Source organism: Pseudobacillus sp. 179-B 2D1 NHS (assembly GCF_045370945.1).
GTDB lineage: Bacteria > Bacillota > Bacilli > Bacillales > Domibacillaceae > Pseudobacillus.
Genome location: NZ_JBIQDP010000014.1, coordinates 1 through 56,130 on the forward strand (window position 1 = coordinate 1; position 56,130 = coordinate 56,130).

The following is a 56,130-nucleotide window of genomic DNA, read 5'->3' on the forward strand; positions in this document are numbered from 1 at the left end:
AGCCCCCATTCACAAGCAAAATAAAAAGGACTGTAGACAAACTCTAGAATTTCATTGAGTTTGTCTACAGTCTGAAACTGCCTCAAAGAGGCAGTTTTTTCTATTAAATTAAACGTTCTGCAGCTCTCTTTCGTAGCGAAGAACCGGCTTACGAGCGGCGGCCGTTTCATCAAGCCTGCCAATTACCGTTGTATGCGGTGCTTCCTGAACGATTTCCGGGTTGTCTTCAACTTCCTTCGCAATTTGGATCATGACGTCAATAAACGCATCAAGTGTTTCTTTTGACTCTGTTTCTGTCGGTTCAATCATCATACATTCTTCCACATTTAACGGGAAGTAGATTGTTGGCGGATGGAAGCCAAAATCAAGCAGACGCTTAGCGATATCAAGCGTGCGCACACCGAGTTTTTTCTGGCGCTTGCCACTCAATACAAACTCATGCTTGCAATGACGATCAAATGGTAGATCAAAGTAAGGAGCAAGCCTGCGCATCATATAGTTGGCATTTAACACGGCATATTCTGTTACTGCTTTTAAGCCGTCTGGCCCCATTGAGCGGATATACGTGTAAGCACGAACGTTGATTCCGAAGTTGCCGTAAAAAGGCTTCACGCGGCCAATAGACTGCGGACGATTATAGTCAAAACGATAGACTCCTTCTTCTTTAACCAGCACTGGCTTCGGCAAATAAGGAATTAAGTCCTTCTTGACACCGACAGGACCGGAACCCGGACCGCCACCGCCATGAGGACCGGTAAATGTTTTATGAAGATTTAAGTGAACGACATCAAATCCCATGTCCCCAGGCCGAGCTTTTGACATCACCGCATTTAAGTTAGCACCATCATAATACACCTTGCCGCCGACGCCATGAATAATCTCTGCAATTTCCAAAATATTCTCTTCAAACAAGCCGAGCGTATTCGGATTTGTCAGCATGAGCGCGGCTGTTGTTTCATCAGCTACCCGTCTTAAATCCTCTAAGTCAACCAAACCGTCTTCTCCTGATTTTACCGTCACTGTTTCAAACCCGGCAACTGTTGCAGAAGCCGGGTTTGTGCCATGAGCAGAATCAGGCACAATGACCTTCGTACGGTTAAACTCTCCATTTTCTTCATGGAAAGCACGGATCATCATTAATCCCGTCCACTCACCCTGAGCTCCAGCTGCTGGTTGAAGTGTCACTTCATCCATGCCCGTAATTTCTTTTAAGTGTTCTTGAAGATCATACAGCAGCTCCATCGCCCCCTGCACCGTCTCTTCTTGCTGAAGCGGATGAATGTGGGCAAAGCCATCCAAACGAGCAACGTCTTCATTGATTTTTGGATTGTATTTCATCGTGCAAGAACCGAGCGGATAAAATCCGGAGTCCACTCCATGATTTCTATTTGAAAGTGCTGTGTAATGACGCATAATATCCAGTTCAGAAACCTCTGGAAGTTCCGGCTCTTCTTCCCGCAAGTATCCTGCCGGCAAAAGGGTAGATAAATCTTTTTCTGGTACATCCAACTCAGGCAGACTATAGCCAATCCGCCCCGGCTGAGACAATTCAAAAATAAGCTCCTGGTCCTTCTTATTCATGGCTATCCCCCAATTCTTTTGCAAAGAGTTCAATTTCTTCTTTTGTCCGCATTTCTGTCACAGCAACAAGCATGCAGTTCTCCAGTCCCTCATAAGTAAGGCCAAGATCATAGCCGCCGATAATGCCTTTTTCGAGCAGCTTTTGATTTACTTCTTTTACTGGCTTATTCAGGCGGACCACAAACTCATTAAATACAGGCCCGTCAAATACAATGTCTACGCCGTGCTGCTTTAATGTTTCTCTCGCGAAAAATGCTTTTTGCAAGTTTTGTACCGCTATTTCTCGTACCCCTTTTTTGCCTAAAGCTGTCATTGCTACACTGGCCGCAAGAGCATTAAGCGCCTGATTGGAACAAATATTGGAAGTCGCTTTGTCACGGCGAATATGCTGCTCGCGTGCTTGAAGCGTCAATACAAAGCCGCGTTGTCCTTGGTCATCATGCGTCTGGCCAACGAGGCGACCCGGAACTTTACGCATCAGCTTTTTCGTCACCGCAAAATATCCGCAGTGCGGCCCGCCAAATTGAGCTGGAATGCCGAATGGCTGCGCATCGCCGACCACTATGTCCGCTCCAAGCTTTCCAGGAGGCGTCAACGCACCGAGAGCAAGCGGGTTAGAAGAAACGACAAACATTGCTTTTGCGCTATGAGCTGCTTTTTCCACTTCAGAAAGTGATTCAATAGCTCCAAAGAAGTTAGGATATTGAACAATAACAGCTGCTGTATCGTTATCCACCAATGTATTTAATTGCTCAATATCTGTTACGCCATTTTTATGAGGGATAACGACTACCTCAATGTTTTGGCCTTTAGCATATGTTTTTAACACATCGCGCGACTCTGGATGAACGGTTTCTGACACGAGCACTTTCTTTCTTTTCGTCCGGCCCGCACTTAGCATAGCCGCTTCCGCCAACGCTGTACCTCCGTCATACATAGAAGAGTTGGCCACATCCATACCTGTCAATTCACAAATCATTGTTTGGAACTCAAAGATCGCCTGCAGCTCTCCTTGGGAGATTTCCGGCTGGTACGGTGTATACGCTGTGTAAAACTCCGAACGGGAAATTACATGATCCACGATAGAAGGGGTATAATGATCATATACGCCCGCTCCTAAAAAGGAAGCATATTGCTTGGCATTTATATTCTTTGCTGCCAGTGAGCTTAATTCTTTTTTGAGTGCTGGTTCCGCTTTCGCTTTCTTAATATCATATAATCCTTGAAAGCGTACTTTTTCAGGAATATCCGCAAACAATTCGTCTATTGTTTGGACACCCACTGCTGCAAGCATTTCCTTTTTGTCCGTTTCTGTCATCGGCAAGTAACGATGCTTCATAATGTTTTCCCTTCCCTCTTCTTTTATTTTGAACGTTTATAGAATGGCGGTTTTACAGTTTTAGCTGCCAGCTTCTTACCGCGGACTTCCACCAGCAGTTCTTCACCAGGTACAGCACATTCTGCTTTTACTAAAGCGAGCCCGATATTTTTCTTTAAAGTCGGCGACTGAGTACCGGTTGTCACATGACCAACTTGTTCTTCGCCTGAAAAAACAGCATATCCATGGCGCGGAATCCCCCGGTCAATCATTTCAAGACCAATCAGTTTTCGCTCCGGATCATTTTCTTTCTGCTCCTTTAGAACTTCCAGCCCGATAAAATCATCTTTATTTGTTTTCACAGCAAAGCCTAAGCCCGCTTCAATTGGAGAAATGTCTTCTGCCAGTTCTTGACCGTACAGCGCTAGATTTGCTTCAAACCGCAAAGTATCACGGGCACCAAGACCACATGGAAGAAGCCCATCTTCTTCACCTGCTTCTAGAAGATCCTGCCACAGCTTAGGGGCCTCCTCACTGCGACTGTAAATTTCAAAGCCGTCTTCTCCCGTGTAACCAGTGCGTGACACCAGAGCAGGCACCCCATTGATTCTGACTTCTTGACGGAATTTAAAAGGCCTGATTTCGCCCAAATCCAAGTCAGGTACAAGCTTTTGCAAGATTCCTTCTGCGGCTGGCCCTTGGATGGCAAGCTGTGCCCAGTCTTTTGATACATTTTCGATTTGCACGTCTCCTACCTGATGCTTCTTTAGCCAGGCAAAATCCTTATCTGTGTTAGCAGCATTGACAACAAGCAGGTAATTTTCTTCAGCAAGCATGTAAACAAGCAAATCATCAACAGCTCCGCCTTTTTCATTGCACATAATTGTATACATCGCTTGGTTCGGCTGCAGCTTTGACAAATCATTCGTCATCATCTTTTGGAGGAAAGCCAATGCGCCTTCTCCTTTTACAGTAACCTCGCCCATGTGGGAAACGTCAAAAAGTCCTGCTTTTGTCCGGACAGCTTCATGTTCTTCCTTAATGCTTGAGAACTGAACAGGCAGCTCCCATCCTCCAAAGTCAATTGTTTTTGCTCCAGACTGCTTATACCATTCAAACAATGGCGTGCGCTTTAACTCTCCCATTTCCCTACCCCTCTCTCATTGTCATTCTCACGGTTCAGCCCATTATTTTTGCATAAAAAAAGACAGAGAACAGCTTATAAAAGTTGTTCTCTGTCCTTGAACCTGAAAGTTTAACCTGATGAACAGGCTGTCTTCTTTGGTGGTTTCGTTACGAAACGCTCTCCAGAGTCGCGTCCAGCAAGAGTTCTTTTGCCTGAGAGATTCACAAAAAGCTTGTTTGCTCCTTCGGCGCTGTATGAACAGTCTCTCCCCTCGCCTTCATTCGCTATATTTAATTAATAAATGGGCATACTATGAACATCTGATTCATACGAATCAAGAATGTTCGCTTTTTTGTAAAATGACATAATATTTTGTTCAATTACATCCTACCATTAAAGGTAAGGTTTCGGCAACATATTTTATAAAGGAGTTTTTCAAATGAATGTGGAAATCTATTTTAATCACGCCTGGGAAGAAGAATTAGAGAAAAGAATAGAACAAGACGGGCCGTGGGGCAATTGGCCGCTCTTTCAATCAACTGTAAACATGGAAACACGAATGATGGTGCCGAATTTTGAAGGATTGTTAGCCCCTAGCTTTTTACCAGAGCTTACGGCCTTGCCCCATCAGCTTGAAGCAGCTAGAAGAGTAGTGGAAGAAATGAATGGAAAAGCGATTTTAGCGGACGAAGTAGGGCTGGGAAAAACGATTGAAGCCGGATTGGTATTAAAAGAATACTTGATCCGTGGCCTCGTGAAAAAAGTGTTAATTTTAGCTCCAGCTTCTCTTGTCTCCCAATGGGCCAATGAATTAAATAGTAAGTTTTATATTCCTGCTATCGCTCAGAAAAAATTTTATGCGTGGGATCAGCATGACATCGTCATCTCGTCTATCGACACGGCGAAGCGAAGCCCTCACAAAGAAAAGATCTATGAACAAGACTATGATTTAGTCATTATCGATGAGGCTCATAAATTAAAAAACCATAAAACCAAAAACTATCAGTTTGTCCGTCATTTAAAAAAGAAGTTTTGCCTGCTTTTAACGGCAACACCTATTCAAAACCGTCTTGATGAAATGTTTCATCTTGTTTCATTATTAAAGCCCGGCCATCTTGGTAGCGAAGGACAATTTACAGAGCGGTTTAAAAAGGGCGACCGCCAGGTACAAAATCATCATCATTTAATCAAGCTAATGAATAAAGTGATGATTCGTAACCGCCGGCAGGATACAGGGGTGGAATGGACAGCGAGAAAAGTAGAATCAGTAAAAGTAACGTTCACAGAAGAAGAACGTTCCCTCTATCAGGCTCTTGAGTATTTCGTTCGCAGCCAGCCTGACGATGTACGATCTTCCTTTTCTTTGCTTACTTTGCAACGGGAAGCTTGCAGCAGCAAAGAGGCAGTCTTTTTTACCTTGAAGAACATGGCTAGAAAGCTGTACGGAGATAATCTTGATTTTCCGGAGAGTTTCCAAAACGTTTTGTCCCACATACAAAATGTAACACGAAACTCAAAAGCGGAAAAAGCGCTTGAACTCGTTCAATCTATTAATGATAAAGTCATTATCTTTACTGAATATCGAGCCACTCAATTATATTTGCAATGGTTCTTTAAACAAAACGGCATTTCGTCCGTTCCTTTTCGTGGTGGCTTTAAGCGCGGGAAAAAAGATTGGATGAAACAACTTTTTGAAAAGCAGGCACAAGTCTTAATTGCTACAGAAGCTGGCGGAGAAGGATTAAACCTGCAGTTTTGTCACCATGTCATTAACTTTGACCTTCCCTGGAATCCGATGCGCCTTGAACAAAGAATTGGCCGTGTTCATCGTTTCGGGCAAACGAAAGATGTACGCATTTACAATTTCAGCACTGAAGATACGATTGAAGACAGAATTCTGCAGCTTCTTTATGAAAAAATCCATTTATTTGAACAAGCTGTCGGACAATTAGATGATATTTTAGAGAAAATGGACATTCCCAATATGCAGGAACACTTGGCTGATATTTTTCAAAACTCAAGAACGGAAGGAGAGCTGCGCGTCAAGATGAAAAACCTTGAAGCTGTCATTGATCTGGCTAACGAGTGGCATGAAGAGGAGGAATCATTTAGTGAAAAACGAAATTCATCTATTTCTTGAAAATTATTTTAGAGCAGCTGAATGCACATTTTTACAAGAAACAGAAGGAGCCCTCTGTGTAAAGCTGACTCCTGAGATTGATAAGGAACTAATGAACCGGCCCTTTTACTGGCATTATGCCGAAAAAACTGGAATGAAGGCAGAACCACTTTCGTTAACACTGATTACCGATCAGGCAAAAGCGCCTCCGAATATTGAAGGAGAGAGCGTGCATTTCGGTACACCGCGCTTACAGCAAATTTTTGAATCAGCAAAGAAACATACAAGTTTCATCCGACTTTACGAACAGAGAGAGTCTGGCAGCCAGCAGCCGCTTCAGCCCTGGCTCTTAGTTAATATAAAGGTCTCCTATGAAGCAAATCACAAAAAAGATATCTTTCATTCACTGGGCCTCAATTTAATTAATGGAGCAATTCAAGAAGAATTTATGAATGTACTCAATCGGAAGCTATTAGTATCAAAAATCCCTGACTTTTCTTTTACCATCACTCCTTTAATCAAGCCGAAAAGCGGCGTCAAAAGGCTTCAACGTTTTTTGACATCCCGACTTGAAAAAGAAACTCATGATTGGGCAGTAAAAGCTAAGAAAGAATGGGAAGAGGATTTGGTCTTACTTGATTATTTTTATGAAGATGAGGAGAAGCCCGAAGCTTATTTTATTGAAAAGGCCGCATTGGAAAAACAGTATTCTCCGAAGATTCATGTAGATATTATTAATGGCGGTGTAATCTATTTGCACTCATAGATAAAAAGCGCTGGCCATCACTTTTTATGAAAGAGCTGGCGCAGCGCTAATGGAAGCAGGCCGAACCATCTAAAAGAAAAGTTGGCACGGCCAGCCCGCTTTTGGCGTCGCTTTTCTTTCCTTACTTTTTTCGGTTCACTAAAATAACCGAGAAACGTTTCTACAAAATATCTTACATAGTCGCTCATATACACCGCCTCCTGTAGTCGGTGTCATTTTTTCCAGTTTTTCCTTATTTTAAACGCTGTTTATTCAACCCATTGGATAATCCGTCTCTCGGTCATGCTGTAAATAACTTTTGTTGAAAAGCGGGAATCCGGTTTATTGGTCTTTAAATGAACCACTACTAGTTCTTCTCCCTCGTTGGGCTGAGCGGCATAAACGACTTTTCCGCGATTTGTACGATACTCGCCGGACAGGGAGGTTCCTTGTTCCAACAAGGGAAGAATTTCCTGAAGGGTCATTGATTCTATCACTTTTGTTTCATAATAATCTGTCAAAAACAAAGCTGTCTTCTGCTTGCTCACAAAAATACCCGTTCCGAAAATGGCAGCTGTGCAAACAATAGTGAAAAGTAGAAGTGTATAAGGAAGAATGACTCCCTTTTCATTGGTGATTACACCTTTCATATAGCCTCTCCTGTAAATATATGAAATTGTGCCTTTTCTTTCTCACCATTTTTAAAGCCTGCCTCCGCGCACAACAGTGAACCACATGGATAAAATTGTATGGATGAAGCTTGCTGAAGAATCATCTCATGCCCTCTGCCACCCACTCTTCTTCTTACGCCATCATTATATTTTTCAATTGAAATAACATCTGTTCCTTGAATAAATGTCAGTTTTTGCGCGCTTATTTGAAGAGAATGGGAAACATTTATTTCCTTTCTAAGCTGCAGTACAAACAGCTCCCACTCTGCCCTTCTTTCCGGCTTAAGCTGTTCTTCTGTCTGATATACTGCTCCGTATATAAGTGGGAAGAGAGCAGCAATACTGATAAAGATGAGTAAAACGAACAAAGACTCTACGATTGTAAACCCCCTATTGTTTCTTAATACAGTAGACTTCTCCCGATACTTCAAAACAAGCTGATCCAATGCTCGTTTCCCAGGAAATATCATATTTCTCTCCCTCTCTCTCATAGACCACGTGAAAGTCTTCTCCTTCAATCATTTGCTTTGCCCCCTCTTCATATAAAAGCCTCATCCCCTTTTGCCTCTCCCAAAGGGCTTTGGATTGTCCTGTCATTTGCCCCATCAATGGCAGTATAAAAGCGGCTAGCATGGCTATGACCATTAAAGATAGTAGGCTTTCTGCAAGTGTAAAGCCCCCTTCATTGTTCTTTAACATAAAATCTCCCCTTGCCAATTTGAAAAATCAACGAAATGTGACGATCAAGGTATTCAAAATGAACGGTGCCGAAGCTGCTCGTATTTCCATTCGGCAAAAAAGATAATTTGGCTAACGATCCATCCACATATCGAATAGTATCAGGCATGCTCCTTTGAACAAGCAAGTTCGTAGGAGCAGTCAGCGGCCGAATGGTATAGCGATTTTCCGTATAAATAAACCTCACTTCCACTACCTCTTGCTTGGCAATAGCATACGACTGAGCGAGAAACAGGTCTGCCTGCAGTTGATTGAGAAATTGTTGTTTTTCAAAGTCAGCAGCTACCCTTGGAAAAGGAAGCACAGCTACCGATAGTAAAACGACTATAACTGTAAGAATGACCATCGTTTCAACAAGGGTAAAGCCCTCATCTGATCTTGCGCACCGTTCTATTTTATTTAACAATTGATACCTCTCCATCGGCTCCAATCTTTAATTGGTCTCCATTTGGACAAGCTGTTTCATCGCTTCTTAAATAACCGCTCTCTACCATATCCCCGACGGATGATGGAAATTTCTTTAAATCAATCCGGTAAGCCTGCACCTGTCCTTGCACCATATGTTTAAATGCTGTACATCCTTTGCTATTAATATTGCGGCTCTGTTTTGCTACATTTGGAATAGCGATAAATAACAATACTGAAATGACTAATAAAACAATCATCATTTCAATTAACGTAAACCCTGATTCATTTTTTACTAGGCGATTTATTTTCACCGGCTCATCCTCCCTCTTTAAATAGAACCCATCATTTGAAACATAGGCAGCATCACTGACAAGTAAATGGCGACAACTACGAGGCCGACAAACAAAAAGATAGCTGGCTGCAAAACGGCTAGTCCTCTTTTTATCTTTTTCTCGATGAGCACATCGCAAAACTGGCTAAATAAGAGCAACTCTTGAGCTAACCGCCCATTCGTTTCCCCATGTCGGAGAATACGGGGCAGTTCGGGAACAAAACCTGAGACTTGCTCCGCTGACTCAGCAAGGGACTGTCCAGTCACTAAATGAAGATTCATTTCTAAAGCAACCTGTCTTAGTATCGGATGCATGGTCTGCTCTTGTAAAATCAGCAGCACTTCATTAACAGCAAAGCCGCTTTGTAGCAAATAAGAAACTTCTTTAGCGAATAAACGGGTAAGAAATAAAGTGAAATAAGTAGAGGCAACTGGGATATTCACCATCCAATTAATTTTACTTCGAGGAGTTTGTCTTTGATAATGAAAAAAGAAAGATAGAGAAGCAACTGCCAAACCAGCAGCAGCTAGTAGAATGAAGGAGGGGCCCTGTTGCAAAAAAGCAATAAGCAAGAGGGTACTTCCGCTCGGGGCAAAGCTGAGAGCAGCGTACAGCTCTTCAAATCGCGGCATTAAAAATTGATTTAAAAGAAGCAACAGCATAAATAAAAGAAACAACAAGAATATCGGGTACTGAAGAAGCTTCGCTAGCTTTTCCTTTGCCTCTTCGGTCTTTTTCCAGTGCTCCCCCGCATATATTAGCGTTTCCGGCAAACGACCGTGTTTTTCGGCAAAGTACACTTGCAGACAAATCATTGATGGAAAGTTAAGCATGTGAAGAATCTCATTTAAAGATGTCCCGTCATTTAACTCAGAACGGATTTTCTGAATTGATTTGTGATGATTGCGGTCAAAATTCATCAACAAAAATTCAAGGGCCTGACTCATCGTAAACCCTTGGTTCAACATCTCTCCCAATCTAAGAATGAATTCCCCTTGATACTTCCCCGCTTTTCTTTTCCTCCAATACCCAGCGATCATATTCAGTTTGAGAGAGATATCCAAGAGCGATCCCCTTTCTTAATAAGTGTTTTAATAATGGATAGTGGTAAAAGCTCGGCTCTCCTTTTGCTTCATTTAATACAGCCTGCAGATCCGATCCGCTCAATATTTCATACACAGTAGCCTGTTTTCGTTGTTTTTCCGAAACACAGTGCAGAGAGCAGTTGGTTCCGCATGCTGGGCACAGAAGATTAACAAGACGCTGGGCTGTTACACCGATCAGCGTTTGCTGAATTTCATGCCATTTTAAACCAAATTCAAGCAGTCGGAACACTGCTCCTTTTGCATCGCGCGTATGCAAGGTAGTCAAAACGAGATGGCCTGTAAGTGAAGCACGGATAGCAATTCTGGCCGTTTCTTCATCACGAATTTCTCCTACCATAATCACGTCAGGATCATGTCTTAAAATAGCTTTTAATCCCGTTGAGTAAGTTACTCCTGCTTTTTCATTCACTTGCACTTGCAACCACTGATCATTTTGTTTTTCCACAGGGTCTTCAAGAGTAATGACGTTGCGGCCATGCTCGCTAGCACTGTGCTGGATCAAAGAGTAAAGGGTAGTCGTTTTACCGCTGCCGGTCGGGCCGGTAAAAATAATTAATCCATGAGAATGCGCTAAAAGAGCAAGCAGTTTTCTAGAAGAATTTGGAAACAGAGAAAGTTGAAGCAGGTCGGGTACCTCCTGTTGAGGAAGAAGGCGAATGACGAGGCTTTCTTTTGAAAGGGCAGTGGGTAAAGTAGAGATGCGCAAAGAGACCAAAAAGCTTGAAATTTCAAGCTTTTTGGTCTCTTTGCGGCTTTCTTTTTTCTCCGATGTCCATCGAGGCCATAAACTTAAAATGGGAAATCAGTCTTTCCCCTTCACGTATGGAGAACTGACTATGAGGAATAAGCTCGCCTTGGGAGCGGATTTGGACGAAGTAACCGTGCTTACGGGGGATAAAGTGGATATCCGTCGAACGGAGAGCAAGGGCCTCCTGCAAAAGATTTTCGACAGCTTCTTCAATAACCATTTCTTTTTATTTCACCACCTTTCATTCTCGTTCATTAACCATATTCGACAACATTCGAAAAACCCCTCCTGCTTTTTTAATTTTACTGAAAGCTATTTATTACTGGCGAGTGACGGGGTTAGAGTAAAATACAAAATAAACGGCACCATAAGATAGAGATATCACGCAATCTTCACAAAGTGACTGAAAGTATGTTTACAATACTATCTTCATTCCATTATAATAAGATATTGATGGAGTGACGAATAAAGGAGGGATACATAATGGACCGCATGTTTCGCGTATTAGCATTCTGGACTGGAATCTTTGCTGTCATGTTCTATCTTGGCGATATGCATAAAACGGCTTTACTATTCCTTGGCCAGACCGGATTCTTCTTAATTGTAGGCTATTTAAATTTAACTGAACGTATGTACGTGTACCTTTTTGCAGCATACTTAACTGTATTCTTCTGTGGATACACTTACTGGACTACCTTTATGGTAACTCCTGGAGCAGGCCATTAATTCATGGTTCTGTCAGCCGGTCTATAATGACCGGTTTTTTTATTTTGCCCAATATCAAAAAGGCTGTCCAAACTAGGGCACAAACCTGTTTCTCCATTCAAGAGAAGAAGGTCCGGCCGGCGTAAGACAGCCTTCACTTTTTTTAGAAGCCGTTTAAAAACGGATTGCGCTCCATTTCATCACCAATCATCGTTGCTGGTCCGTGGCCAGGCAGTACAATCACTTCTTCTGGCAATGTCAATAAATGATTATGAATACTGTGAATTAGCTGCTCGTGGTTCCCGCCCGGTAAATCCGTCCGTCCAATGCTTCCCATGAATAACGTATCCCCGGCGAATACAGCGTTTCCTTCATCAAAAAAATAAGAGACACTCCCCGGCGAGTGGCCAGGTGTGTGAAACAGCTGAAAAGAAAACGGGCCTACTGTTAATGACTTCTCATCTGTTAGAAGATGATCAGCTGGCTGACCGCTAACTTTCCCCAATTGAAAACGGGCAGAACCGTTTAAATCCGGATTAGTTAGCCATTCTGCTTCTTCTTTATGTAAATAAACAGGAATATCAAACGCCTTCCTCACCTGCTCAACTGCCCCAATATGATCAAAATGGGCATGTGTAAGCAAAATAGCAAGGGGCTTTAAATGATTTTGATTTAACCATTCAACCAACTTCTCTCCCTCTGCTCCGGGATCAAATACAATACACTCCCTCTCTTCATTAGATAATATATAACAATTAGTTTGCAGTGCGCCTAACGGCAATTGTGTCCAGTTCATGCTACTTTCTCCCGCCTTTCCTTATGACTATCCTTATCGTACCAGCGAATCGTGTCTTTTTAAAGAACTATGATTTTTCAACTCGACAAACATTAAAAAAAACTATAGAATAGTGATGAATATGTACTGATTTTACATAATTATCTTTAGTCGATCATTATCAAGTGATCCAGGAAAGGAGTTTGACTTATGTACGGCTTAGTGATTATCTTTACTCTCATAACTCTTCTTGCCTTGTTCAGCACAGTAAACGCTTTAAAAAACAAAAACCTTTTAGGCATTATTTTTGGACTCGGCACTCTAGGAGTATTCGGATGGTTTACAATCATGACACTTATCCATCAAGGGTATCCTGCTGCTTAATTCACTCTTTAGACGAAATCCTCTCCTGTTTTTTTACAGCAGAGGATTTTTTATTTCCTTTAATCCCTTTCCTTGATAGTCATCCCAGATAAAAAAACCCTGGCGGTTGTCGGCAGGGTTTTTTAATTTATCTTACTTTTTAGCTGAATTCGGGTCATAGAAACGAAGCAGATCACCATAAATGATTCGGTCAGAATAATTCAATTCGGTTGCCGCTTTTTCTATATATGGCGTGCAGTAGTTTTTGTCAGTTGGCTGTTCCGTTGCTTTATCCCAACATTTATTGTCTGCGTAGACATAATCTTTCGTTACAAACCGGCCATCACGGAACACAGCGAGATTTTCATGGTCCTCAGACAATAAATCTTGTCCAAACTGCAAATCATCCTTTGTTTCGATTCCAAGCAAGTGCAGAAGTGTTGGACGAACATCAATTTGGCCGCCTACCTTATCAATCACTCTTCCTTTCACACCAGGAATGTGAATCATGAATGGCACTTTCTGCAGCTGTGTTGAAACAAATGGCGTAACTTCTTTTCCTAAGTACTGGCTCATTGCTTCATTGTGATTTTCAGAGATCCCATAGTGGTCACCGTAAAGAACAATAACGGAGTTTTCATAAAGCCCGGAAGCCTTTAAATCCTCCACAAATTTCTTCAATGCTTCATCCGTATAACGTACAGTGACAAAATAGCGGTTTAGCGTACCGCTGTTGGAAGTAAATTCATCAATGAACTGGTCTTCCTCGTCATAATAGAACGGATGATGGTTCGTTAACGTAAGCAATTTTGAATAAAATGGTTTCGGCATTTCCTTCATATGCTGTACGGACTGTTCAAAAAACGGCCCATCCTTCATTCCCCAGTTCACGCTATTGTCCTCATTGATCTCATAATCTCCAGCTTCATAAAAACGCTGATATCCTAAAGACTTATACATAATATCCCGATTCCAAAAGCTTTTATTATTGGCATGCATTGCATTAGAGAAATAGCCATCCTCCCCTAACTTCTCTGCCATGGAATTAAACTCATTGCCTGAATGGGTAAAGAAAACGGCCCCACGGCTTAGCGGGTAAAGAGAGTTTTCTGTTAAAAATTCAGCATCTGAGGTTTTCCCTTGTCCTGTTTGGTGGTAAAAGTTATTAAAGTATAAGCTTTGTTTGGCAAATTGATTCATAAACGGTGTAATTTCCTGGCCGTTTACTTTATTATTCATCACAAATTCTTGTGTGGATTCGACAGATACCATAATTAAATTCTTGCCTTTAGCCACGCCGAATAAATCATCATTTGGTTTGGCATAATTGGCATCTGAATAGTTTTCAATATCCGCCAATTCACTGCCATCAGCAAGTGCCCGCTGTGCAGAGGACTTCGATTGTAAAATGACGTCGTAAATGTGGTAGTTAAATGTCCCTATATTCTTCACCAGCATTTCACGGTCAAATGTTCTTGTTAAAAGCTGCGGGCGTTCAATTTCAGAAAGACCCAGATTTAAAAAGAACATCGCGGCCGCTGCTAAAAAATAGGCCCGACGATTCATTTTTGTCATGGAACGAAAACTTACTAATTTAGGTTTTACTTTTAAGATCACCATAAGCACGATAAGATCGGCGAAATAGAAAATATCATACCATTTAAACTCTTCTGTCACACTATTGCCCAAGTCAGCAAAGTTGCTTGTTTGAAATAATAAAGGCATAGTGATAAAATCGTTGAAAAAACGATAGAAAACTACGTTCGCATAAAGCAAGAAAGTCAACAAGAAACTCGTGATGATTAAATAACGGTTTCTAGCTTTATCACTTTTAAAAAACATACTGATCCCCATAATGAGCATAATAAAGCTCAATGGGTTAATAAAGAGAATAAATGCTTGCAATGTATTTTCAATTTCAATTTTAAAGCTCGTTTGATAGATAATATACGTTTTAATCCATAAGAACAAAACGACAACAGCGATTAAAGATACATTGTTGCGTAAGGTTCCTTTCATCCAATAACCTCCTTAATACGCACCGTACAGATTACTGCTTTGTATAAAGACCGTCCACTATAAAAACATCATAGCTAATCTTAATACTTTTTTTACAAAAAAGCAAACGTGAGAAAATAGAGATTTTGTAGAATGATAGTTTGACACCCCATCCTCTAGCCTTTTATCATACGACCAATGAAGGATAAAAGTTTCATTTTTGCAAAAAAAAGGAACCTTTTCAAAAGGTCCCTCTCTGTCGAGGATTATTGGCGGCTGCGCTTTTCCTTTTCAAGTCTACGTTCCTGTCTTATAACGAGCAGCGCCTGCTGAAAATCTCTTACTTCTAGCAATTGGGAATCATACAAGTCCCTCAGTTCTGCTTCCATCAAATCCAAGTCAGCCAGACGGTCACCAACATAAATGAAAATACCGTACCGCTTCAAAAGCTGCTGTACATCCCACATCATTTTCAACTTGATCAACGGCTCCCTTACTAAGTTTTCCTGTTGCCTAATCATCGCTCTTTAACTTGTTATCCGTTCACGCTTTTTATTCAGAAAAGCCCAAATAAAGACCACCCGCCGATAATAAACAAGCTGCTGCGAGAAAAGCAAGCTGCATCATTGGCTTTTTCTTTGTTGGAAAATGAACGGCACCAGTAGCTAGAAAGCCGCCGATTAAACCACCAATGTGTCCAGCGTTATCAATTCCTGATGCTGAAAAGCCAAAGATGAGATTGATTAAAATAATGACAATGATACTCGTGCCCATTGTTCGAAAAAATAGGCGCGGATAAATGACACCAAAGTAAAGAAGAGCTCCAAAGCAGCCAAAGATGGCTCCGCTCGCACCGGCTGACAAATTAGAATTCATCACAAAGCTGGCTAGCGTGCCCATGAACCCTGAAAATAAATAAATGAAAAGAAAGCGAGATCGTCCATATATCTGTTCTACAGCTGTTCCAAGAAAATATAAAGCAAAGGTATTCATCAGCAAATGCAAGAAGCCTATATGTAAAAAGATAGGAGTAAAGAAACGCCACCACTCTCCGTCAAGAATGAGCGGGTTGAACTTCGCTCCAAAACGGATTAGGTTTTCTGAATTGGTGCTGCCTCCGGTTAGCTCTAACAAAAAAAACACGATAACTTGAGCGGCAATAAATATATAGGAAAAGAACGGCGTAGAAAAATGAAAGACCTTTTTATCTTCCTCGCTCCTTTTCACCGAATGAACAAGAGCGGCCCTTTTATAGGCAACGGTTTCTTCCTCAGAACCCGGCTCAAAGAAAGCGGGCTCTAACCCTCCGGGAAATAAGCGGCTAAATGAGTCTGCTGCTTCAAGCATCTGTCCCTGAGCAAACAAGACCGATGTAACTTTTGTCCGTTTTCCTTTTGGAAAGTAAACGGGTTCTTTTAAATAAGATTCGTATTCGTCAACTGGCGGATAGAGAGATAAATACAAATTGACTACTGTTAGCTCCCGCTTGCCCAACTGCTTTCTAATGCTTTCTCCCATAGCTGCTACTTGTTCTATATCACGGCGCATTCTGCTGCCCCAGTCCAGGTCACTATATATCATTCGAATAAACTGTGCCGGCTTATTAGATAAGTTTTCAAATAACATTTCCTGACGATTTTCATCCACTTGAACAATTTGATAATCTTGTTCTACAACCAGGAAATATGCCAGCTTCCAAAACAAGTTATTTTCATAAGAACCCATTTCATCACTGCCTTTATTCGTTTTCTTTTACAGTAACTATAACGAATGGAAAAAGCGAATGTAAAGCGTAGACTACTTGGCTTCCGATTCACAAACAATGACTTCTTCTTCCGCAATGATCTGTTGTACTGGTAAGTCATGAGGTTCTCTTGGAAGTTGCTCCATCAATTGCTGAGAGAAAGCAAGTGCCACAGTGCTTCCATTATATCCTGCTAGGAAGCGGTCATAATAGCCCCCTCCAAAACCGAGACGGCTGCCAGATCGGCAAAAAGCAAGACCCGGTACAATAATCAGATCCATCTGCGAGCGCTCTACCAGCTGATTACAAGAAGGAATAGGTTCGTACAGACCAAAATAAACCATTTCTAATTCAGTAAATGATGTCAGCTTGTAAAAGTTCAACTTTTTCTCCGCTGGTATACACTTTGGCACCACCATCCTTTTTCCTTCCAGCCAGCCTTGTCGAATAATTTGCCATGTATCTACTTCCGGCGCATTAGAAACCGTCACTGCTACTGTCTTCGCTTCCTTCCATTCCTTTAAAGAAAACAATCGACGGGCAATTTGAAAAGACAATTGTTCATAGGCAAGCCTGTCTAACTTCGACAGTTCTTCTTTTACTCGCTGCCTTACCATTTGTTTATTCATCAAGGGTCCGCCTCCATTCTTTAGGTGATCGGCTTTTTATGTACAAAAAAACAGCAGGAAATAAATCCCCGCTGCTTACTTTGTTTCACGGTGTGCAGTAACACGTTTTTCTCTAGAACAATATTTTTTCAGTTCAAGACGATCAGGATTGTTACGCTTGTTTTTAGTAGAGATATAATTACGATCACCGCACTCAGTGCATGCTAAAGTGATATTTACGCGCATCTTTTTTTCCCTCCAAACTTTTCAATACAATTGTATCTTCTTTACGACTTTTCTATAATAGCACTTTTCTTCTATAAATGCTAGTCTGACTTTACTATTCAGCAGTGTAATAAAAAATTCTTCATGAGTCCGAAACAAAGACGTCCTGCACAATAAATAACTGGTTTGAATGTACCTTTATTCACGTTATAATAAGCAATGAGGTGAATAAAAATGGATGGACTAATCATTGGGCTGGCTGTAGCAGGCATCGGCTTTCTTTTGTTATCTTTTTTCCTGAAAGATCGCTCGCGCCTGCTTGAAAAAGAAGTAGAAGACTTGTCTATGCAATTTTTGCAAGAGACCTATCAATTAAAGAAAAAGATAAAAGTCCTTGAAGAAGAGCTGTTAATCGGAACGCCTGCCACCTCTTTTCAAGAAACAGCCTCCACTAGCGAAACGACTGTTGGCATAAACGAAATTTTGAAAAATCAAGTCATCTCCCTCTACTATCAAGGAGCTAAAATGGAAGAGATCTCCAGGCAATCCTCCCTGACTCTTTCACAAGTCCGGCAGATTTTAGCCCCGTATAGGAATGAAGGGAAAGGATGATAGCATGAATAAGCAAACCATGAGAGCCTTTGCGTTCGGCCTTCTTGCCTCCGCTCTTGCCTTACTCATTTACAGGGAAGCAGCTGGTTCATCATCATTGTCCGAGAAAGAAATGGTCCAAAGTCTTGAAAAAAAACAATATGTCGTATGGACCGCAAAAGAAGCGGCACAGCAAAAGCAAGAAAAAGAACAACTTGAGCAGAAATTAAACCAGGTAACTTCAGGAAATAATACGGGTAAGAAAGCAACAGAACAGGCAAAAAAAGAAAGCACAAGCCGTAAAAAAAACTATACCTTACGCATTGAATCCGGCATGTCCTCTTCAGAAGTCGGCCGAATTCTAAAAAAAGCCGGAATAGTAGAAGACAGTGGAAAATTCAACGATTATTTAACTGAAAATGGCTATGCGGAAAAACTTCAAGTCGGTGAACATACGGTTCACCCCTCAATGTCAATGAAAGAAATAGCTGTTGTTTTAACAACCAAGTAAGGGCTGCCCCTCAAAGGGGCAGCCCTTACTTTCTTCATTGCCTAACAACAGCGCTTTTCCCTCATGTATTTCAGGAAAGGAGATTAGCTTATCAGGCACTTAGCCGAACCGTCCTGTAATATAGTCTTCTGTGCGGTTATCTTTTGGATGGTTAAAAATAGCATACGTGTCATCATATTCGATTACTTCTCCATTAAGGAAGAAAGCTGTCTTATCAGAAATCCGCGAAGCCTGCTGCATATTATGCGTGACAATAATAATAGAATACTTTTCCTTTAACTCCTGGATCAGTTCTTCTACTTTTAAAGTAGAAACCGGGTCAAGCGCCGAAGTCGGCTCATCCATTAATAAAACGTCCGGTTCTAGCGCAAGGCTGCGGGCAATACAAAGACGCTGCTGCTGACCGCCGGATAAACCGTAAGCAGATTCGTGAAGCCTGTCTTTTACTTCATCCCAGATGGCTGCCTGGCGCAAGCTCTTTTCGACCGTTTCATGAATAATTTGTTTATTTTTGATTCCATGAATCCTTAATCCAAAAGCAATATTCTCAAAAATTGATTTTGGAAACGGATTTGGTTTTTGAAACACCATGCCCACTCTCGTACGCAATTCTTCAACATGAAAGTCCTTGCTAAAAATGTTTCTTCCTCGATATTCAATGGCTCCGGATGTTCTAACATTGGGAACGAGGTCAACCATGCGGTTTAATGTTTTAATATAAGTTGACTTTCCACATCCTGAAGGACCAATAATGGCTGTTACTTCTCTTTCTTTCATATCAAGATTAATATTTTTTAATGCATGATGATTCCCATACCAGAGATTGCATTTTTTTGTACTATAAACGGTTTGACGCTCAACAGGTGCTTGTTCTTTGATTCTCTTCTCTTTTGTTTTAAAGGCGACTAGTGCCATCTTGTTTCCTCCTCATTCATTTTAACTATCTATTTAGCGCTTATTCTCATAACGGTTGCGGATCCACACAGCGATCGAATTCATTAGAATCAAAATAACCAGCAAGACGATAATCCCGGCAGCTGCAAGGAAGTGAAACTCCTCCTGCGGTCTGCTCGTCCAGTTATAAATCTGCATAGGCAAAGCCGTAAACTGGTCAAACACATTTTTGGGTAGAAACGCAACAAATGCGGGAATGCCGATAACAACTAACGGAGCCGTTTCTCCAATCGCGCGAGAGAAAGCAAGGATACTTCCGGTTAGAATACCTGCGATAGCAGAAGGCAAGACCACTCGCAAAATCGTTTGCCACTTCGTAGCCCCAAGTCCGTAGGATGCTTCTCTTAATTCTTTTGGCACTGCCCGGATCGCTTCCTGAGAAGCAACGATGATAACAGGAAGAATGAGCAAGCTCATTGTTAAGCCTGCTGCCAGGACACTGTTTCCAAAAAAGAGAATTCGCACAAAGATCGTTAATCCCAATAAACCAAAAACAACAGAAGGCACGCCAGCCAAATTGGAAATATTCATTTGAATAAAACGGGTTAATCGATTTTTACTCGCATATTCCTCCAAATAAATAGCTGTACCAACACCAAGCAACAAAGAAACAGGCACAACGACGGCCATCATCCACACTGTGCCAATTAAAGCAGCTTTTATGCCTGCCTGCTCAGGTCGTCTGGAAGCAAAGTTTTGCAAGAAGTCCCATGAAAGGTGGGAAGCCCCCTGCGAAAAAATTTGTGCAAGCAGCACAATTAATAGAATGAAAGTAAAAAAGGCAGCAAAGAAAAACAAGCCTTTATATAATTTATTCTTTAAGAGACGAATCGGAATTTTTTCAACCATCTCATCTGTGCGTATATTTTTTTGTACATTCTCCATTAATATTCCTCCCTGAACCTTCTGGAAATTCTCTGTGCCAGCATGTTCATAGCGAGTGTAAAAAGAAACAGCGTAAAGCCGACTGCATAAATGCTGTAATAAATAGTTGTGCCAAATCCGGCGTCACCCGTGCTGACTTGAACAATGTAAGAGGTCATGGTTTGTAGCGAAGTCGTCAAATCCAGTGAAGCCGTTGGTGTCGAACCTCCTGCAATAGAAACGATCATCGTCTCACCAATGGCACGGGAGACAGCCAGTACAATGGATGCGATAATTCCTGATAATGCTGCGGGAAAAGCAACCCGCCAAGTCATTTCCCACTTGGTCGCTCCGAGTGCTAAAGCCCCTTGGCGCACTGATTCGGGGACGGAGGAAAGGGCATCTTCTGAAAGCGATACAATCATCGGAATAATCATCATACCAACTACCATCCCTGGGCTGACGGCATTGAACATTTCCAATGAAGGAAACATAGATCGCAGCAATGGAGTAACAAATGTTAATGCAAAGAACCCGTAGACAATTGTCGGTACTCCTGCCAGCACCTCTAATGTCGGCTTCATTACCTTTCTAACTCTTTCTGACGCATATTCACTTAAATAAATAGCAACAGCAAGACCGATGGGAACAGCTGTTAAGGAAGCAATTAAAGTAATTTTCAATGTACCTATAAATAAAGGCAGAATTCCGTATGTTGCATCAGTCTTAGAGAATGGATACCATTCTTTTGCTGTTAAAAACTCAGCTAATGGTATTTGCTTAAAAAAGGTAAACGTTTCAACAATTAAGGTCAGGACAATTCCGATTGTGGTGACAACAGAGACAGCCGCCATTAAAAAGAGAAGAACTGGAATCACTTTTTCGCTCTTGCTCAGAAAGCCATTTTGATATTTTTTCTCAAGCAGGCTCTGGACTGGGCTCTTTCGTTCGTTATTCGCTTTCAAGATGAAAACTCCTTTCAACCTTGCACAAGCGGGTAGAGCTTCTCTATCCCGCTTGTGCTTTCAACTGTTCTCGGATTATTTTTTTAAACCTTCTAGTGTTTCTAAGCCTTTTTTATACTCTTCTTCTGGAAGCTTGACATAGCCAACTTCTTCCGATAATGTGCCTGCATTCTCAATCGTGAACTTCAAATAATCATAAACTGCTTTATCTTCTGCAACTGCCTTGTTAGCAGCATATGTGAATAATGGTCTGGATAATGGAGCATATTCGCCGCTTTCAATTGTTTCGTTTGTCGGCTCCACTGCACCTTTTCCAGCGTCAATCGGAACAACTTTCAACTTGTCTTTGTTTTCTAAGTAGTAAGCATATCCAAAATACCCAATCCCGCTCTTCTCTCCTGTTACTCCTTGTACAAGCACATTGTCGTCTTCAGACAATACCGCTGATTTGTCGATCTGCGCACCATCGAGAATCACTTCATCAAAGTAATCATACGTACCAGAGTCTGTACCCGGAGAGTAAAGTTTGATTTCTTCATCTGGCCATCCTTTGCGAATATCAGACCATTTTTTTGGTTTGCCGTTATCAACCCAAATCTTTTGTAATTCCTCGATTGTCAGGTTGTCCACCCAATCATTATCTTTATTTACAACGACGGAAAGACCGTCATAAGCCAATTTAAATTCTGTAAAGTCTATTCCTTTCTCCTCTAATGCTGCCTTTTCTTCATCTTTAATCGGACGAGATGCGTTGCTCATTTGTGTTTCACCAGCAATCAACTTTTCAAACCCGCCGCCTGTACCCGAGTAACCAACAGTTACTTTTACGTCTGGCTGTTCCATCATATATTCTTCAGAAACAGCTTCCATGATTGGGAAAACAGTAGAGGAGCCGTCAATTTGTATGTTTCCTTGCATTTGTTTATTTTCTTCTGCTGATTGTTCAGCATTTCCCTCACCGCCTGTGCTGTTGCATGCTCCCAGCACGAGCGCTGTGCTCATCATTGCTAAACCTGTCAACACTTTTATCTTTTTCATTCCGTTCTCCCCCTACCAACTTGTAAGTTTTTGTTGTTCTTTACAGTAATCAGATTATCTGAAAACTGTTAAACGGGTTTTAATAGAATGTTAACGTTTTGTAAATCGTCATTATTCAACAATAAAGATACAAATGATGAATACAAAAATAGCTTAATAACAAGTCGTTTACACCATGGGTACTTACTTTTCTCCAAATAAAAAACACCTCCAGCTGCCAGATCTGTCTGACAATTGGAGGTGCCTTTTGTAGATATAACAGGATTTTATTCTTCTTCCACTTCGCCATCTTCTTCATCTTTTGAGCGAACGTCCTTTTCAACAACGACAGCGGACGTTTCTTCTTTTGCTTTTTGCTCTTTTAATTCAAAATATTTATCAAGCACTTTTCGGCCAATAATATAATTGATTGATGATGAGCTGCCACCGCTTTGATAAGCCCATGGCACAACAACGGCAAAAGCCACTTCTGGCTTATCATAAGGTGCATAACCTACAAGGTTGATATTCCAGGTCATCGGCAACGGCTGTCCATTTTCTAAATATTGCTCTCGCTTCGGACCATCATATTGTCCTTCTGCCGTTCCTGATTTGCCAGCCGGACTATATGGAGCACTAGAGAAATACTTTTTACCTGTTCCTTGTGAACCACTCATTACCATTCGAAAACCTTCTTGCACATGCTTAATTTCACTTGAACTTGCATCTAGGCGATTAAGTACTTCCGGCTGGATCTCTTCTGTAACCGGACCAATCTTGCCTGTTTCTGCTGTTGGCTGACGAATTTCTTTCACAATATGCGGCTTCATGCGATAACCACCATTCGCAATGGTAGAAACATACTGGGCGAGTTGCAATGGTGTATACGTATCAAATTGACCAATTGCATAGTCAAGGGCCAGACCAGGCTGCGTTATCTCTCCCTGAAAACCAATTTGTTCATTTGGTAAATCGATGCCGGTGCGCACCCCAAGGCCAAACTGGCTGAAATAACGGCGCATTGTCGGTACAGTATCCGGGTCAATTCTTAACGGACCATTCGGACGATATTTCGCACCGCCAATTTTCATGGCCGTCTTAAACATATACACATTGGAAGAGCGCATCAACGCATATTGATCACTAATCCCCATAGCGCCACCCCGGTTAAACCAGGAACTTTTTGTCTTGCCTCCTGATCCTGCAAATCGTAAAGGCTCGTCAACAATATATTCTCCCGGATGAATAGCCCCAGTCATATATCCCGTTAGAACGGTTGCTCCTTTAACGACAGAGCCCATCGTATAAGAAGTGGTAAGGTTTCCTAGTGCAAAATCAAGCATTTCTGCTTTTCCTTTATTCACTTCATACTTTTTTCCGGAAAGAGCTAATATTTCCCCAGTGTTCGGATCCATTACTGTAACAAAAACCCTATCCAGAAGCGGATGGCCTCCCTGTCTCTTCGCCTTTCCTAATTCTTCTTCGATGATTTTATCTACAGCAACTTGCAAGTCCATATCAATGGTTAAGATTAAATCGTTCCCGCGCTGTCCTTTCCGAACGATCTCAGAATCAAGAATGTTCCCAGATTTGTCTGTTACATTTTTTACTTTAGTCTTCTGGCCCCGAAGTACTTCTTCATATTGATACTCAATATAACTTTTACCCACGCGATCATTTCGGCTATAATCCCTGGAAAGATAAAAATCGACCATCTCTCTTGGCAGACCTTCACGGGAAGAAGAAATATTTCCAAGTACTGTTTTGAGCGTCTCATCATAAGAGTATGCTCGGTCCCAGTCAGTTGTTGTATTCACTCCTGGAAGAGATGCCAAGTTCTCACTAACGATTGCATACTCCTCTTCCGTTACATTTTTATTTTTAACAACTTGTGGAGTCATCGCATAACCAGAAGTAAACTCACGATAAATGGCAAGCACTTCTAAATCTTCGTTTGTTAATGTCTTTAAATCTTTATCCGTAATCCGGTCAAGTTGCATTTGATAAAGTTTTTTTGATGAAATTTCGTTTTGGTTGGCCTTTTCCCACTCTTTTTTGGTAATTTTCTTCTTTGCCTTTTCCTCATTTTTGATAAGCCAGTAATCTTTTTTATCCCGTTCAGTCACTTGATCCGTCTCTTTGTCAATCAGCTTCGCGAGTTTTTTTGCTGTTTTCAGCATTTCCTCTTGTGAAGCCCCTTTTTTACGCGTATAGGTGATGGCATTTTGCGGAACATTATCCACCACAATCTGGCCATTGCGATCAAAGATTTTCCCACGCGGTACACTTGCATTTACTGTCACGTCTTCTGTTCGCTCAATTTTCCGCTGATAATCTTCCCCCTGGACAATTTGCACAATCCCCAGTCTGAAAATTAAGATCGAAAAAAGCAAAAAGACAACAAAAAACATCATGTTCATCCGAAAAGGAACATGTGTCTTCTTCTTTCTCTTTGTTTTTTTCACCATTACATTATCCTCTCTCTTAAAAATCTATTATTCTCTTTTTCCATTTTAAACAACTTCTTGTTTTTTTTCTACATCCAAGCCTAAAAAGAGACTTGGGTTAATTAACCAAGTCTCTAACAGTCTGCATATTCACTTTTCTAATGCATAGATAAATCAAACTATGTCCGGCTCCGAGAATGACGAGCAACACCGGAATACTTTCTCTTTCATCAAACAGTGTGATGGCCACGATAAAAGACAAAATGGAAACAATGCGACCAACATTAATAAATACTTCCCTGACCACGATGTACTCTACCCTTCTTTCTGCGGCCTCTCTGCTTCGGCCTATTACGTCGTAGGTCATGGACAAGTAAGGTACAAGCAAAAATGGATAAGCGATAGCGATAATCGCCGCATAAATCAGCAGCCTAGTGAACGTTATATCCACTATAATGAGAAACAGCGACAGAAAAAGCACAATTCCGCCCGCAAAAATCACTTTTTTCCGATACTGTTTCTTTACTAATTTAACGGCCAGTGAATAACTGAAGAAGGAAACGCCAGAGTAAACTAATCCATACGTGCCAAGAGCGAGTTCACTTCCAGTTGTAACGAAAACAAAGACTGAAATAACGAAGACAAACACCCCTTCTCTCAATCCTTGAAAAAAGTGGGCATTCAGCACTCGTTTCCAATCCGGATGACGGTCTCTTTCTTTCCAAACTTCCAGCAGCTGAAAGCGGCCGCTTGAAGGGCGACGCTTTAATAGTAAACTCAATAAAACAGCGATAAAAAAACAGCCAAGAGAAGCGCCAAAGATAATGAAATACCCGGTATTAGAAGCAAAACGGCTGATGATAAAACCGGCTACTATCGGGCCAATCATTCCGCCCATTGAAAGTAAAGAACCGAAAAAGCCATTAAAAAAATCTCTCGTTTCCGGTTCTGTAATTTCAAATGTCAACACGTTGTAAGCAAGCCAGTAGAACCCATAACCGACACCGAGCAGCGCGCCAAGCAGTATGATCCAATCCGATGCTTGGTTGCCGATAAACAGCACGGCTACATAAAAGAAGCCGAGAAATAACACACCCATTCTTAATACAACGACACGGTCTACTTTTTTTGCACACTGGCCGGCAGCAATATAAGACAACAATTCAAAGATCACTGCCGTCAAATTATAAACAGCCAAATCGATAAACTGGCCAGACTGCCTCCATAAAAAAATATTTACAAACGTATTGGACAACGCCACACTCAGGGAATATAAGCCGCCAATAAGCAGCAGCAGTCCAAGATCCTTTGACAGCGCTAAGTGGCGGAATCTCTTTCGAATGATCGACAAGATGCATCCCCCTTTCCCTTTATAGCGTTTGGAGAAAAGGAGAAAGTTATTCAAAAAAAGCGAACCGAAAAAATCGGTTCGCTTCATAATTATTTCGCTTCTTTATAACGCTTAGCTACCTCATCCCAGTTAACAACATTCCAGAAAGCGTTGATGTAATCTGGACGACGGTTTTGGTAATTTAAGTAGTATGCATGCTCCCAAACGTCTAAACCAAGGATTGGAGTTTTCCCTTCCATGATTGGAGAATCTTGGTTTGGTGTGCTTGTTACTTCTAATTCGCCGTTGTTAACAACAAGCCATGCCCATCCAGAACCAAAGCGGCCTGCAGCTGCAGCAGCGAATTCTTCTTTAAACTTGTCAAGGCTGCCGAATTTGCTGCTAATGGCATCAGCTAATTCGCCAGTTGGCTCTCCGCCACCATTTGGAGATAGAAGTTGCCAGAATAAAGAGTGATTCGCATGGCCGCCGCCATTATTGCGTACTGCAGTGCGCACACTTTCTGGAACAGCATCTAAGTTAGCGATTACTTCTTCCACTGACTTGTTTGCTAATTCATCTTGTCCTTCAAGAGCTTTGTTTAAATTTGTAACATATGTGTTGTGGTGTTTCGTATGGTGGATATTCATTGTTTCCTTGTCAATATGAGGCTCCAATGCATCATATGCGTAAGGTAATTCAGGTAATTGAAATGCCATAATAAATTCCTCCCTATGTAATATTTGTTTCGCAGACTTCAACTATAAGATTAACAAAAGTGAAAGCGCTAATCAATAATAAAGCTTATCGGATTTAAAGAAAAAACAGTCGTGCTTTCTGTAACACCCTTTCAGAAAGACGACCGCTTATTATTATCATCAACTTTCTTTATACATCCCTAAGGCCAAGGATCGCCTCTGCAATATTAACGGCATGATCACCCATTCGTTCAAGATTGCTAATGATATCAACAAATACAATGCCAGCTTGTCCTGTGCAGAGCCCTTCATTCATGCGTAAAATATGCTGTTTGCGCAGCTTTCTTTCCATTTTATCAATTAACTCTTCTTTTTGAGTTACTTCTTTAGCCAAATTCAAGTCGTTTTCATCTAACGCTTTAATTGCCTTGTTGACAGCTGCAATTGTTAATAAGAACATTTCTTCTAAATCGGCCATTGCCTGATCGGTAATTTTTACTTTATTTGCCTGTTGGTAATCAATCAGCTCAATAATATTTTCACAATGGTCACCAATTCGCTCAATGTCACGTACGGCATCGATTAATGTATTATGCTTCTCCAACTCGGCTTCTGACAGTGAGGTACCTGACAAATGGATTAAATAATCTGTAATTTTTTTATCTAAATTATTTAAAGCATCCTCCACCTGGGTTGCCATATCAGCGTGCTTTTGATTTTTTGTTTTTAAATACGTATGCACTTCTTCCATTCCTTTAACAGCAAACTGCCCCATGCGGATGACTTCCTCCTTTGCCTGGCCTAGCGCAATGGAAGGAGATTGCTCGATAAAGATAGGATCAAGGTGCTTCGCTTTATATTCAATGACTGTATCTTCACCTGGTATAAGCTTTGTCACAATTATTGCAAGTACACCAACGAAAGGAAGCTGAATTAACGTATTTGTCACGTTAAATGTACCATGAGCAAAGGCGATCACCATCTTCGGCTCTAAATTCAAGGTACTTGTTAAATAAAGGATAAACTGTGTAAATAAAGGAAGAATAATTAAAAAGATGATCGTTCCAATAATATTAAATAATACGTGGGTAGCAGCCGCTCGTCTTGCCGCTACAGAAGCGCCAATTGAAGCTAAGACGGCTGTGATCGTCGTACCAATATTGTCTCCGAAAAGAACCGGTAAGGCTGCGTCCAAATCCAACAGATTCTCTGCAAACAACCCCTGTAAGATTCCAATAGTAGCACTTGAACTTTGAACGATAACGGTAAATATGGTTCCGACTACTACACCTAAGATAGGACTCGAACTCATGTTAACGGTCAAATCATGGAACGTATCTAACGAACGCAGTGGTTTCATTCCATCACTCATTAGCTCCAAGCCAAAAAATAATGAACCGAATCCGAAAAGAATCATTCCTATGTTGTGCAGCTTTTTACTTTTGAAGAAGAAGATAAATACAGCCCCAAGCGCTAAAATAGGCAGGGAATAGGCCCCGACGTCAATACCAATAATAAAGGCGGTTACTGTCGTGCCAATATTAGCTCCCATGATCACTCCGATTGCCTGCCTTAGCGTCATAAAACCAGCACTCACCAATCCGACCGTGATCACGGTAGTCGCAGAACTGCTCTGGATTAAGACCGTAACAAGAATTCCTGCCAAAACTCCCATGAGCGGATTGGTTGTAAACCGGTCAAGAATGTCGCGCAAACGATCTCCTGCTGACTGCTGTAGTCCATCCCCCATTAACTTTATCCCATATAAAAATATACCGAGTCCCCCCAGAAACTGGAATATCATTTCTTGGACGTTAATCCCCATCTTTTCAACTCCTAATTAGATGAATTCGACAAAACTTGCAATCCTCTACAATTATTAATAAATCGCAAGGAAGAAGTAAATGACCTATACGAAAAATTTACAATTGATTAACATTAGAGGTGTTATGTTACATTTCTGTTACAAAAAAAGCCGAGCTATTAAAGCTAGGCTTGAAAATTAGAAAGAAATCAGAATAGAATAACGAGAAGGAGGATTCTTACTATGAATATTTTTCAACAGTTGTGGAAAAGTCTATACTCTCCCAAAACGATTTCTTTTTTTCGCTTTCAGGGAATAGGCAAAACCATTTCTTACATTTTCCTATTAATGCTTATCTCTTCTTTGCCATTTTTTATTCAATTCAGCCTGCTGGCAACGAGCGGTCTTTCTTCTTTTCGAGAAGTCATTCAACAAGAGGTTTCGTCATTCACCATTGAACACGGCCATCTTACATCCCCTTCTCCTGAAACGAAGTGGATAAAGAAAGGAACGACTGACATTATTATTGATTCAACAGGCACCGTTGCCGCGAACGATTTAGCAGAAAAGGATCAGGCTATCGGGCTTTTAAAAGAAGAACTGGTTTTATCTGTAGGTGGCCAACTGCAAACAGTTTCCTACGACATTCCGGGTATAACAGCCATAGACAAGGAAGAAGTCATCCAATATGCTCATTCTCTGCAAGCATATTCGGCTATTTTCTTACCGGTTCTCTTTATTCTCTACTATCTGTTCACCTCTTGCCTTGGTTTTATAAAGGCATCTATTTTTGCGGCCTTCGGTATGCTTTTCAAGCAATTAACGGGGAGAAAATTATTTTACCGGCAAAGCTGGCGCTTGGCCGCTTATGCAATGACACCTGCTATTATAGTTTTTACTCTCCTGCGTTTGGCAGGCATTATACTTTCTTTTAGCTTTCTTATCGATTGGTTGATCACTGCCATTATGCTCTTTCTTGCTGTTTCTTCCATCCCGCTGCCCAAATCGAAAAAACAGCCCGTGGCAAAATAATTCATCTCCGCCTCTTTTTTTGTTCTATTTCCTTTGGACAAGCATATATTGGTAAAAAGAGGTGGAAAGATGAGAAATTTTTTGCTATTTATCGCTTTTATGATCATCACAGCTGGCATTTGGAATGATTTCACAAACGGCTCGCTGCCCCATATAGAAGAAAAGCCAAAAAAAGAAGCAAACGCAGAAAGCAACTATTTGCCGGCCTTACCTTATGAAGAAAGAGAGGTAAAAACCGGTGACACGGTTCTGTCTATTCTAGCGTCCCTTCATAACGGCAAGCTTCCCGCGGATATTGAAACTGCAATCGCAGATTTTCAAGAGCTAAACCAGGGCGTTTCTCCTGATAACATCCGCATAGGTGAACATTATAAATTTCCACTGTATCAAAAAGGAACATAAGCTGAACAATTAAAAGGAATTGACGCCTTTCATTCCTCTCCGTACCGGACCAGCCAAAACAATCGAACGCCTGAAAGCAGAGCTTATAACTATTCGATAAGAGGAAAGTCTTTTTCCATTGTCATTTTCTTGTCAGATCTGCCCGATTACTGGTACAATTGATGATTGAAGCAGCTTTTTATCAGAATGAAAAGGGGCGAATCACCATTGAGTGAAATTATCCACCGTTCAAATACACGCCCGGTGAAAGTCGGAAACTTAACCATCGGCGGAAGCAATGAACTATTTATTCAAAGTATGACAACTACTAAAACTCATGACGTAGAGGCGACGGTCCAACAGATTCATCGCCTTGAAGAAGCAGGATGCCAAATTGTTCGTGTTGCTTGTCCTGATGAGCGTGCGGCAAATGCCATTGCAGATATAAAAAAGCAAATTAATATTCCATTAGTAGTTGATATACATTTCGACTATAAGCTCGCCTTGAAAGCCATTGAAGGCGGAGCAGACAAAATACGGATTAATCCTGGTAATATCGGCCGCCGTGAAAAAGTAGAAGCTGTAGTTAATGCAGCTAAAGCAAAAGGCATTCCAATTCGCATCGGCGTAAATGCCGGAAGTTTGGAGCGCCGCATCCTAGAAAAATATGGTTATCCAACAGCGGATGGCATGGTAGAAAGTGCTCTGCATCACATTAAAATTCTGGAAGATCTTGATTTTCATGATATCATCGTCTCCATGAAAGCTTCAGATGTTAATTTAGCTATCGAAGCGTATGAGAAAGCTGCCAGAGCATTTGATTATCCGCTTCACCTCGGTATTACAGAGTCTGGTACTTTGTTTGCAGGAACAGTAAAAAGCGCTGCCGGCCTTGGAGCTATTTTAAGCAAAGGCATTGGCAATACACTTCGCATTTCTTTGAGCGCTGATCCTGTCGAGGAAATAAAAGTGGCGAGAGAACTACTGAAATCTTTTGGCCTTTCTTCCAATGCTGCTACTTTAATCTCCTGTCCAACTTGTGGTCGGATCGAGATTGACCTGATTAGCATCGCTAATGAAGTGGAAGAATATATCCAAAAAATCAAAGCTCCAATTAAAGTAGCCGTGCTTGGCTGTGCCGTTAACGGACCAGGAGAAGCACGTGAAGCCGATATCGGTATCGCTGGTGCCCGTGGAGAAGGATTATTGTTCCGAAAAGGCCAGATCGTTCGTAAAGTGCCGGAAGAAACGATGGTAGAGGAACTAAAGAAAGAAATTGACAAAATTGCTGAGGAATATTATCAGAAGCAAGCAGCTGAAGCGCAAAATATTTAAAAGCCTGGCATTTGCCAGGCTTTTTGTTATCTAAAAAAAGGGTAAAACAAACAGGCCCATAATTACTGCAGCGGCTCCTATGCCAATTGCCCAGGCACCAAGGGTCTGCTCTCCCCTGCTTCTTGCGAAAAAGCCAAGAGCAATACCAACAATACCAAATAGAACAGGCATGATAAATAACGCGAGAACAGAAACGATTAAACCAGCATATCCAATTCCGCGCCCGCCAGTCGTTCTATTCACCTGACCCTCACGATTATTGTCTACCTGATTTTCTTGACGCACAGGAACAGGCTCAGCCAATTCAGCACCTGTTTCCTCTCTATACAGTCCAGTTTCTTTGTACATTCCTGTTTCGCCTGTTGGCATCGGATCTTTGTCGAACTTGTTGTCCATTGTTACTCATCCCCTCACTGTTATCATTTAAGGAGCTTTTATAGTATTGGCTTTTACTTTAAAATTATTCAGTCAGGCCTTGTCTTTCATAACAATCTGCGCCAAAATATGATACACTTTGATAAAGATTTCCCAATGTAAGGAGTAAAGAATATGAAAGAAAAGCGTTTTGGCATTGACATTGATGGAACCGTTACATGCCCAACCAGTTTAATTCCATTCATCAATAAAGATTTTTCTTTAAATATTACACTTGATGATATAAAAAAATACGATTTATCTGAAGCACTAGGCATCCCGGCGGAACGCTTCAGTAATTGGTTTAACAAAAGAGAGCCGATCATTTACTCGAACTCTCCTCTTGCAGAAGGAGCTAAAGAGGTTCTGGTAAAATGGAAAGAAGAATTTCAGCTCTTTTTCATTAGCGCCCGCAGAAGTCACTTGATGGATGTAACCGAACAGTGGTTTAAAAAGCAAGATATCTTATATGATCACATTGAGCTGATTGGCTCTCATGACAAAATTAAAGCAGCGAAGCAGTATAAAGTTGATATCTTTTTTGAAGATAAACACGACAATGCCGTCAGCATTCATGAAGAGCTACGTATTCCCGTCCTGTTGTTTAACACACCTTATAACCAAGATCCCGTTCCAGAAGGTGTTATTCGAGTGAATAATTGGGTACAGGCAGAACAATGGGTAAATGAATGGATTCACTCGGAGAAAGCCATTCGATAAATGAAGGATAACTAAAAAAGATGCAGCAAAAGTCAGCTTTGACCTTTGCTGCATCTTTTTTATAAAGACAAACGAATACAGAACACCAATTGGCTGTTCATTGGGCGGCTGGCAAACACGCCGGACATGTGCCATACACCTCAAATTTATGGCCTGAAACTTCATAGCCCGGCAGCCCATGAATGTGATCCATCGGGCATAAATGTATTTCCCGGGTCTTCCCGCAGGCTAAACAAATGAAATGATGGTGATGCTCTTGATGTGAGCAAGTAAAACGATAATGCCGTTCACCGGATAATTCCGTTTCCTCTAGAATCCCCATTTCCACGAACAGCGCCAAATTTCGGTAAATCGTATCGAAACTGAGGCCAGGATGACTGTCCTTCATTTCTTCGAGCACTTCTTTTGCTGTTAAATATTTATCTTTTCGTGCAAACAATTCTAGCATGTCTTCGCGCTTGCCTGTCTGTTTATAGCCCTTCTCTTTCAAAAGCTCGACCGCTTCAGTTAAATTCATCTTTTTCATCCCGCCTTTATGAATTTTTTAGCTGAAATGACAATCAGTAAAATGAGAATAGATGCCACTACAATCGTTCCACCGGGAGCGAGATCCAAATAAAAGGCACTGATCAGTCCGGTGATCACGGCGATCTCACCAAACAGAACAGAATAAACGATAGTCTGTTTGAACCCTCTTGCCATCCGTATAGCAGCTGCCACAGGCAAAGTCATAAGTGCAGACACAAGTAGCACACCTACAATACGCATAGACGCCGCTATCACGAGAGCAACAAGAATGATAAACACAAAATGAATGGATTTCGCTGGGATACCGGAAGCTTTCGCATGCTCCTCATCAAATGATAATAAAAATAGTTCTTTATACAATAAGTATACAGTTGCGATAACGATGATACTGATCAGACAGATCAGCCACAAATCCTCACGGCTGACAGCACTGACGCTTCCGAATAAGTAACTAAACAAATCTGTGTTAAATCCATCTGCCAATGAGATAAAGATAACGCCTATGCCTATTCCCCCGGATAAAATAATTGGAATGGCCAACTCTTGATAATGTTTATAGACGGTTCTGAGCCGTTCAATGAACAAGGAACCAATCACAGAAAACACCATGCCGGAATACATTGGATTTAACCAAGCAAGAAAAGTAAACGTCTGGCCAAAATAGAGTCCGGCAGCAATACCGGCCAGTGTTACATGACTGAGCGCATCAGCGATCAGCGACAGCCTTCTCACAACGATAAAAGCACCAAGCAACGGTGCGATCACACCGATAATCATACCTGTTAAAAAGGCATTTTGAAGAAATTCATATTGACTGATCGCTTCAATCATACATCTGCCTCCTGATGATCATGATGGTGATCAAGCAAATGAATTCCATGACCATATAAATCCGATAGGTCCTCTTCGTCAAGCGTTTCAAACTGCTTCATGCTGCCGTGAAAGTGCAGATACTTATTTAAGCAGGCTACATGCGTCACTTTATCACTAATAATGCCAATATCGTGCGTTACCAATAAAAGGGTAATGCCCATTTTCTTATTTAAATAAGAAAGCATTTCATAAAATGATTCGACATTTTTACTGTCCACACCAACAGTCGGCTCGTCGAGAATAAGAATGTCCGGCTTGGACACAATGGCTCTGGCAATAAATACGCGCTGCTGCTGCCCCCCAGAAAGCTCTCCAATGTTCCGTGTAAGAAACTGCTCCATTCCTACCGCTGCTACTGCTGCTTTAATTGCTTGCTTTTCTTTGCTGCCAGGCAAACGAAAAAGCCCCAGTTTTTTTGTTAACCCACTCGCTACTACTTCATAGACCGTGGCAGGGAAGCCGGTATTAAAGGAATTTGCCTTTTGTGAAACAAATCCAATACGGTCCCAGTTTTTAAAATTCTTCTGGGATGTGCCAAACAGAAAGATTTCCCCTTCTTTTACTCTTAACAAACCTAAAATAAGTTTGAGTAAAGTCGATTTTCCCGAGCCATTCGGACCTACTAAACCTAAAAAAGCCCCTTTAGGGACAGATAATTGAATGTTTTCTAACACATTATCCCGGTCATAACGGTAGGACACGTTTTTGATTTCAATGACAGGTGATTGATTCATTGAAGTGTCTCCTTTATAAGAATGATTACGATTTGTAAACAAAATGAAGTATACACTATCTGCTGAAAAAAGTAAATCGGAACTGCTCAAGAACAGTTCCGAATGCTCCTAGTGAATAGCCGTCTTAAAGTGGCCTCCTCTCGTTTCATGTGTATTCATCACTGTGAGAAAAGCATCTGGATCAACATCGTTAATAATACTTTTTAACTTGGTCACTTCCAGCCGTGTAACCACTACATAGAGAACTTCTTTATCCGAATCAGTAGACCCGCCTTTCCCCTTTAATTTTGTTGTTCCCCGTCCAAGACGATGAAGGATCACATCAGCCATTTCTTCGTAAAAATCCGAAATGATAATGCAAGCTTTCGTTTCTTCGAGACCCTGAATGACTGTGTCAATGGCTTTAAAAGCAATATAGTATGTCATCACTGAGTACATGGCATTCTCTGCACCTAGCACAAAAGCGGCCCATCCAAAGATAAATACATTAATAAACATCACAAATTCGCCAACTGAAAAAGGCAGCCTTTTCATCATCAAAATACCAAGTATTTCTGTCCCATCAAGCGTTCCTCCATGACGGATAACGAGTCCTACCCCTAATCCAAGAAGCAGGCCGCCAAACACTGCTGCTAAGACGGGCTGATCAGTAAATGGGCCTATTTGTTGAAAGCTATGTTCTAATACGGCAAGACATACGATGCCAAAGAGAGAAGAAAACATAAATGTTTTCCCAATTTGCTTATAACCAAAATATAAAAAAGGGATATTTAATAAAACGACGAATGTAGAGAAATTCAGCAGGGGGTGCTTAAACAAATAACTTAAAATTAGTGAGATGCCAATAATGCCACCGTCAATAATATTGTTGGGAACAAGAAACAATTCAATAGATGCTGCTGCAAAGGCTGCCCCGACAAGAATCATCACAAGCCGATAGAAAACATGAGATTTTTTTTCCTTTTTATGCTGCTTAGGCATAACATCATTCCTTTTATTGTAAAGTATTCCTTTGGAACAACGGTATTCTTGAATCACCTTCTTTTCTTTCTTTCATACATTAAACATAGAAGAAAAGGAGTGACTGCCAATGAAATTTTTACAGCACTTAATTAACCAAAAAGCTCAAACGATGACAGGGGATGAACTGTTAAAGTATGCGAAAGGACTTGATATCCCATTGAGAAGAGAAGAGGCTGAAAAAATCGCACGCCGCTTGCAAAGCCAGAAAGTCGATTTATTTAATGAATATGAGAGGGCAAATCTGTTGAGGGAAATCGCCGCCATTACCAATGAACAAACTGCCAAAAAACTAAACAAACTACTCACAACTTTTTTACAATAACAAAGATACAGGGCTTTCGATTCTTAACAATGTCCAAGTCAACATGCGCTTATTTATTCCAGATAAGCAGTTGTCTTTTCCTGCTGAAAGTGTGCTCTCTAATTTTCAGCAGGAAAAGATTATCTGGGTTTACAAGACTAAGCCTTTACCCAAAACCACCCTGTTTTTAACAGACTCTCGTAAAAAGTGCGAACTGTTAATTAACAGTCAATATTTTCTGACGCACATTTTCATCAAATGCGTTTTGTCTGAACATCTCAATTTCAAACTTGTAAGGTGGCTTGCGAGAATTTTTATCTTCACCTACATAAGGTGTTTCCAGTATCTTTGGAATCTCTGTTAGCTGAGGATGATGGACAATATAATTGAGTGCTTCAAACCCAATATGTCCAAAGCCGATATTTTCATGACGGTCTTTTCTCGCTCCCTGCTCATTCTTACTATCATTAATATGCAAAACTTTGATCCGTTCTACTCCAACAATGCGGTCAAATTGATCAAGCACTCCGTCAAAATCCTCTCTTATAGGATAACCAGCATCATGGGTATGGCATGTATCAAAACAAACTGATAATTTATCATTTAAATATACTCCGTCCATAATCGTTGCCAGCTCTTCAAAAGTAACTCCGCATTCCGATCCTTTGCCAGCCATTGTTTCCAGGGCAATTTGCACATCAATATCCTTTGTTAACACCTCATTTAGCCCTTCAATAATCTTTTTGATACCCGCTTCTGCTCCTGCCCCAACGTGAGCGCCTGGATGAAGCACGATCTGTTTGGCTCCAAGAGCGGCTGTCCGCTCTATTTCAGAGCGTAAAAAAGTAACACCAAGTTCAAATGTGTTCGCACTGATTGTGTTGCCAATATTGATAATATATGGAGCGTGAACAACGATATCGACCATGGCATTTTCCTTCATATGAAACCAGCCTTTTTCAATATTCAGCTCTTCAATTTTTTTTCTTCTCGTATTTTGTGGAGCTCCCGTGTAAATCATAAATGTATTTGCACCGTAAGAAGCGGCCTCCTCACTTGCCCCAAGTAACATTTTTTTCCCACTCATTGACACATGGGATCCAATTTTCAACATATCTATCTCTCCTTTACCGCTCATTATTTTACTAGAAAAATACATCTTTTTCAGCAAAAAAGGCCTGCTGCAGCAGGCCTTTTCATTCACCTCTTACTTCTTCTTAGTGCGCTTTGTTTCTAAACGACGCTCACGCTTTTTAAATTGCACCATTTCTCTTTGCATTTTCTTCTTATAACCCGGCTTTACTTTTTTTGGTTTGCGAACAATTGATTTTGCTTTAGCATCAATTTCGTCTGCTGCTTTTTCACGTTTTCTCCGTTGATTACGGTCAACAAGCTCGGTCCATTCGCCACTGCGCAAATCCGCATGGCTAAATGTAATACCCATCTTCTCTAATCGGACAAGAGCATCTTCATCAGAAGGAGTGTAGATTGTTGCACATATTCCTGAAGAGCCTGCTCTCGCGGTCCGTCCTGCCCGATGAATATAAAAATCTAGATCCTTTGGCAACTCGTAGTTGATGACATGGCTGATCCCTTCGATATCAATTCCCCGTGCCGCCAGATCCGTGGCAACAATGAATTGATATTCTAGATCACGTATTTGCTTCATCATCTTCTTCCGGTCACGCGGTGATAAGTCCCCATGTATCCGGCCTGTTTTTAAGCCTTTTTCCAGCAGGGCGTCTGCCACTTCATCAGCTTTTTGTTTTGTGTTAGTAAAGATTACGGCTAAATATGGGTTGTATGCTTGCAGCATATCAAACAGCAAGTCAATCTTTTCCCGGCTTTTTTTCGGCACGAGAATGTGATTGATATTTTCTGCTGAAATATGTTTAGGCTGAATATGAATATATTCTGGATTTTCCATATATTTTTTCAAAAAAGGCTTTAACTTTTCAGGAATCGTTGCTGAAAAAACATACATGTTTAATTGCTCAGGCATTCTAGAAGCAATCTGGTCCACATCAACAATAAATCCCATGTCAAGCATCAAATCTGCTTCATCCACTACAAGCACCTTAGATTTATAAACAGATAGCGCCTGCGCCTGGATTAAGTCATTAATTCTTGCAGGTGTCCCCACAACAATGTGCGGTTGATTTCTCAGTTTTTCAATGTCTCGCTGCTTATCTGTCCCGCCAATATAACAGCGAGCTGTAATTTCTTCCTCAGACAAGCGAGTAATCTTCAGAATCTCCTGGTAAATTTGATTAGCAAGCTCCCTCGTCGGTGCCGTGATAACAGCCTGTACTTCTTTTTTAGCCGGATTTATTTGCTGAAGGATCGGCAAAATATAAGAATGCGTTTTCCCTGTTCCCGTTTGGGATTGTCCAATCGCACTTTCCCCTTTTAGAATAAGCGGGATCATCTTTGTTTGTATATCTGTTGGCTCGTAAAAACCTAATTGCTCTATTCCTTTATTAATAAACGGTTGAAACCCGTATTTCTCGAATTGATGATTTGCCAAGTGTGACACTCCTTTTGGCTTGAATAAGCCTTTTTCTCCATTCTGATATTATATCAAAACTTTCTATAAATCAAAGGGCTCCGGATGATTCGTTCATTTTCAAAGCAAACCTTTTTGCTTTTTAGCGCATACAATAACGAAGAAGAAAAATATATGAAAGGATGAATTAGTTATGATCCCTTTTCCACGCGGCAATCGTCCTCCGCCCGGCTATTACTATCCACCTCCGATGAGAGGCTTCTCTCCTCCTCCGCCTCCTGGTATGCCGAGAAGAACCGGACGGGGGCTACTCGGGCTTCTAAGACAAGGGACAGGGGGAGGCCCTGGCCTAACTGGGTTTGAGCGCCAAGGCGCAGGCGCAGCTGCCCAAAAGTTAACCAATCCTCTGAATTTACAACAGATGTTGGCTAACACGCAGCAAGTACTGAAAACTGTTCAGCAAATAGGGCCAATCGTTGAACAGTACGGTCCCATGGTAAAAAATTTGCCCTCTATGTGGAAGCTTTATAAAGGATTGAAGTCTATGCCTGATGCAGAAGAAGAGAACAAAACCGAGAGCCCATCTGAAGAGCCAGTAAAAAAGAAAGAAAAACAGCAATCGGAAACTTCAAAAACAGAAGAGAAGCCGGTAGCAGAACAAATCGAATCACAGTCGGAAAGAGATGATGAGCTTACTTCAAAGCCAACATCTAAATCATCCACACCGAAACTTTACATTTAAGAAACGGTTGTTTACTTCCAAAGTTCAGCCTCCTCCTATATAATGAATTCGTACACTTTTTACTCCGATTATAAAAATAGGAGGTTTTTTTATGGAACTAGTTAAAATCGCCCCGAGAGGATATTGTTACGGCGTAGTAGATGCGATGGTCATCGCCCGGAACGCCGCTCTAGATAAAAGCTTGCCGCGTCCGATCTATATTCTTGGAATGATCGTCCATAACAAGCATGTAACAGACGCATTCGAAGAAGAAGGCATCATTACACTCGAAGGCAGCAACCGAAGAGAAATACTTGAAAAAGTCGATAAAGGAACAGTTATCTTTACTGCCCATGGCGTCTCTCCGGAAGTAAGAGAGCTTGCCCGCAAGAAGAATCTTGTGACTATTGATGCTACCTGCCCTGATGTTACAAAGACACACGATTTAATCCGCGAAAAGAAAGCAGAAGGATATGAGATCATTTATATCGGAAAGAAAGGCCATCCTGAACCAGAAGGTGCATTAGGCGTCGCCCCTGAGATCATTCATTTAGTTGAGAAACCTGAAGACGTCGACAAGTTGGTGATAAAGAGCCCTAAGATAATTGTTACTAACCAGACGACGATGAGCCAATGGGACGTAGCTGACATCATGGACAAAATTAAGGAAAAATATCCGCACGCAGAGATGCATAAAGAAATTTGCCTCGCTACCCAAGTCCGTCAGGAAGCGGTAGCAGAACAAGCGGGTGAAGCAGATGTGTTAATTGTTGTTGGAGACCCTAAGAGCAACAATTCCAACCGTCTAGCTCAAGTCTCTATGGAAATTGCCGGCACAACGGCTTATCGGGTAGCCGATGTTTCCGAAATCGAAATCGACTGGATAAAGGATGCGAAGACGGCAGCTGTAACTGCTGGAGCGTCTACTCCAACACCGATTGTAAAAGAAGTTATTCAGTTTTTAGAACAATTTGATCCGAATGACGAAAGCACGTGGACTCGAGAGAAAAAAGTCCCGTTGAATAAAATTTTACCAAAGGTGAAAAGATCCACATTGACGACTCGTTAATAGCAAGTAGTTGTGACTAAACAGGCTGATCCTTCAGGAGGAATCAGCCTGTTTGCTTTTATATAAATGTAAATGGATCTGTATGAATAGCAGAAGGGATGAACTCCACATCAAAGCTTTTCTCAGCAGCTAGCGCAGTCATTTTATTGGCGGTCCCCGTTTTCATTACCTTTTCTACATTGTGTCCGGGGTCTACTATATTTAAACCAGCTGCAAGAGCATCATGAGCAGTGTGGTAATAAAAATCACCCGTGACATATACATCTGCCCCTTTAAACTTGGCAGATTGGAAATATTTGTTTCCATCTCCTCCAAGAACAGCAACTTTCCTTACTGGATCGGTTAGTTGACCGACCACACGAACCCCTTTAACATCTAGCTTGTCTTTCACATGCTCAGCAAATTCATGCAGAGTCATCGACCCCTTTAATTTGCCGATTCTTCCCAGACCAAGTCGTTCTCCCTCATTATCAAGCGAATAGATATCGTAAGCTACTTCTTCGTATGGGTGTGCTTTTAGCATAGCAGACAGCACTGTTTTTTCTAGGCTCTTCGGGTAGATCGTTTCAACTTTTACTTCCTCTACTGTTTCCAGCTGTCCTGATTGGCCAATATATGGATTAGTTTGTTCCCCCGGCATGAATCGGCCCATTCCGTCTGTCGAAAATGAACAATGGCTGTATTCTCCGATAAAGCCAGCTCCCGCTTGACCGAGCGCCTCACGCATACTCTCTGCATGATCCTTTGGTACAAAAACAGCGAGCTTTTTTAAATTCTCTTCAAGTGTCGGCACTAGTACCTCCGTGTCCATTAATTCAAGAGCTTCTGCCAAAAGGTCATTCACGCCACCTTTGGCCACATCCAAATTTGTGTGGGCCGCATAAACAGCAATATCATGCTTAATTAATTTCTCAAGGATTCTGCCAGCTGGATCACTTGTCACAATAGATTTTAACGGACGAAAAATTAGCGGATGATGAGCAATAATTAGCTGCACATCTTTTTCTATCGCCTCATCTACTACTTCCTCCAATACATCTAGTGCAACAAGAACACGTTCAACCGGTTTATTTAGGCGGCCGACTTGCAAGCCGATTTTATCCCCTTCCATTGCATACCTTTTTGGAGAGAACTGTTCAAACAATTGAATAATTTCATGGCCGTTCGTTTTCTTCACTATCGATTGCCTCCTTGATTAGCTGAAGCTCCTGAAGTATGCTTCTTCTTTTTTCCTCAGCCGCTTTCTGATTCCCCGCTTTTTTCAAACTTTCCAGGACAACCTCCAGCTGGGCTGCTTCTCTTTTCCACTTTTTAAGAAATACATCGCTTCTCTCCTGGAGAAGCATTGGGCCTGTAAGCAACTCCAATTCTTTTCGGCTGCTGTAAGGTCTTTCAGCAGCCCCTTTTTCGGCGATCAAAATTTCATATATTTTTCCATCCTCTTCCATGATCTCTTCTTCGATTAATTCCCATCCGTTCGTTAATAACCACTTGCGAATATGATCGGCACGAAGATTAGGCTGTAAAATGAGTCGTTTCACACCCGGCAGTTTCTCTTTTCCCTCTTCCAAAATAGAGGTGATCAATGTTCCTCCCATGCCGGCAATCGTGACACAATCCACCTCGCCAGCTGCAATGACTTCGAGCCCGCTTCCTTTTCGCACAGCTATTTTCTCTTCAAGCCCTGCTTCTTTCACCTGCTGTCTGGCAGCTTGTAAAGGCCCGTCCGCCACTTCTCCGGCAATAGCCTTGACAGCCAGCCCCTTTTTGACAGCGTAACAGGGTAAATAAGCATGATCAGAGCCGATATCAGCTATAACAGCTTGTTGCGGTATTCGAGAGGCTACAGCCATTAAGCGTTTTGATAATTGATTAATATTCATCGTGTCACCACTTTTATTTTAATATTCCGCTTCCATTCTATATGAAAATGTCTAATAAAAAAAGTTCTTTGCCGTCCGGCAAAGAACTTCTCTTGCATTATTTAATTTTGCTGACCCAGTCAGCCATAGCATCAGCATTTTCAGCTTGCACAAGGCCTGGAGGCATAGCGCCCTTACCGTTTGTAATAATTTCTTTAATTTCATCTTTGGACAATTTGTCGCCAATACCTTTCAAAGAAGGACCGGCTCCACCTTCAAAGTTGCCGCCATGACAACCAGCACAAGTTTGCTTGTAAAAGCCTTCTGGTTCAAAAGTGCCGCCCGCTGTCTGATCACCTGTTTGCTCTTCACCCTTCTCCTCTTTCGCCATTTCTTTAGAGTTATCAAGACCTTCTAAAGAAAGGAAGAAAATCAGACCGAGGCCAAACACAGCAATCAATAAGAACGGAATGATTGGATTACGATTCATTTCTTAACCTCCCTTATGTACACAAATAACAAATAGAAAGTACAAACACTTACTATTCTACTTGAAAATGAAGAAGACGAAAAGCCCTTACATAGAAGTTTTTACCCGTTTGTCGTAAATTAGACACATTTTCTTCCCTTTTTTCTTTTTTTTAAGTTTTTTATATTATATGGAAATAAAAACAATCAACAATATTATGCCAAGCCATGCAGAGATCGTAAAATAAATTTGGCCTAGTTTCCTGCCTGTTATCCACCAAATTATACAGTGTAAAAATAGCAAACCATAAAGGGTATTAGAGTTCTCTCCCCAGATTTTTTCATGCCATTCGACTGTCAAAATTAAAAATAAAACAGCTGCAGCTACATATAAAAACGGAAGAAAAAAACCTTTTTTAGAAAAATAAATAGCTAGACTGATCAACAAAACGACAAAAGCTGCCAAAATCGTCATTTGCAAAGGGAAAGACAATTCAGTAAAATATAGAACAAATAAAGAAATAAATACGAAAAAAAGAGAAGCAAGCAAACTGATGACGGTTAGCCGCTTTGAACTTGATTTTTTGACAGCGTTTTCGGGCAGCTCTTCTCCTTGAGTATAAAGTGTCAACAAATAATCGCAATAATGATCCGGCAACATATGATTTTCTTTCCAAAAATAAATTTCTTTAATAATTATGTGTTTTTTTTCATCTTTCATCCATGGTCACATCCTGTCATAACACATTCGAGAAAATTCTCTAAATACCTGCTTTTAATGAAAAATAAAAAAAAGTTTACTTCTTTAAAAGAAGTAAACCATCGGAGCAAGAATAAAACATTCCAGCCGGCATTCGCATTCTACCCGGCGGCTGAACATGTATTATTCAAGAAAGTCTTTTAATCGTTTACTGCGACTTGGATGGCGAAGCTTACGCAAAGCTTTTGCCTCAATTTGTCGGATCCGTTCACGGGTAACCCCAAACACTTTGCCGACTTCTTCAAGTGTCCGAGTGCGTCCGTCGTCTAATCCGAATCGAAGGCGCAGCACATTTTCTTCTCGGTCTGTTAACGTATCAAGAACATCTTCAAGCTGTTCTTTCAGCAACTCATAGGCAGCATGTTCAGAAGGAGAAGTTGCTTCTTGGTCTTCAATGAAATCGCCTAAGTGGGAATCATCTTCTTCCCCAATCGGTGTTTCAAGAGAAACAGGTTCTTGCGCAATTTTCAGGATCTCCCGTACCTTTTCAGGAGTTAAATCCATTTCTTCAGCAATTTCTTCAGGAGACGGTTCGCGGCCAAGATCCTGAAGGAGTTGTCTCTGAACACGGATTAGCTTATTAATTGTTTCAACCATATGAACAGGAATCCGAATGGTTCTTGCCTGATCAGCAATCGCTCTTGTGATCGCCTGACGAATCCACCAGGTAGCGTACGTGCTGAATTTAAATCCTTTGCGGTAATCGAACTTTTCAACAGCTTTAATTAAGCCCATGTTTCCTTCCTGAATCAAGTCAAGAAAGAGCATGCCGCGCCCGACATAGCGCTTTGCTATGCTGACTACAAGACGGAGGTTGGCTTCAGCAAGACGGCGTTTTGCCTCTTCGTCACCCTCTTCAATCCGGGTAGCCAGTTCAATTTCTTCTTCAGCGGATAGAAGATCTACACGACCGATTTCCTTCAAGTACATGCGGACTGGATCGTTAATTTTCACTCCTGGCGGAACGCTTAAGTCATTAAGGTCAAATTCTTCACTTTCTTTTTCAAGTTCGTGAAGATTCGGATCTTCTTCCTCATCTTCATCATTTGTTATATCGATTCCTTGCTCACCAAGGTACTCGTAAAATTCATCCACCTGGTCAGACTCCACTTCAAATGGTGACAGCTTATCAGCCACAAAGTCATAGGATAATTTGCCTCTCTTTTTGCCTATCTCAACAATCTGTTCTTTCGCTCTTTCCAATGTTACTTCAGTTTCTTTGGAACGTGTAGACTTTTCAGCCATTAGTCGTCCCCCTCCTTCCAAAATCCTTGCCTCAGTGTTTTTCCTATTTAGTTAATTCTTTTTTTAACTTTACAATTTCCATGGCAAGCTGGGCGGCTGTTTGATAATCCTTTGCTTTCTCCGCTGCTACCTGCCGTTGCTTTTTTTCTTTTATTTCCAACACTTTTTGATATTGCGCTATTTCTTTTATATAATCGTACACTGCTTCATCATTTATCACTTCACTGACCATCATCATTTCTATATCCGAAACGAGGCGGCGCAAATTGGCGTTTGGGAGAAAACTGATAAATGCACTTGAATCCGGTACATTGCCTCCTTCATAAAAGCCAAGTAAATACGTAAAAATAGCTTGATGCTCATCAATATTAAATGTTCCGCCATTCAGCAAATCCTTTACTTTGTAAGCAAGATCTATATCTTTCAACATATGTGCAATGAGCCTCCGCTCTGCAGTTTGAAACGCAGGATACAACTTTACAGACGCTTGTAAAGCTGGCGCTTGCTGAAACGTCCGCTCGTTTGAAGAATGCTTCTTCCTTTCCTTAAAGAAAAGCTGTTTTTCCTGTTGCTTTAGTGCCTCAAGTGAAAGCGAGAATTGCTCGGCGATCTGTCTTAAATAATAATCGCGCTCTACCGCTTTTTTTAATTTAGAAATTTCCGCTACTACTTCTTCGATATAACGCAGCTTTTGTCCTTCATCCTGTAGATTCTTCCCTTGCTTGTAGTATTCCATTTTGAAGGCAGTTAAGGTCATAGCTGTGTCGATGACGTTATTCCGAAATTTCTCGGCGCCATGTGTTTTTATATAATCATCCGGATCCATTTTATCTGGAATGAGAGCGACTTTAATATCACAGCCACTATCACTTAGTAAATTAGAAGCACGGAAAGCAGCCTGTATTCCCGCCGAGTCACCATCAAAGCAAATAATAACCTGATCGGCCGTTCGCCTGATCTGCTGGATATGGGCATCAGTCAATGACGTCCCCATTGTCGCAATTCCTGTTTCTATCCCAGCACTTGCAGCAGCAATTACATCTGCAAATCCTTCAAAGAGAACCGCATAATGTTGCTTACGAATAGCTGGCCGTGCTCGATGAAAATTATACAAGAGGCGGCTTTTATTAAAAATAGGCGTTTCCGGGCTATTTAAATATTTGGGCTTTTCATCATGAAGAGACCGGCCAGAAAAAGCAACCACTTTTCCTTTCTCATCGTGAAGAGGAAACATAATTCGACCGCGAAAGCGATCAAAGTAGGTTCCATCCTCCTCTCTTCGGATAATGAGACCTGCTTTTTCCATCCATTCAGAAGTAAATCCGCGCTTTTGAAGAAATTTAACGGTGAAATCCCAATTTGGAAGCGACCAGCCGATTTGAAATGTTTCCAATTGTTCCTTTGAAAACCCTCGCTTCTCCAGATAGTCTAATGCTTCCTGGCCTTCTGTTGTATTCATTAGCAAATGATGATAGAATTTTGCCAATAACTCATGAGCCTTTATTATCTGATCGTGCTCTTCAGAAAAGGATCGGTTGCGATTATCACCTGTAAGCGCAGGATCAAGTGCTACTCCTGTACGGGCAGCCAGCTTGCTAACTGCTTCCTGGAAAGAGATATTTTCTATTTCCATTAAAAAAGAAAAAACATTTCCTCCAGCTCCGCACCCGAAACAATGATATATTTGCTTATCGGGGGATACAGAGAAAGACGGTGAATTTTCTCCGTGAAATGGACATAGTCCGAAGAAGTTTCTTCCTTGTTTTTTCAACTGAACGTAATCACCGATTACTTCAGTAATGTCCAGTGACTGCTTGATTTGTTGAATGGTTTCCTCAGGAATTTTTCCTGTCACATACATCACCAGCTATACTATTGTTCGATAAAAAAACTAAATTTCCTGCAGCTTTTTCTATTATTTGCTTTTCCTAAGCTGCTTTGCCTGCAACACTCAGCCTGATCCTTTGTTAGTGCCTAGTTATTTCCAATCCGGCATAAGAGAGAGAATCGACAAATCCCTTCATATTTCTCTTGCCCTATGCATTATAATTCTACAATCTTGATTAGAATCCTTCTCAAATGAGAAATAACATAAAAAAAACGAACAATAATCTGCCGTCCGGCAAATATCCTTCCAAGTGGCATACAATTAGTTTATTCCTTTACCTTAGGTGTTAAACCTTTTTTAAATACATTTTTATCACAATTTTTTATTATAGTACATTTCATTCAAAAAAACCATTGATTTTTCACAGGTTAAAGAAAAAGAAGCTCTTCTAAAAATGAAAAGCCTCCTTTTCTCGATTTCCGTATAAACCGCGACCCTTCAATTCAATTTCAGCTTGTAAAAGAAAGAAGGAGCTGCAGTAAATAACGTCTATTTCCGTTTGCCAAGCCTGCTCAAAATAATGTTAGCTGTTTCTTCCACCGCTTTATTCGTTACATCGATCACTTCACAACCAATGCGATTCATGATCTTTTCAGAATAAGAAATTTCTGCTTTAATTCGCTCAAGATCAGCGTAACTTGCACTGTCATTCAAACCAAGTGAAATTAACCGTTCCTTTCGGATTTGGTTTAGTTTGTCAGGGCTAATCTTTAAGCCAAAACATTTATCTGATGGAAGATCAAATAGCTCCTCTGGAGGATCCACCTCCGGCACAAGAGGGACATTGGCTACTTTCAACCGCTTATGAGCAAGATATTGAGAGAGCGGTGTTTTTGATGTTCGTGACACTCCGATTAAAATAACGTCCGCCTTCAATAAACCACGCGGATCACGGCCGTCATCGTATTTCACTGCAAATTCAATCGCTTCTACTTTTTTGAAATACTCTTCATCCAATTTTCTTACAAGTCCCGGTTCCATTAAAGGCTGGTGTCCATATAAAGATTCAAGCTCATCCATCAGCGGACCAATCAAATCAAAAATAACAATCTTCTCTTTTTGGGCCTGCTGCTTCATATAGGTTCTGATTTCCGGTTTTACGAGCGTATATACAATAATCCCTCGCTCAATCTTGGCTAAGTCGATTACTTCATCGATAGTGGATAAGTCCTCGACATAGGGAAATCGTTTAATTACAGCATGCGATCCATTAAACTGGCTGACAGCCGCTTTCGTTACAAGCTCTGCTGTCTCGCCTACTGAATCAGAAACGATGTAGATGATTGGGTCATTCAGCAAAAAATAGAACCTCCTTTCCTAGCTGCATCACTCGTCATCTGCCAATGAGACAAATGCTTTGGCAATATTTGTTTTTGTAATGCGTCCGATTACTTCATAGCCTGTAGCTGATTTTTTGACAACCGGCACTGCATCTATTTGTCTTTCGATTAAGTTCTTAGCCACATCAACAAGCAAGTCATCTCTTTCACACACAGTAATATTTGGCATTCTTGTCATAATAATATTGACTGGAATAGCATTTAATTCCTGCTTGCCAATGCTTGCTCGCAGCAAATCTTTTCGCGACAGTACACCGGCTAAATGGCTGTTTTCATCCACTACAAACAGCGTGCCGACATCCTCTAAAAACATCGTAACGATGGCATCATACACAGATACATTTTCGCGTACGACAACAGGTACTGCCTGATAGTCTTTCACATATATTTTCATTAAATTTTCTGTAAGAAGCTGAGTACCAGATTTACCTGTATAAAAATAGCCGACACGAGGCCTTGCATCCAAAAAACCCGCCATTGTTAGAATGGCTAAATCCGGTCGCAATGTTGCTCTCGTTAAGTTTAATCGTTCAGCTATATTCTCACCAGTAATTGGCTCATTTTCTTTAACAATTTTCAAGATTTTTTCCTGACGATTATTAAGTTCGATCTCCCTCACCACCTAATGCGCAATAGCAGCACAGACACCAACGGCTCAATTACCCCTTTGATCTTTACAACCGAGTATGCAAGCGTCTGTGCTTCAGTTTTTAAAAGTGTTATACCATATAATAAATATTATATACTATTTAACCCGAATGAAAAGAAAAGTTTCATGCGGCTGCTGTGTTTTGCGCTGGTATAGATGAATGATCAATTGAAGCAGGAAAACAGCAGGGCCTTTACTTCACTAAGATTTTATTGAAATCAGCGAATGTCAAAATGAGATTCGAGAGCTCTCTCATTTGATTTAAGCGATTCTCTCTTACATCTGTCTCTTCTGCCATGACCATTGTGTGATCAAAATATTGTTCAATTGGTGCCTTTAAGCTTTCAAGCAGAGCAAATTGCTGCTCAGCTGTCTGTGACTCTTGCAGTCCAAGCTGGACACGAAGAAATTCTCTATGCAACACTTTCTCTTCCTCGTTCACAAAACGTTGTTCATCGACCGCTCCATGTTCCTCAGCCTTCTTAGCAATGTTGACCACACGGCTAAGCGCTTCTGCCGTTTCTTTAAAGCCATCTTCTTCTTTGTGTGCCATTAATACAACTGCCTTTGCAAAAAGAGAAGGCAAAGAACCGACAGCCCCCGCAAGTACCGCATCAATTAAGTCATAGCGGACGTCTCTTGCTTGCAGGCTATGTTTAATGCGAAGCTTAAAGAAAGCAACTAACTCTTCCAAGAGTAAGTCAGCTGTTTTTTCGCCAATATGATCCTCTTTCACTACACTGATAGCTATTTGTAGAACCGTCTCAAGAGAAACGCCCCAATGCTTTTCCTCTAAAATCAGAACAATCCCCGCTGCCTGTCTTCTCAAGGCATAAGGGTCCTGAGAACCGGTTGGAATAATATCGACCGCAAAGCAGGACACGATCGTATCTAATTTATCCGCTAGACTAACAACGGCGCCAGTGAACGTTTCCGGTGCTTTATCATCGGCATGCCGCGGCTCGTAATGCTCGTTGACAGCTCGGGCAACTTCTGGATTTTCTCCTTTTTGCTCGGCATATTTTTCGCCCATAATTCCCTGCAGCTCCGGGAATTCATAAACCATTTGCGTAACTAGATCAAATTTACATATTTCCGCGGCACGGTCTACTTTTTCTTGCTCTTCTTCAGAAGCTCCCGTTAATTCACTTAGCTTAGCAGCTAATCGGCGAATCCGTTTTACTTTTTCAGCCAGTGTGCCAATTTTTTCATGGTACACAATCGCTTGAAGTTTACTTAAAAAGAAATCAATATCCTTGCTTTGATCTTCTTTATAGAAAAAGTCAGCATCGGCGAGACGAGCTCTTAAAACTTTTTCGTTTCCACGTGCTACCGTATCAAGTGAGCGGCTGTCTCCATTTCGAACAGTAACAAAGTGAGGGAGCAATGTTCCCTTCTGATCTTTTACCGGAAAGTACCGCTGATGCTCTTTCATCGAAGTAATGAGCACTTCTTCAGGCAACTCAAGAAAATCCTCATTGAATGAACCCGATAAAGCAGTCGGATACTCCACTAAGTTATTCACTTCTTCCAATAACTCTTCATCGACTGGAATGACCCATGACTTTTCTTGTTCTAACTGAGAAAGCTGGTGGCGAATCATCGCTTTTCGTTCAGCCGGATCAGCAATAACGAACTGATTTCTCAGTTGCTCTTCATATTCAGCTGGAATGGTAATTGTAACTGAATCACCTAAGAAACGATGTCCTTTCGTTATCCGGCCAGTCGATACATTCGTAATTTGAAAAGGGATAATTTCTGAGCCAAATAAAGCAACAATCCACTTGATCGGTCGAATATATCGAAGATCATTATTAGCCCAGCGCATATTTTTCCCAAAATGAAGACCTAAAATGATCTCGCGCAGTTTTGGCAGTAAATCGATCGTCGGTTGGCCCTTAATAAATTTATTAACATGAACATATTCTATGCCATTGATTTCTTTAAAATAAATATCTTCAACGGTAACTCCCTGTCCGCGCGTAAACCCCATCGCTGCCTTTGACCAGGAACCGTCTTCTTGAAGAGCAATCTTCTTTGCCGGCCCTTTCGCTTCTTCTTCAATGTCTTCTTGCGCTTCTGCTGCGCCTTCGACTAAAACTGCCAAGCGGCGCGGCGTTGAATAAAGCTTGATGCCTTCATAGGCGACTTTCTGCTCCTGAAGAAATTCTTCCACTTTGCTGCCAAGCTGATTCATCGAATCAGTTACAAAGCGGGCTGGCATTTCCTCCAAGCCAACTTCTAATAATATATCTCTCTTATTCATATTCCGCCTCTCCTTTCTTTTTTAACATTGGGAATCCTAGTTTCTCACGCTCTTCATAGAATGTTTTGGCGATTTGTCTTGCCATACTGCGCATGCGTCCAAGATAAGCTGTTCTCTCTGTTACTGAAATGGCTCCCTTGGCATCAAGGACATTAAAAACGTGAGAGCATTTTAAAACGTAATCATAAGCAGGATGAACCAACCCTTCATCCATTTGGCGCTTTGCTTCTTTTTCATAAATAGTAAATAGATTAAATAACATATCAGCGTCTGACGTTTCAAATGTGTATTTCGAATGCTCGTATTCAGGCTGATAAAAAATATCTCTTACAGTAAAACCTTCCGTCCACTCCAAATCGAAGACATTTTCTTTTTCTTGAATATAAGATGCAAGCCGCTCGATCCCATATGTAATCTCCACGGAAACCGGCTTACACTCCAGACCGCCGACTTGTTGAAAATACGTAAATTGCGTGATTTCCATGCCGTCCAGCCATACTTCCCAACCGAGTCCTGCACAACCAAGGGATGGGTTTTCCCAGTTATCTTCCACAAAACGGATATCATGATCAAGCGGCTCAATACCAAGAGCTCTTAAAGAATCCAAATACATTTCTTGGATGTTATCCGGTGAAGGTTTCATAATAACTTGGAACTGATGATGTTGATACAGACGATTCGGATTTTCCCCGTAACGACCATCTGCCGGACGTCTGCTCGGTTCCACATAGGCAACGTTCCACGGTTCCGGACCAATCGCGCGTAAAAAAGTATACGGACTCATCGTACCGGCTCCTTTTTCGACATCATAAGCCTGCATTAAAATACAGCCATGATCGGACCAATGTTTTTGCAAGGTTAGAATCATTTCTTGAATATTCATAGCTATGCCTCTCTTTCTGTAGTTGGTGATTAGCAGCTTTCAACGCTCTTACTAAAAGCGCTTGCTTGCTTCTTTGACAAATAAAAAACTCTCGTCCCTATGCACATAATTGTACATAGGGACGAGAGTTACCCGCGGTTCCACCCTATTTGCCGTAACTTACGGCCTCTTTTCCAAAGCGCTGCTCCAGACCGCCTTTCCATGATGCTCTTTCCCCGGCTTTCACCATCCCGGGTTCGCTTGTAAAAGAGGAAACCATGTACTCTATTCCTTCACTGCAGCTAATTATTGATTTCAATTGAATATAAAAAACTTAATCGAAAACAGACAATTTGTCAATCCTCTTCTTGCTCTTTATGTAGAAAAGACTGCATTCTCTCCATTTGATCAAGAAACCTGCGTGATTTTAAATAAATACCAGAATATTCATCATAGTAAAGAGAAATGGCCGTTCGCAATTCTTTCTTCGTCTCTTCCTTGACATTAATATTACCCAGCCTGTTCAAATCGAAAAAATAAAATAACCGTAAAAGCTTAATAGCGGCCTGTGATAACGGCAATAAATAAGGATCGATTTTAAAGCAGCGATGGCATAGAAAACCGTTTTCTCGGATAGAAAAAGCAAATCGGCCGTCCCGGCTCCCACAATTAACACAGCTGGATAGCTCGGGACGCAGGCCGATGACTTGCAACATTTTCATTTCGAAAATAGCCGTTAAAATCTCCGCGTCATACCCCTCATTCAAATAGTGAAGACACTGCTCAAAGAGTTCATATAGATATGGATTCGGCTTCTTTTCTTCCGTGCTTTTATCAAGCAGTTCAGCCATGTAAGCAGCATGCGCAGACATGATCAAGTCCTCACGGATATGCCTCATGGATGAAAGCATCTCACCTTGCTGCAGCGTGCCAAGTCCGCTACCTGACTGAACTAAAAAACTGCCGTGTGTAAATGGCTGAGTAACGGCAGAAAGACGGCTGTTAGGCTTTTTAGCTCCTCGCGCCATGAAAGCAATTTTTCCTTTCTCCCGTGTAAAAATCGTTACTACTTTATTGGTTTCTCCATAATCGGATGTTCGAATTACGATCCCTTCAATCTTTTGAAGCATGAGAAGGCCGTCCTTTCGTCCTCCTCAATTCGTCATTCCGGCAACCGGGAAGTCGGGACTAGCCAATTGCTGCTCTTGTTCAAACGGGGGATACTTGCCGCCTTTTTCAATCTCCTTATATAGAAGGTACATTTCAACACTTCCTGTCTCAGAAAAGACTTTCCACGTAAAATCCAACATGCTTTTTCCCGCCTTTCTTAATTGAAACTGGCATTTACCCTTGGCTTCCTTAATAGCTTCACCGATTACCTTTTGATTATGAGGAGCAAAAATTTCTAATTATCCACTGATTAATATTCATCCTCACGGAATCCAAAATCGCGAAGATTAGACGCTTTATTGCGCCAATCTTTCTGTACTTTCACCCACAGCTCCAAAAATACTTGGGATCCGAGTAAGTGTTCAATATCCTGTCGTGCTCGCTGGCCAATTTCCTTTAGTAAGGCTCCTCGCTTGCCAATAACGATTCCTTTTTGCGAATCTCGCTCTACAATAATGGTAGCCATGACATTAATAATTTCTTTATCCCCGCGGCGCTCCATTTTGTCAATCACAACCGCAATAGAATGCGGCACTTCTTCTCTCGTCAAATGCAGCACTTTTTCCCGAATCAACTCTGATACAATAAAGCGTTCTGGATGGTCGGTTACCTGATCAGCCGGATAGTACTGCGGCCCAGCAGGAAGATTTTCCTCAATCTGACCAAGAAGACGCTCTACGTTATTTCCTTCGAGAGCAGAGATTGGAATGATCTCCGCAAACGCATGCAAACTTTTGTACTGATCAATCAACTCCAGCAGCCGGTCCGGATGCACTCGGTCAATTTTATTAACAACAAGAAAAACTGGTGTGTGAATCCCTTTTAACTTTTCAATAATAAATTCATCACCACGGCCGTAACCTTCCTCGGCATTGACCATAAAAAGCACAAGGTCAACTTCCTTCAACGTATTAACAGCCACTTTCATCATGAAATCTCCAAGCTTGTGCTTTGGTTTATGAATGCCTGGAGTATCGATAAAAATCATTTGGGCATCCTCTTTTGTGTAAACACCTTGGACTTTGTTCCTCGTCGTCTGCGGCTTATCACTCATGATAGCGATTTTTTGGCCAATCACCCTGTTTAAGAAAGTAGACTTCCCTACATTTGGACGACCAATGATTGAAATAAAGCCTGATTTATATGTTGAGTTCGTTTCGTTTTTATTCATGTAGATCCTCCGGTGAAAATGCTCCTGGCAATAATTCTCTAACTGTTGTTTCCTGCACAGCACCCTGCAAGTTTGTCAAGATTACTTTCATATCAGGACTGCAAAGCTCGGAGATCACCTGACGGCAAGCACCACACGGAGACACCGGACGCTCCGTATCAGCGATAACCGCAAGCGCTGTAAATTCTTTTTCCCCTTCTGACCACGCTTTAAACAAAGCTGTTCTTTCTGCGCAATTACACATGCTGTAGGCAGCGTTTTCGATATTGCATCCGCGAAAGACTTTGCCATCCTTCGTCAAAAGTGCCGCTCCTACTTTGAATTTTGAATAAGGAACATAGGCATTCTCTCTTGCGACTGCCGCTTCCTTAATTAACTGTTCTCGTTTCAATTTTTATGCTCCTTCACTTTCTATTTTAATATAAAATAGCTTAATTGTAATCCATTTAGCAACAAATTTTCAGAAAAGTTTAAATTATCTAAAGCAACTCCAATGCCTTTGGCAGAAAAATGATCATCCCTACTAACACCGCGAGGAGGGAAAACAGCAAAACAGCTCCTGCAGCTAAATCTTTCGCTTGTTTTGCCAGCAGCTGATAATCTTTCGTTACTAAATCAACTGTTTTCTCTATCGCTGTATTGATTACCTCAAGCGTCAGCACCCCAAAGATCATAACTAGAATGAATAACCACTCTATCGGCGACAATGCGAAAAAAAAACCTGCGGCTACGACGGCTGCTGCAGCGGTTAAATGGAACCGGAAATTAGGTTCTTTTAGTGCAATGCGCAAGCCGTTCAACGCAAACCGAAAAGAAGATAGGAACCGTTTCCACTGAAAGTTTTTTCTACCGCTGTAATCCGTATTCATTTAAAATTTCCTTCTGCTTTTGAAACATAACCTTTTCTTCTTCCTCAGTCATATGGTCATAGCCAAGCAGATGGAGAAGCCCGTGGACTGCCAAAAAGCCCAGCTCTCTTTCAAAACTGTGCCCATATTCAACCGCTTGTTCTTTTGCCCGCTCGACAGAGATAACAATATCTCCTAACACCCGCGGCAAGCCTTCCGCTCCACTGATTTCTATTTCCTCTTCCCCCATCTCTTCTAATGCAAAAGAAATAACATCTGTTGGTGTATCTTTCCCACGGTATTCACGATTAATCTCCTGGATTCTCGGATTATTCGTAAAAGTTATTGAGACCTCACTGTCTTCTGCTACCGCTTCCTTCTCGGCTGTTAATTCTAACAATGCCTCGACGAGTTGGAAAGCCTCTGCCTTTAACTCTTCCGTTTCATCCACCATATCTATAATCAGACTCATCTCTTTCCTCCATTCTTTACTTAACATTCCATCTGCCAATGGACAGAGTGATCATTGTATTTTTGGTGAGTATCACTCTCTTGTACGTAAAATCATAACAGGTTTCTCCGAAAAAATCATGTGCGGCTCTAGGAAAAGAAAAACAGCCAGCCCTCAGACTGCCTGTCAATTCTCAAGTTCTTCATAAGCTTGGATAATACGGGCAACGAGCGGATGACGAACGACATCGCTTTGTTCCAGGTGAACGAAAGAAATAGAGGGCACTCGATTCAAAATCTGCTCTGCTGAAACGAGCCCTGATTGTGCTCCTTTCGGCAAGTCAATTTGTGTTCGATCGCCGGTAATGACCATTTTTGACCCAAAGCCAAGCCGCGTTAAAAACATTTTCATTTGGGCTTTCGTTGTATTTTGGGCTTCATCTAAAATAACGAATGCATCGTCAAGCGTTCGGCCACGCATATAGGCAAGTGGCGCTACTTCAATTGTTCCCCGCTCAATGAGCCGCTGCGTTTGCTCTGTACCCAATACGTCATGGAGAGCATCATAAAGCGGTCGTAGATATGGGTCTACTTTTTCCTTTAAGTCCCCAGGCAAAAACCCGAGGCTTTCTCCTGCTTCTACTGCTGGCCTTGTGAGTACAATTCGTTTAACCTGCCCGGTTTTTAATGCATGGACTGCCATAACTACCGCCAAATAAGTTTTTCCCGTACCTGCCGGGCCAATGCCGAATACAAGATCCTGCCTACGGATCGCTGTTACATACTCCTGCTGGCCAAGCGTTTTGATTCGAATAGGTTTTCCTTTCGCATTCTTAGTGATTTCCTGGTCATATAACTCATCTAGGTATTCAATCGTCCCATTTTTCCCCATTTGCACAGCGTTCATAATATCCCGCTCTCCAATATTGATGCCTTTGCGAATAATAAGGAGCAAGCGGTAGATAATTTCTCTGACTAATGCGGTGTTTGCTTCTGCACCAGCTATGTGAAGCGTCTCCCCTC

Annotated in this window: 61 protein-coding genes, 1 pseudogene and 2 riboswitches (1 of these 64 only partly in view); of the genes and pseudogenes, 13 read left to right on the forward strand and 49 right to left on the reverse strand. The window is 41.4% G+C overall.

Annotated elements, in window-relative coordinates; translation table 11 throughout:
- Positions 1-108 precede the first annotated feature (108 nt).
- From gcvPB to gcvT, 3 genes are read right to left on the reverse strand one after another with little or no spacing between them, the layout of a single operon-like run.
- Positions 109-1,581: an aminomethyl-transferring glycine dehydrogenase subunit GcvPB gene (gene gcvPB, locus ACH0BF_RS14335; protein WP_120032951.1), complete on the reverse strand. Its 1,473-nt coding sequence runs from the start codon at positions 1,579-1,581 to the stop codon at positions 109-111.
- A complete protein-coding gene (gene gcvPA / locus ACH0BF_RS14340; RefSeq protein WP_406909546.1) occupies positions 1,574-2,920 on the reverse strand; it encodes an aminomethyl-transferring glycine dehydrogenase subunit GcvPA in 1,347 nt (448 codons plus the stop codon). The genes gcvPB and gcvPA overlap by 8 nt, the downstream gene beginning before the upstream one ends.
- A 23-nt stretch (positions 2,921-2,943) precedes the next feature.
- Entirely contained in the window at positions 2,944-4,044 is a 1,101-nt protein-coding gene (gene gcvT / locus ACH0BF_RS14345) for a glycine cleavage system aminomethyltransferase GcvT (RefSeq protein ID WP_406909547.1), read from the reverse strand.
- An 88-nt stretch (positions 4,045-4,132) separates the two neighbouring features.
- Positions 4,133-4,212, reverse strand: a riboswitch (glycine riboswitch).
- Positions 4,213-4,215: 3 nt separating this feature from the next.
- Positions 4,216-4,306, reverse strand: a riboswitch (glycine riboswitch).
- A 158-nt stretch (positions 4,307-4,464) separates the two neighbouring features.
- Here gcvT and ACH0BF_RS14350 point away from each other — a divergent pair.
- Together ACH0BF_RS14350 and ACH0BF_RS14355 are read left to right on the forward strand one after the other, a co-directional pair.
- Positions 4,465-6,165, forward strand: coding sequence for a DEAD/DEAH box helicase (locus ACH0BF_RS14350; protein ID WP_406909548.1), 1,701 nt, complete (start codon positions 4,465-4,467; stop codon positions 6,163-6,165).
- Positions 6,137-6,910: a YqhG family protein gene (locus tag ACH0BF_RS14355; RefSeq protein WP_340853332.1), complete on the forward strand. Its 774-nt coding sequence runs from the start codon at positions 6,137-6,139 to the stop codon at positions 6,908-6,910. Before ACH0BF_RS14350 ends, ACH0BF_RS14355 begins: the two co-directional genes overlap by 29 nt.
- Positions 6,911-6,927: 17 nt before the next feature.
- On the opposite strand, the gene ACH0BF_RS14360 is transcribed toward ACH0BF_RS14355, so the two are convergent.
- From ACH0BF_RS14360 to comGA, 8 genes and pseudogenes are all read right to left on the reverse strand, one after another.
- On the reverse strand, positions 6,928-7,098 hold the full coding sequence (locus tag ACH0BF_RS14360) for a YqzE family protein (protein ID WP_340853330.1): 171 nt from the start codon (positions 7,096-7,098) through the stop codon (positions 6,928-6,930).
- Positions 7,099-7,158: 60 nt separating this feature from the next.
- The gene (locus tag ACH0BF_RS14365) at positions 7,159-7,539 is read right to left on the reverse strand and encodes a hypothetical protein (protein ID WP_340853329.1); all 381 of its coding nucleotides are present in this window, start codon (positions 7,537-7,539) and stop codon (positions 7,159-7,161) included.
- Positions 7,536-8,030, reverse strand: a complete 495-nt coding sequence (gene comGF / locus ACH0BF_RS14370; protein ID WP_340853326.1) for a competence type IV pilus minor pilin ComGF — start codon at positions 8,028-8,030, stop codon at positions 7,536-7,538. The genes ACH0BF_RS14365 and comGF overlap by 4 nt, the downstream gene beginning before the upstream one ends.
- On the reverse strand, positions 7,951-8,259 hold the full coding sequence (locus ACH0BF_RS14375; protein WP_182916978.1) for a type II secretion system protein: 309 nt from the start codon (positions 8,257-8,259) through the stop codon (positions 7,951-7,953). Before ACH0BF_RS14375 ends, comGF begins: the two co-directional genes overlap by 80 nt.
- Entirely contained in the window at positions 8,243-8,704 is a 462-nt protein-coding gene (gene comGD / locus ACH0BF_RS14380; protein ID WP_340853324.1) for a competence type IV pilus minor pilin ComGD, read from the reverse strand. Before comGD ends, ACH0BF_RS14375 begins: the two co-directional genes overlap by 17 nt.
- Positions 8,694-9,017: a competence type IV pilus major pilin ComGC gene (gene comGC, locus ACH0BF_RS14385; protein WP_406909549.1), complete on the reverse strand. Its 324-nt coding sequence runs from the start codon at positions 9,015-9,017 to the stop codon at positions 8,694-8,696. Before comGC ends, comGD begins: the two co-directional genes overlap by 11 nt.
- 17 nt (positions 9,018-9,034) lie before the next feature.
- Positions 9,035-10,006, reverse strand: a complete 972-nt coding sequence (comGB, locus tag ACH0BF_RS14390; protein WP_406909576.1) for a competence type IV pilus assembly protein ComGB — start codon at positions 10,004-10,006, stop codon at positions 9,035-9,037.
- 10 nt (positions 10,007-10,016) lie between these two features.
- Positions 10,017-11,112 (reverse strand): annotated as a pseudogene (gene comGA / locus ACH0BF_RS14395) (competence type IV pilus ATPase ComGA).
- A gap of 263 nt (positions 11,113-11,375) precedes the next feature.
- On the opposite strand from comGA, the gene ACH0BF_RS14400 reads away from it, so the two are divergent.
- On the forward strand, positions 11,376-11,618 hold the full coding sequence (locus ACH0BF_RS14400) for a DUF2626 domain-containing protein (RefSeq protein WP_120032986.1): 243 nt from the start codon (positions 11,376-11,378) through the stop codon (positions 11,616-11,618).
- Between the two features lie 142 nt (positions 11,619-11,760).
- Here ACH0BF_RS14400 and ACH0BF_RS14405 read toward each other — a convergent pair whose 3' ends face one another.
- A complete protein-coding gene (locus tag ACH0BF_RS14405) occupies positions 11,761-12,393 on the reverse strand; it encodes an MBL fold metallo-hydrolase (protein ID WP_120032989.1) in 633 nt (210 codons plus the stop codon).
- 189 nt (positions 12,394-12,582) lie between these two features.
- Here ACH0BF_RS14405 and ACH0BF_RS14410 point away from each other — a divergent pair, with 189 nt between their 5' ends.
- Entirely contained in the window at positions 12,583-12,756 is a 174-nt protein-coding gene (locus ACH0BF_RS14410; RefSeq protein WP_120032992.1) for a DUF2759 domain-containing protein, read from the forward strand.
- Positions 12,757-12,888: 132 nt separating this feature from the next.
- On the opposite strand, the gene ACH0BF_RS14415 is transcribed toward ACH0BF_RS14410, so the two are convergent.
- From ACH0BF_RS14415 to rpmG, 5 genes are all read right to left on the reverse strand, one after another.
- Positions 12,889-14,754: an LTA synthase family protein gene (locus ACH0BF_RS14415; protein WP_406909550.1), complete on the reverse strand. Its 1,866-nt coding sequence runs from the start codon at positions 14,752-14,754 to the stop codon at positions 12,889-12,891.
- 245 nt (positions 14,755-14,999) lie between these two features.
- Positions 15,000-15,209 (reverse strand): YqgQ family protein, encoded by a 210-nt coding sequence (locus ACH0BF_RS14420; protein ID WP_120032998.1) that lies wholly within the window; start codon positions 15,207-15,209, stop codon positions 15,000-15,002.
- A gap of 76 nt (positions 15,210-15,285) precedes the next feature.
- Positions 15,286-16,458: a rhomboid family intramembrane serine protease gene (locus ACH0BF_RS14425; RefSeq protein WP_340853319.1), complete on the reverse strand. Its 1,173-nt coding sequence runs from the start codon at positions 16,456-16,458 to the stop codon at positions 15,286-15,288.
- A 72-nt stretch (positions 16,459-16,530) separates the two neighbouring features.
- On the reverse strand, positions 16,531-17,106 hold the full coding sequence (locus ACH0BF_RS14430; protein ID WP_340853317.1) for a 5-formyltetrahydrofolate cyclo-ligase: 576 nt from the start codon (positions 17,104-17,106) through the stop codon (positions 16,531-16,533).
- A gap of 75 nt (positions 17,107-17,181) precedes the next feature.
- A complete protein-coding gene (gene rpmG / locus ACH0BF_RS14435; protein WP_077247170.1) occupies positions 17,182-17,331 on the reverse strand; it encodes a 50S ribosomal protein L33 in 150 nt (49 codons plus the stop codon).
- Between the two features lie 213 nt (positions 17,332-17,544).
- Between rpmG and ACH0BF_RS14440 the strand changes: the two genes are divergently transcribed.
- Together ACH0BF_RS14440 and ACH0BF_RS14445 are read left to right on the forward strand one after the other, a co-directional pair.
- Complete coding sequence (locus ACH0BF_RS14440; protein WP_120033006.1) at positions 17,545-17,922, forward strand: hypothetical protein; 378 nt, start codon at positions 17,545-17,547, stop codon at positions 17,920-17,922.
- 4 nt (positions 17,923-17,926) lie between these two features.
- Complete coding sequence (locus ACH0BF_RS14445) at positions 17,927-18,412, forward strand: hypothetical protein (RefSeq protein ID WP_340853305.1); 486 nt, start codon at positions 17,927-17,929, stop codon at positions 18,410-18,412.
- A 99-nt stretch (positions 18,413-18,511) separates the two neighbouring features.
- On the opposite strand, the gene pstB is transcribed toward ACH0BF_RS14445, so the two are convergent.
- From pstB to ACH0BF_RS14485, 8 genes are all read right to left on the reverse strand, one after another.
- Positions 18,512-19,327 carry a phosphate ABC transporter ATP-binding protein PstB gene (gene pstB, locus ACH0BF_RS14450; protein ID WP_120033012.1) on the reverse strand — a complete coding sequence of 272 codons (816 nt, stop codon included), beginning with the start codon at positions 19,325-19,327 and terminating at the stop codon, positions 18,512-18,514.
- A 33-nt stretch (positions 19,328-19,360) separates the two neighbouring features.
- Positions 19,361-20,251: a phosphate ABC transporter permease PstA gene (gene pstA, locus ACH0BF_RS14455; RefSeq protein WP_340853302.1), complete on the reverse strand. Its 891-nt coding sequence runs from the start codon at positions 20,249-20,251 to the stop codon at positions 19,361-19,363.
- Positions 20,251-21,195 (reverse strand): phosphate ABC transporter permease subunit PstC, encoded by a 945-nt coding sequence (gene pstC, locus ACH0BF_RS14460; protein ID WP_120033018.1) that lies wholly within the window; start codon positions 21,193-21,195, stop codon positions 20,251-20,253. The genes pstA and pstC overlap by 1 nt, the downstream gene beginning before the upstream one ends.
- Positions 21,196-21,270: 75 nt before the next feature.
- Positions 21,271-22,233 carry a PstS family phosphate ABC transporter substrate-binding protein gene (locus ACH0BF_RS14465; protein ID WP_120033021.1) on the reverse strand — a complete coding sequence of 321 codons (963 nt, stop codon included), beginning with the start codon at positions 22,231-22,233 and terminating at the stop codon, positions 21,271-21,273.
- Between the two features lie 266 nt (positions 22,234-22,499).
- Positions 22,500-24,680, reverse strand: a complete 2,181-nt coding sequence (locus tag ACH0BF_RS14470) for a peptidoglycan D,D-transpeptidase FtsI family protein (RefSeq protein ID WP_120033025.1) — start codon at positions 24,678-24,680, stop codon at positions 22,500-22,502.
- 97 nt (positions 24,681-24,777) lie between these two features.
- Complete coding sequence (locus tag ACH0BF_RS14475; RefSeq protein WP_406909551.1) at positions 24,778-26,010, reverse strand: MFS transporter; 1,233 nt, start codon at positions 26,008-26,010, stop codon at positions 24,778-24,780.
- An 89-nt stretch (positions 26,011-26,099) separates the two neighbouring features.
- A complete protein-coding gene (sodA, locus tag ACH0BF_RS14480; protein WP_120033031.1) occupies positions 26,100-26,708 on the reverse strand; it encodes a superoxide dismutase SodA in 609 nt (202 codons plus the stop codon).
- 169 nt (positions 26,709-26,877) lie between these two features.
- Complete coding sequence (locus tag ACH0BF_RS14485; protein WP_340853295.1) at positions 26,878-28,512, reverse strand: Na/Pi cotransporter family protein; 1,635 nt, start codon at positions 28,510-28,512, stop codon at positions 26,878-26,880.
- 222 nt (positions 28,513-28,734) lie between these two features.
- Between ACH0BF_RS14485 and ACH0BF_RS14490 the strand changes: the two genes are divergently transcribed.
- The 3 genes from ACH0BF_RS14490 (at position 28,735) to ispG (ending at position 31,239) form a co-directional block, all read left to right on the forward strand.
- Positions 28,735-29,523, forward strand: coding sequence for a DUF1189 domain-containing protein (locus tag ACH0BF_RS14490; protein WP_406909552.1), 789 nt, complete (start codon positions 28,735-28,737; stop codon positions 29,521-29,523).
- A gap of 69 nt (positions 29,524-29,592) precedes the next feature.
- Positions 29,593-29,925, forward strand: coding sequence for a LysM peptidoglycan-binding domain-containing protein (locus ACH0BF_RS14495; protein ID WP_120033037.1), 333 nt, complete (start codon positions 29,593-29,595; stop codon positions 29,923-29,925).
- Between the two features lie 216 nt (positions 29,926-30,141).
- On the forward strand, positions 30,142-31,239 hold the full coding sequence (gene ispG, locus ACH0BF_RS14500; protein WP_259455787.1) for a flavodoxin-dependent (E)-4-hydroxy-3-methylbut-2-enyl-diphosphate synthase: 1,098 nt from the start codon (positions 30,142-30,144) through the stop codon (positions 31,237-31,239).
- A 30-nt stretch (positions 31,240-31,269) separates the two neighbouring features.
- Here ispG and ACH0BF_RS14505 read toward each other — a convergent pair whose 3' ends face one another.
- Positions 31,270-31,635, reverse strand: a complete 366-nt coding sequence (locus ACH0BF_RS14505) for a hypothetical protein (RefSeq protein WP_120033043.1) — start codon at positions 31,633-31,635, stop codon at positions 31,270-31,272.
- 153 nt (positions 31,636-31,788) lie between these two features.
- Between ACH0BF_RS14505 and ACH0BF_RS14510 the strand changes: the two genes are divergently transcribed.
- Positions 31,789-32,373: a hypothetical protein gene (locus ACH0BF_RS14510; protein ID WP_120033046.1), complete on the forward strand. Its 585-nt coding sequence runs from the start codon at positions 31,789-31,791 to the stop codon at positions 32,371-32,373.
- Between the two features lie 97 nt (positions 32,374-32,470).
- Here ACH0BF_RS14510 and ACH0BF_RS14515 read toward each other — a convergent pair whose 3' ends face one another.
- The 4 genes from ACH0BF_RS14515 to ACH0BF_RS14530 all read right to left on the reverse strand — a co-directional run bounded on the left by ACH0BF_RS14515 (position 32,471) and on the right by ACH0BF_RS14530 (position 35,489).
- Positions 32,471-32,890 carry a Fur family transcriptional regulator gene (locus ACH0BF_RS14515; RefSeq protein ID WP_120037825.1) on the reverse strand — a complete coding sequence of 140 codons (420 nt, stop codon included), beginning with the start codon at positions 32,888-32,890 and terminating at the stop codon, positions 32,471-32,473.
- Between the two features lie 5 nt (positions 32,891-32,895).
- On the reverse strand, positions 32,896-33,732 hold the full coding sequence (locus ACH0BF_RS14520; RefSeq protein WP_340853284.1) for a metal ABC transporter permease: 837 nt from the start codon (positions 33,730-33,732) through the stop codon (positions 32,896-32,898).
- Complete coding sequence (locus tag ACH0BF_RS14525) at positions 33,729-34,508, reverse strand: metal ABC transporter ATP-binding protein (protein WP_120033049.1); 780 nt, start codon at positions 34,506-34,508, stop codon at positions 33,729-33,731. The genes ACH0BF_RS14520 and ACH0BF_RS14525 overlap by 4 nt, the downstream gene beginning before the upstream one ends.
- A gap of 108 nt (positions 34,509-34,616) precedes the next feature.
- Positions 34,617-35,489 (reverse strand): YitT family protein, encoded by an 873-nt coding sequence (locus tag ACH0BF_RS14530; protein WP_340853282.1) that lies wholly within the window; start codon positions 35,487-35,489, stop codon positions 34,617-34,619.
- 109 nt (positions 35,490-35,598) lie between these two features.
- On the opposite strand from ACH0BF_RS14530, the gene ACH0BF_RS14535 reads away from it, so the two are divergent.
- A complete protein-coding gene (locus ACH0BF_RS14535; protein ID WP_120033055.1) occupies positions 35,599-35,853 on the forward strand; it encodes a DUF2624 family protein in 255 nt (84 codons plus the stop codon).
- Positions 35,854-36,049: 196 nt separating this feature from the next.
- Here the strand turns inward: ACH0BF_RS14535 and ACH0BF_RS14540 are convergent, their stop codons facing one another.
- Positions 36,050-36,946 (reverse strand): deoxyribonuclease IV, encoded by an 897-nt coding sequence (locus ACH0BF_RS14540; RefSeq protein WP_120033058.1) that lies wholly within the window; start codon positions 36,944-36,946, stop codon positions 36,050-36,052.
- A 93-nt stretch (positions 36,947-37,039) separates the two neighbouring features.
- Positions 37,040-38,359, reverse strand: coding sequence for a DEAD/DEAH box helicase (locus tag ACH0BF_RS14545; RefSeq protein ID WP_120033061.1), 1,320 nt, complete (start codon positions 38,357-38,359; stop codon positions 37,040-37,042).
- 172 nt (positions 38,360-38,531) lie between these two features.
- Here ACH0BF_RS14545 and vrrA point away from each other — a divergent pair, with 172 nt between their 5' ends.
- A complete protein-coding gene (vrrA, locus tag ACH0BF_RS14550; RefSeq protein WP_120033064.1) occupies positions 38,532-39,080 on the forward strand; it encodes a VrrA/YqfQ family protein in 549 nt (182 codons plus the stop codon).
- 91 nt (positions 39,081-39,171) lie between these two features.
- Positions 39,172-40,128, forward strand: coding sequence for a 4-hydroxy-3-methylbut-2-enyl diphosphate reductase (locus ACH0BF_RS14555; RefSeq protein WP_120033067.1), 957 nt, complete (start codon positions 39,172-39,174; stop codon positions 40,126-40,128).
- A 58-nt stretch (positions 40,129-40,186) separates the two neighbouring features.
- Here the strand turns inward: ACH0BF_RS14555 and ACH0BF_RS14560 are convergent, their stop codons facing one another.
- The 17 genes from ACH0BF_RS14560 to ACH0BF_RS14640 all read right to left on the reverse strand — a co-directional run.
- Positions 40,187-41,305 carry a Nif3-like dinuclear metal center hexameric protein gene (locus ACH0BF_RS14560; protein WP_406909553.1) on the reverse strand — a complete coding sequence of 373 codons (1,119 nt, stop codon included), beginning with the start codon at positions 41,303-41,305 and terminating at the stop codon, positions 40,187-40,189.
- Complete coding sequence (locus ACH0BF_RS14565) at positions 41,283-42,011, reverse strand: tRNA (adenine(22)-N(1))-methyltransferase (protein ID WP_406909554.1); 729 nt, start codon at positions 42,009-42,011, stop codon at positions 41,283-41,285. Before ACH0BF_RS14565 ends, ACH0BF_RS14560 begins: the two co-directional genes overlap by 23 nt.
- Before the next feature lie 97 nt (positions 42,012-42,108).
- Complete coding sequence (cccA, locus tag ACH0BF_RS14570; protein WP_120033076.1) at positions 42,109-42,480, reverse strand: cytochrome c550; 372 nt, start codon at positions 42,478-42,480, stop codon at positions 42,109-42,111.
- A gap of 165 nt (positions 42,481-42,645) precedes the next feature.
- Positions 42,646-43,179: a hypothetical protein gene (locus ACH0BF_RS14575; protein WP_340853272.1), complete on the reverse strand. Its 534-nt coding sequence runs from the start codon at positions 43,177-43,179 to the stop codon at positions 42,646-42,648.
- A gap of 162 nt (positions 43,180-43,341) precedes the next feature.
- Positions 43,342-44,463 carry an RNA polymerase sigma factor RpoD gene (gene rpoD, locus ACH0BF_RS14580; protein WP_120033087.1) on the reverse strand — a complete coding sequence of 374 codons (1,122 nt, stop codon included), beginning with the start codon at positions 44,461-44,463 and terminating at the stop codon, positions 43,342-43,344.
- A 43-nt stretch (positions 44,464-44,506) separates the two neighbouring features.
- Entirely contained in the window at positions 44,507-46,318 is a 1,812-nt protein-coding gene (gene dnaG / locus ACH0BF_RS14585) for a DNA primase (protein WP_406909556.1), read from the reverse strand.
- Between the two features lie 522 nt (positions 46,319-46,840).
- Entirely contained in the window at positions 46,841-47,647 is an 807-nt protein-coding gene (locus tag ACH0BF_RS14590) for a pyruvate, water dikinase regulatory protein (RefSeq protein ID WP_406909577.1), read from the reverse strand.
- Between the two features lie 30 nt (positions 47,648-47,677).
- A complete protein-coding gene (gene ccpN, locus ACH0BF_RS14595) occupies positions 47,678-48,313 on the reverse strand; it encodes a transcriptional regulator CcpN (RefSeq protein WP_340853265.1) in 636 nt (211 codons plus the stop codon).
- Between the two features lie 220 nt (positions 48,314-48,533).
- Positions 48,534-50,606, reverse strand: coding sequence for a glycine--tRNA ligase subunit beta (gene glyS / locus ACH0BF_RS14600; RefSeq protein ID WP_406909557.1), 2,073 nt, complete (start codon positions 50,604-50,606; stop codon positions 48,534-48,536).
- Positions 50,599-51,489, reverse strand: coding sequence for a glycine--tRNA ligase subunit alpha (gene glyQ, locus ACH0BF_RS14605; protein WP_120033104.1), 891 nt, complete (start codon positions 51,487-51,489; stop codon positions 50,599-50,601). Before glyQ ends, glyS begins: the two co-directional genes overlap by 8 nt.
- A gap of 335 nt (positions 51,490-51,824) precedes the next feature.
- On the reverse strand, positions 51,825-52,598 hold the full coding sequence (recO, locus tag ACH0BF_RS14610) for a DNA repair protein RecO (protein ID WP_120033107.1): 774 nt from the start codon (positions 52,596-52,598) through the stop codon (positions 51,825-51,827).
- 24 nt (positions 52,599-52,622) lie between these two features.
- Positions 52,623-52,778: a YqzL family protein gene (locus ACH0BF_RS14615; protein WP_120033110.1), complete on the reverse strand. Its 156-nt coding sequence runs from the start codon at positions 52,776-52,778 to the stop codon at positions 52,623-52,625.
- A gap of 110 nt (positions 52,779-52,888) precedes the next feature.
- Complete coding sequence (era, locus tag ACH0BF_RS14620) at positions 52,889-53,809, reverse strand: GTPase Era (RefSeq protein WP_120033113.1); 921 nt, start codon at positions 53,807-53,809, stop codon at positions 52,889-52,891.
- Entirely contained in the window at positions 53,802-54,200 is a 399-nt protein-coding gene (locus ACH0BF_RS14625; protein ID WP_120033116.1) for a cytidine deaminase, read from the reverse strand. Before ACH0BF_RS14625 ends, era begins: the two co-directional genes overlap by 8 nt.
- An 88-nt stretch (positions 54,201-54,288) precedes the next feature.
- On the reverse strand, positions 54,289-54,678 hold the full coding sequence (locus ACH0BF_RS14630) for a diacylglycerol kinase family protein (RefSeq protein ID WP_120033119.1): 390 nt from the start codon (positions 54,676-54,678) through the stop codon (positions 54,289-54,291).
- Entirely contained in the window at positions 54,656-55,129 is a 474-nt protein-coding gene (gene ybeY / locus ACH0BF_RS14635; protein ID WP_120033122.1) for an rRNA maturation RNase YbeY, read from the reverse strand. The genes ACH0BF_RS14630 and ybeY overlap by 23 nt, the downstream gene beginning before the upstream one ends.
- Before the next feature lie 165 nt (positions 55,130-55,294).
- A protein-coding gene (locus ACH0BF_RS14640) for a PhoH family protein (RefSeq protein ID WP_120033125.1) crosses the window boundary here: on the reverse strand, positions 55,295-56,130 show its 3' portion. It continues 127 nt past the right edge of the window; 836 of the gene's 963 nt are visible here — the last part of the coding sequence; the start codon falls outside the window, past its right edge — the gene reads right to left on this strand; it ends in the stop codon at positions 55,295-55,297.

What these genes read in the sequence shown, in the direction of transcription:
- gcvPB (WP_120032951.1), bottom strand. Translation starts at nt 1,581, where the DNA reads ATGAATAAGAAGGACCAGGAGCTTATTTTTGAATTGTCTCAGCCGGGG.
- gcvPA (WP_406909546.1), bottom strand. Translation starts at nt 2,920, where the DNA reads ATGAAGCATCGTTACTTGCCGATGACAGAAACGGACAAAAAGGAAATG.
- gcvT (WP_406909547.1), bottom strand. Translation starts at nt 4,044, where the DNA reads ATGGGAGAGTTAAAGCGCACGCCATTGTTTGAATGGTATAAGCAGTCT.
- ACH0BF_RS14350 (WP_406909548.1), top strand. Translation starts at nt 4,465, where the DNA reads ATGAATGTGGAAATCTATTTTAATCACGCCTGGGAAGAAGAATTAGAG.
- ACH0BF_RS14360 (WP_340853330.1), bottom strand. Translation starts at nt 7,098, where the DNA reads ATGAGCGACTATGTAAGATATTTTGTAGAAACGTTTCTCGGTTATTTT.
- ACH0BF_RS14365 (WP_340853329.1), bottom strand. Translation starts at nt 7,539, where the DNA reads ATGAAAGGTGTAATCACCAATGAAAAGGGAGTCATTCTTCCTTATACA.
- comGF (WP_340853326.1), bottom strand. Translation starts at nt 8,030, where the DNA reads ATGATATTTCCTGGGAAACGAGCATTGGATCAGCTTGTTTTGAAGTAT.
- ACH0BF_RS14375 (WP_182916978.1), bottom strand. Translation starts at nt 8,259, where the DNA reads ATGTTAAAGAACAATGAAGGGGGCTTTACACTTGCAGAAAGCCTACTA.
- comGB (WP_406909576.1), bottom strand. Translation starts at nt 10,006, where the DNA reads ATGTTGAACCAAGGGTTTACGATGAGTCAGGCCCTTGAATTTTTGTTG.
- ACH0BF_RS14400 (WP_120032986.1), top strand. Translation starts at nt 11,376, where the DNA reads ATGGACCGCATGTTTCGCGTATTAGCATTCTGGACTGGAATCTTTGCT.
- ACH0BF_RS14405 (WP_120032989.1), bottom strand. Translation starts at nt 12,393, where the DNA reads ATGAACTGGACACAATTGCCGTTAGGCGCACTGCAAACTAATTGTTAT.
- ACH0BF_RS14410 (WP_120032992.1), top strand. Translation starts at nt 12,583, where the DNA reads ATGTACGGCTTAGTGATTATCTTTACTCTCATAACTCTTCTTGCCTTG.
- ACH0BF_RS14415 (WP_406909550.1), bottom strand. Translation starts at nt 14,754, where the DNA reads ATGAAAGGAACCTTACGCAACAATGTATCTTTAATCGCTGTTGTCGTT.
- ACH0BF_RS14425 (WP_340853319.1), bottom strand. Translation starts at nt 16,458, where the DNA reads ATGGGTTCTTATGAAAATAACTTGTTTTGGAAGCTGGCATATTTCCTG.
- ACH0BF_RS14430 (WP_340853317.1), bottom strand. Translation starts at nt 17,106, where the DNA reads ATGAATAAACAAATGGTAAGGCAGCGAGTAAAAGAAGAACTGTCGAAG.
- rpmG (WP_077247170.1), bottom strand. Translation starts at nt 17,331, where the DNA reads ATGCGCGTAAATATCACTTTAGCATGCACTGAGTGCGGTGATCGTAAT.
- ACH0BF_RS14440 (WP_120033006.1), top strand. Translation starts at nt 17,545, where the DNA reads ATGGATGGACTAATCATTGGGCTGGCTGTAGCAGGCATCGGCTTTCTT.
- ACH0BF_RS14445 (WP_340853305.1), top strand. Translation starts at nt 17,927, where the DNA reads ATGAATAAGCAAACCATGAGAGCCTTTGCGTTCGGCCTTCTTGCCTCC.
- pstB (WP_120033012.1), bottom strand. Translation starts at nt 19,327, where the DNA reads ATGGCACTAGTCGCCTTTAAAACAAAAGAGAAGAGAATCAAAGAACAA.
- pstA (WP_340853302.1), bottom strand. Translation starts at nt 20,251, where the DNA reads ATGGAGAATGTACAAAAAAATATACGCACAGATGAGATGGTTGAAAAA.
- ACH0BF_RS14465 (WP_120033021.1), bottom strand. Translation starts at nt 22,233, where the DNA reads ATGAAAAAGATAAAAGTGTTGACAGGTTTAGCAATGATGAGCACAGCG.
- ACH0BF_RS14470 (WP_120033025.1), bottom strand. Translation starts at nt 24,680, where the DNA reads ATGGTGAAAAAAACAAAGAGAAAGAAGAAGACACATGTTCCTTTTCGG.
- sodA (WP_120033031.1), bottom strand. Translation starts at nt 26,708, where the DNA reads ATGGCATTTCAATTACCTGAATTACCTTACGCATATGATGCATTGGAG.
- ACH0BF_RS14485 (WP_340853295.1), bottom strand. Translation starts at nt 28,512, where the DNA reads ATGGGGATTAACGTCCAAGAAATGATATTCCAGTTTCTGGGGGGACTC.
- ACH0BF_RS14490 (WP_406909552.1), top strand. Translation starts at nt 28,735, where the DNA reads ATGAATATTTTTCAACAGTTGTGGAAAAGTCTATACTCTCCCAAAACG.
- ACH0BF_RS14495 (WP_120033037.1), top strand. Translation starts at nt 29,593, where the DNA reads ATGAGAAATTTTTTGCTATTTATCGCTTTTATGATCATCACAGCTGGC.
- ACH0BF_RS14505 (WP_120033043.1), bottom strand. Translation starts at nt 31,635, where the DNA reads ATGGACAACAAGTTCGACAAAGATCCGATGCCAACAGGCGAAACAGGA.
- ACH0BF_RS14510 (WP_120033046.1), top strand. Translation starts at nt 31,789, where the DNA reads ATGAAAGAAAAGCGTTTTGGCATTGACATTGATGGAACCGTTACATGC.
- ACH0BF_RS14515 (WP_120037825.1), bottom strand. Translation starts at nt 32,890, where the DNA reads ATGAATTTAACTGAAGCGGTCGAGCTTTTGAAAGAGAAGGGCTATAAA.
- ACH0BF_RS14520 (WP_340853284.1), bottom strand. Translation starts at nt 33,732, where the DNA reads ATGATTGAAGCGATCAGTCAATATGAATTTCTTCAAAATGCCTTTTTA.
- ACH0BF_RS14525 (WP_120033049.1), bottom strand. Translation starts at nt 34,508, where the DNA reads ATGAATCAATCACCTGTCATTGAAATCAAAAACGTGTCCTACCGTTAT.
- ACH0BF_RS14530 (WP_340853282.1), bottom strand. Translation starts at nt 35,489, where the DNA reads ATGCCTAAGCAGCATAAAAAGGAAAAAAAATCTCATGTTTTCTATCGG.
- ACH0BF_RS14535 (WP_120033055.1), top strand. Translation starts at nt 35,599, where the DNA reads ATGAAATTTTTACAGCACTTAATTAACCAAAAAGCTCAAACGATGACA.
- ACH0BF_RS14540 (WP_120033058.1), bottom strand. Translation starts at nt 36,946, where the DNA reads ATGTTGAAAATTGGATCCCATGTGTCAATGAGTGGGAAAAAAATGTTA.
- vrrA (WP_120033064.1), top strand. Translation starts at nt 38,532, where the DNA reads ATGATCCCTTTTCCACGCGGCAATCGTCCTCCGCCCGGCTATTACTAT.
- ACH0BF_RS14555 (WP_120033067.1), top strand. Translation starts at nt 39,172, where the DNA reads ATGGAACTAGTTAAAATCGCCCCGAGAGGATATTGTTACGGCGTAGTA.
- ACH0BF_RS14565 (WP_406909554.1), bottom strand. Translation starts at nt 42,011, where the DNA reads ATGAATATTAATCAATTATCAAAACGCTTAATGGCTGTAGCCTCTCGA.
- cccA (WP_120033076.1), bottom strand. Translation starts at nt 42,480, where the DNA reads ATGAATCGTAATCCAATCATTCCGTTCTTATTGATTGCTGTGTTTGGC.
- ACH0BF_RS14575 (WP_340853272.1), bottom strand. Translation starts at nt 43,179, where the DNA reads ATGAAAGATGAAAAAAAACACATAATTATTAAAGAAATTTATTTTTGG.
- rpoD (WP_120033087.1), bottom strand. Translation starts at nt 44,463, where the DNA reads ATGGCTGAAAAGTCTACACGTTCCAAAGAAACTGAAGTAACATTGGAA.
- glyS (WP_406909557.1), bottom strand. Translation starts at nt 50,606, where the DNA reads ATGAATAAGAGAGATATATTATTAGAAGTTGGCTTGGAGGAAATGCCA.
- glyQ (WP_120033104.1), bottom strand. Translation starts at nt 51,489, where the DNA reads ATGAATATTCAAGAAATGATTCTAACCTTGCAAAAACATTGGTCCGAT.
- recO (WP_120033107.1), bottom strand. Translation starts at nt 52,598, where the DNA reads ATGCTTCAAAAGATTGAAGGGATCGTAATTCGAACATCCGATTATGGA.
- ACH0BF_RS14615 (WP_120033110.1), bottom strand. Translation starts at nt 52,778, where the DNA reads ATGTTGGATTTTACGTGGAAAGTCTTTTCTGAGACAGGAAGTGTTGAA.
- era (WP_120033113.1), bottom strand. Translation starts at nt 53,809, where the DNA reads ATGAATAAAAACGAAACGAACTCAACATATAAATCAGGCTTTATTTCA.
- ACH0BF_RS14630 (WP_120033119.1), bottom strand. Translation starts at nt 54,678, where the DNA reads ATGAATACGGATTACAGCGGTAGAAAAAACTTTCAGTGGAAACGGTTC.
- ybeY (WP_120033122.1), bottom strand. Translation starts at nt 55,129, where the DNA reads ATGAGTCTGATTATAGATATGGTGGATGAAACGGAAGAGTTAAAGGCA.